Raw genomic sequence first — 56,444 nt, forward strand, 5'->3', positions numbered from 1 at the left:
ACTGCATATTTGCGCGTAATCAAGCCGAAGATCATTTTGATTTCCGCTAATACTTTATATTCATCTTTTTTTAGAACCACATCCAGCTTAATCGTTACCTTGGAACGAAGCACAACGACCAGCAATATGATGAGGAGAACGACCAAACCGACCGCCAGAAAGATCCATACCCTCACGAAGTAACCCCCAAGACGTACTTAGTAAAATGTTATCCGCTTGGCTTAGTATGGCAAAAGCACCTCCAAATGATGCGAAACTGTTCCAAGTCCTTGATTTCAAACTTTCGCAAGCGGCATAAAAAAATCCCGGACGGTGGATTCCTCCACGCCCAGGATTCTATTACAATCTTTCGTGTGTATAATGGCTAACTTTCCTCTACATCATCGAACGTAAGCTGACGACCGTCAAGCTTATCAAACAACAGCTGCGTTTCCTCTTCTAAATTATCGTTATCCTCAAATTGCGACGGCTCCGGCAAATCCTTGATGTTGGCAAGCCCGAAGTATTCCAGGAAGGACTTGGTCGTTCCATACAAAATCGGTCTGCCAATCGCCTCGGCGCGTCCGACTTCCTCGATCAATCCTTTGCTTACCAGCGTATGAATAGCCCGTTCGGACTTGACACCGCGGATATCTTCAATCTCTACGCGCGTAATCGGTTGCCGATAGGCAACGATGGAGAGTGTTTCGAGTGCGGCTTGCGACAAGGAGGAGCGGGAAGGCGAATACGCCAGGCGCTCGAAATACGGAGCGTGCTCGGCCAGCGTAGCGATTTTGTAACTCCCCGCAATCTGTACGATCTGAATCCCCCGCTCATGGCGCTCCCATTCTTCCTTCATATCTTCAAGCGCTTCGCCAACCAGGCCATCCGACTGCTCGGTGATCTCAGCAATTTGCCTAACCGACAAGCCCTCTTCTCCCGACAGGAACAGAAGCCCCTCAATAATCGATTTCAGCTTCGGATAATCCATCAATGCGTCCTTCCCCTCTCCACTCCATGACGATATCTTCAAACAACTTCTCCTGGTAGCACAAAATTTGCTTCATTTTCATCAGCTCCAAAATGGCCAGGAAGGTGACTACGATTTCATGCCGTACCATCTCTTCGTGAAGCAGCTTGGAGAACAGTATCCTGCCTCCCGGCCCAACCTCCTCCAGGGCATCCATGACCTGACGGATCCGGTCCTTTACCGATATTTCATCCCGCTGAATACGGGCATACGATGTGCGTTTGACTGCTTTGTTTAACGCTTTTTGAAAAGCAGCGATCAAATCCGAAATATGTAATCCCTGCACCGGGTTCTCTTCCACTTCCGGCATGTAAGGCGTGAGATCTTCGGCTTCCTTGGAATACATCAGACTGCGTTCCCATTCCTTCTCATGCAAATGGCGGGCGATGCCTTTGTACTTGCGGTATTCGATCAGCTTGGCAATGAGCTCTGCTCTCGGATCCATGTCATCCTCTTCATAAAAATCAAACTCGTCCATCTCGATAACCGGAGGCTTCGGAAGCAATAACTTGCTCTTTATAGACAGCAGCGTTGCAGCCATGACCAGAAATTCGCTCGTAATTTCCAGCTCCAGCTCCTGCATGTTGTGCAAATAGGCCATGTATTGTTCGGTAATCTCGCTGACGGGAATATCCTGGATGTCGATTTCCGCTTTATCAATCAAATGCAGCAGCAGATCGAGCGGTCCTTCAAACGTTTCCAGCTTGTATAATACGGTCACGGTGAATCCTCCCGCCAAAAAAATAAAATGCAGTGCTCCAAAAAAAGAGCACTACATTAAATAAGCACTATTTTAGGCTTTTCGTCAAGTTCGCCATTTCGATGGCTGCCATGGCGGAATCCCAGCCTTTATTGCCGGCCTTCGTTCCTGCACGTTCCACGGCTTGTTCGATATTCTCCGTCGTAACGACACCGAAAATCGTTGGTACACCGGTCTTCAGGTTAATTGCGGATACCCCCTTGGCCACTTCGTTGCACACATAATCATAATGCGTGGTGGAGCCGCGAATGACGGTTCCCAAGGTGATGATGGCATCGTATTTGCCGCTTTCTGCCATTTTTTGGGCAATGAGCGGGATTTCAAACGCACCCGGCACCCATGCGACATCGACTTCGTTCTCCTGTGCACCGTGACGCTTCAATGCGTCCAGTGCGCCGCTCAGCAGCTTGCTCGTGATGAATTCGTTGAACCGACCTACGACGATACCGTACTTTAGACCCTCGGATACTAATTTACCTTCAAATATTGTTGCCATTGTTGGATGACTTCCTTTCGGTTTGGAGTTTATATAAGGTCAAACATGGATTTGGGATGACATCGATATGGCTGCCCGCTGCGCTGACGGCTACTGCTTCCGATCGCTGTTAACTCCTGATTTCATGATCTATTTTCTGGAGGGAAGAAATCAGGATTTAAAGGCGACCGCTGACGCTTCTCCAGCAGCATTCCGTCCTCTTCGCTGGGTCATTCCATGAGGCAAACCTCCCCACATGATTGACCTTTTGTTATTTGGTGATTAGTTGGTGCTCTCGTTTTGCTCGATATCACTGAATTTCAGCATATGACCGAGCTTCGCTTGCTTGGTATGCAGGTAGCCCGTGTTATCCTCGTTCTCCGGCATTTGGATCGGAACGCGCTCGACAACCTCCAGGCCATAACCTTCGAGGCCTTTGATTTTGCGCGGATTGTTTGTCAGCAATCGGATCTTTCTGATCCCCAGATCCTTCAGGATCTGGGCTCCGATGCCGTAATCACGCAGATCCGCCGCAAAACCGAGCTTTAGGTTGGCGTCCACGGTGTCGAGTCCCTCTTCCTGGAGCTTGTAGGCTTTCAGTTTGTTGATTAAGCCAATGCCCCGCCCCTCCTGGCGCATGTAGAGAAGAACGCCTCTACCCGCTTCATCGATTTGGCGGAGTGCCGCCTCGAATTGGGGACCGCAATCGCAGCGATGGGAGTGAAACACGTCTCCTGTCAGGCACTCGGAATGCACGCGCACAAGCACAGGCTCATTTCCATCGATCTCCCCTTTTACCAGGGCTACATGCTCTTTATTGTCCACGTCGTTGGTGTAGGCAACGGCCTGAAACACGCCAAAGTCGGTCGGCATCCGCACAGCTACCTCTCGCTGGACAAGCTTTTCTTTTTCATTGCGGTAATGAATCAGATCCTTGATGCTAATCAGCTTCAGATCATGCTTCTTCGCAATCTCCACGAGATCCGGCAGCCTGGCCATTGTGCCGTCTTCCTTGATCACTTCACAGATGACGCCGGCCGGATAGGAGCCGCTCAATCTAGCAAGATCGACAGCCGCTTCCGTATGTCCTGCCCGGCGCAAGACGCCTCCATCTTTTGCGATCAGCGGGAACATATGACCGGGTCTTCGGAAATCGGAGCCAGATGCACTCGAATCCAGTATACCTTTGACGGTTATGGACCGCTCATAGGCAGATATGCCTGTTGTGGTGTCCTTATGATCAATGGAAACCGTAAAGGCCGTTCCATGATAATCCGTATTTTGGGCAACCATCGGTTTGAGGTCGAGCTCCTGAGCTCTGCTCTGCGTCATGGGCAAACATACCAAACCTCGGCCTTCGGTGATCATAAAATTAATGACCTCCGGGGTTGCCTTATCTGCTAATGCGATAAAATCGCCCTCATTCTCACGGTCTTCATCATCTACGACAATGACGACCTTGCCTTCCTTCAAATCTGTTAACGCCTCTTCGATTGTATGAAATGAAAAGCGCTCATCCATCGCTACTCCTCCTTCTTCTCATGGAGACCATATAAAGCACCCGGCTTAGGCAAATCCATGCTCCGCAAGATAATCCCTGCTGATTCCCGGTTTTGTCCCGCCTTGATTCCCTGCTCCTTGTGAGCCGTAATGCAGCAGGTGATCTACATATTTCCCTAAAATGTCGCATTCGATATTAATCGTATCGCCTGCTTTTTTATAAGCCAGCACCGTCTCCGCCAGCGTGTGGGGGATGATGGATACCGTAAAGGAGGAATCTGTTGTTTTGACAACGGTCAAGCTGATTCCATCCAGTGTGACGGAGCCTTTCGGAATGATATATTTGAATACGTCCCCATTCGCAGGCGCGATCTCGTATACCACGGCATTCTGATCTGCCTGTACGCTCCGTATGACGCCGACGCCATCCACATGCCCCTGAACGATATGGCCTCCAAATCTACCTCCGGCCGCCATCGCCCGTTCCAGATTCACCTTTCCGCCTGGCTGCAGCTCCTTAAGATTGGTATTTCTATAGGTTTCCGGCATCACGTCTACCGTAAATATACCTTTGTCAATGGTTGTAGCTGTCAAACAGACGCCGTTAACGGATACGCTGTCCCCCAGCTTTAAATCATCCATGATCCGGCTAGCGGAAATACTGAGCAGCATGGCTTCGCCTTTCCGTCCGATACGCCTCATCTCGCCGATCTCCTCAACCAATCCAGTAAACACAGGCTTCCCTCCTTTCTTTCTCCTTATTTCCAGACCGGAATCCCGGTGACGTAAATATTGTCGCCCAGTCTTTCCGTCTCAAGTCCTGTCAGCATAATCGCTTGATCCATCTGTTCGTATCCGCTGAACATGTAATTTCCAGGCGCATCGTACCCTCCGATAATCTTAGGGGCGATAAACTGGATGAGCCGATCCACCAGCTTCTGTTCCAGCATCGAGCCATTCAGCGTGCCGCCACCTTCCAGCAAAATGGAGGCAATCCCCATCTGTCCCAGCTTCGCCAGCGCAGCCTTCAGATCCACACGCGGTCCTGGCCCGCAGGGGATGACCTGAGCTCCCAGCTCTTCCAGCCCGGTCCGCTTCGTCTCATCCGCCTGTTCCGTCGTCAAAATCCACGTTGGCGCCAATCCGTCTGTCACGACATGGCTGTCGAGCGGGATTCGCAAGCTGGAATCCACAATGATCCTAACCGGATGCAGCCCTTCCACGCCAAGTCTCGTCGTCAGACTCGGATTATCGGCGATAACTGTAGACACGCCTACCATGATGCCTTGATGGCGATGACGCAGCGTATGCACAAGTTCTCTTGATTCATCATTGGATATCCACTTGCTATCACCGGTTTTCGAAGCGATCTTGCCGTCCAGCGTGCTGGCCGTCTTTAACGTAACGAAGGGCTGACCCGTCGTAATGAATTTAATGAAGGTTTCGTTCAAGCGAAGAGCACGCTCCTTAAGGACACCGGTCTCAACCCGGATTCCCGCTGCACGCAGCATTTGAATCCCTTTGCCCGCAACCAGAGGATTGGGGTCCTCGCAAGCAACAACCACTCGCTGAACACCCTCGGCAATCAGCCTCTCGCTGCAAGGCGGCGTTGTACCGTAGTGACTGCAGGGTTCCAGTGTCACGTACACCGTACTGCCCGCCGCTTTGCTGCCAGCCATATTCAGGGCATGAACCTCAGCGTGCGGTGTTCCACGCTCCAAATGCGTTCCTACTCCTGCAAGCGCGCCATCCTTAACTATGACACAGCCGACAACCGGATTAATCCCGGTTTGACCCTGAGCACGTTCAGCAAGGTCCAGCGCAAGTGACATATAGAATTCATCGTTGACGATATCCATGCTAAACATGCTCCTTTCCCAACGTTCACATAAAAAAGCCCTGCCAAAGATTCGGGGGAATCCTTAACAGAGCTTGATGGAAGTTAATAATCGACCACGCTAAATAACCGTCATGAATACAGGATTTGCTTATAACAAACAACTCAAATCCGTTACCGGCTACATCAAATCATCGCAAGTACAGGTTTGAACCGCATGTGAAAACCTGCACATAACGCATATCACGTTGTGCGCATAGACACAAATAGCACATGTTGCTTATGTGTCTTTCACTCCTTCTCCCATCCAGACTATACTGTCGGTCCCGGATTTTCACCAGGTCCACCGCATACGGTGTGTAACAACACACACATATCCGGGTCACGGACTAAGACGCAGCCATCTGCTTTCTAAAGCTCAATCACTGCGTTCATCACCGCCGGTAGGGAATTTCACCCTGCCCCGAAGGATTAAACATATGAAATTGTTTGATCTTATGAAGAATCTTATCACCACCTTTTGAAAATTGCAAGAAAAAACAACTAACTTTTTTAAAGTCTATAACTTAATACCAATATGTGTATTGGAAGTAGAAGGAGAATTCTCCTCCAAGGGAGAACAGTTTAAGTTGGGCAAACACGGGAACAAGATAAAGTTAAAAAGGAGCGCGCTGCGATGAAAACTTCGCTGGACATTGTCGTCCGTCCTACGGAAATCGACGTCAACGGACATGTAAATAACGCCAAATACCTGGAATATCTGGAGTGGGGCCGTGAGGAATGGTACGAAGCAGGAAACCTTCAATATGATATGTTGAAACGGCTCGGGATCCAGACCGTTACCGTCAATATCAATATCAATTACCGCAAGGAGTGCGGCCAAGGCGAAAGGCTAACCGTCGTGACCGAACCGAATTCTATCGGTCGTACGAGTTATGTGCTGATTCAGACGATTTACAACGAACAGGGAGAGCTTTGCGCGGATGCTGCTGTTACCAGTGTGGCAATGGATGTACTTACTCGTAAAAGCCGGCCTGTTCCGGAAGAGCTCCGCCAATTATTCCCTGACCCTGCGTAATCCCTCCCCGAATAATAAAACAGGCTTACCCTTAAGGGTGAGCCTGTCCTGAACAGAAGCTGATTTTTATGCTTCGTATACTTCTACTTTTTCCATTTTGTCGCGGCCTTTGAATGCATCCACGTACTCCATGCCCTCTACAACTTTACCGAACACCGTATGTTGTCCGTCCAAATGCGGCTGCGGCTCGTAGCATACATAGAACTGGCTTCCGCCCGTGTTACGGCCGGCATGCGCCATGGCCAAGCTTCCCCGCTCATGCTTGTTAGGGTTGATCTCGCAGTTAATTGTATAGCCAGGACCGCCGGTTCCCGTTCCCTGTGGGCAACCGCCTTGAGCCACGAATCCAGGGATTACGCGGTGAAATACAAGACCGTTATAAAAACCGGAATTTGCCAATTTCTCAAAATTAGCTACCGTGTTCGGTGCATCATTCTCAAACAGATCAAGCACAACCTCTTTGCCGTTCTCCAATGTGATCTTCGCTTTTTTAGCCATATGTGTTATCTCCTTCCGTTATTAGAACGCTTCAATCGATTTTTTTACAATGCATTGTATAGTTTACTATGAATTGAGCCCCGAAGCAAAGCGATCTTGTCCCCGTTCACACATTCCATATCAAGTCCCCGGCAAGCCAAAGAGCCCTGACCGCTGCCGGAGGCAGTGGCGGGCCCTCTTGGATATTAGAGGCGTAAAACATCCGTTTAGCTCGTTACAGTTTCTTTCGTTACACTTGCCGGCACGACATCATGGCTGACGATGTCCGCAAGGGACTCACGGCGTACGACCAGATTGCTCTGTCCATCCTTTACGAATACAACCGCAGGTTTACGGATCCGGTTATAGTTGCTAGCCATGGAATAGTTGTATGCGCCTGTACAGGATACGGCCAGCAAATCGCCAGTTGCTACCTTCGGAAGCTTCAGGTCCCAGATCAGCATGTCTCCGCTCTCACAGCACTTGCCGGCAATGGATACCGTTTCTTCCGGTTTCTCATTAGCCCGGTTTGCGAGCAACGCTTCATATTTCGACTCGTACAGCGCCGGGCGCGGGTTGTCCGTCATTCCGCCGTCTACGGCAACGTATTTACGTACTCCGGGAATATCCTTGCTTGTGCCTACCGTGTAAAGGGTGGTGCCTGCGTCACCAACAATGCTCCGGCCCGGTTCCACCCAAATTTCAGGAAGTTCGGAACCAAGGCCCGCAAAATGGGTCTTCACGGCATCCGTGATCGCTTTTACATACTGGGATACTTGAAGCGGCGTATCTCCATCCACGTAACGGATACCAAAACCACCGCCCAGGTTCACAACCTTGAATACAACCCCCAAGCCTTCTTTAACGGAAGCCGCGAATTCAGCTACGCGCTGAACGGCCATCTGAAAGCCTTCCACCTCAAAAATCTGGGAGCCGATATGGGAATGAATGCCCATCAGATGAATATTCGCTTGAGCTTCGGCAAGCTTCACCGCTTCATAAGCTGAGCCGTTGCCGATATCGAAGCCAAATTTCGAATCCGTTTGGCCTGTTGAGATATACTCATGCGTATGAGCCTCAACACCCGGTGTCACGCGAAGCAAAATGTTAACCTTCAGGTTCTTCTCGGCAGCAATCGCTTGCAGCATATGCAGTTCAACTACGTTATCGACAACAAAACAGCCGATTTCCGCATCCAGCGCCATCTCAATCTCTTCCGGCGTTTTATTATTTCCGTGGAAATGAATCCGTTCTGCCGGGAATCCGGCCTCAAGTGCGGTGTACAGCTCTCCGTCGGAAACGACGTCAAGTGACATACCTTCCTGGTCAGCCAATTGGCACATGGCCATCACGCAAAACGCCTTACTTGCATACGCGACTTGGAACTTCAATCCGGACGCCTTGAAGGCCTCGATGTATTCCCGGCAGCGATTACGAACCGACTGCTCGTCTACAATATATAGAGGTGTTCCATATTGAGCTTTCAAATCGGATGTGTCACACCCGCCGATTTCCAAATGCCCCTGATCGTTAATCTTGCTTGTACCGTGTAAAAACATGCTTACAATTCCTCCGATCCATTGATTCAAAAATAGGGTAATCGAATAATTGTTCACAGTATAGCAGACAACGGAAGGTAATCAAAATGGATTTTTCAACACAACATTTGTGTTATTGTTAATGCTCGCCTCTCGGATTCATTTCAGAGCCCATTTTCGTGTTGTCACGAGTTTTGTTGATAGACGGGCGTCTTCTTGACATGAGCAGCGGTTTACGGAATAGAATTTCGCCCATCGCTTTTGCACTAAATGGTATAAACGGCCACAAATAAGACGAGTTGTAGGAACGGTGGGTCGTCAGGAGCAGAATCAGAAGCGTCGTCCCGATGACAAAGCCCTTCACCGCGAACAGGGCTGTTGCAAGCAGAAGGAGCAGCCTGACCATCCGGTTGGCAAGTCCCAGCTCATAACTCGGGGTAGCGTACATCCCGATGGACGCAACCGCCATATACAGGACAACCTCGTTTACAAACAATCCGGTCTTAACCGCGATGTCGCCGATCAAAATCGCAGCGATCAATCCCATCGCCGACGCTAGCGGTGTCGGCGTATGAACGGCAGCCAAACGGAGCAAATCCACGCCGAATTCAACGATCATAAACTGCAGGATAATCGGAATTTTAGCGTTCTCCTGCGGACCGATGATATCGAGTCCCGGCGGCTTCAGTTCAGGATGGACAACCAGCAGCATCCACAGCGGGAGCAGGAACATGGATGCAAAAATGCCTAAAAAACGTATCCAGCGGAGATAGGTCCCCATAAATGGGGTCTGGCGATTCTCCTCGGCATGCATACAGAGATCCAAAAACGTGGTTGGCATGATCATCACGCTCGGTGAAGTATCTACCATGACAACAATTCGGCCTTCGAGCAGATGCGAGGATACTACATCCGGCCGTTCCGAATATCTGACCAGCGGAAAAGGGTGCCAACCTTTGTTCACAATCGCTTCTTCGAGCTGCTTATCTCCGATAGGAAGCCCCTCTATATCCACTTCCAGGATTTTTCCGCGAATCGCCTCAACCTGGGTTCGGTCCACGATGTCATCAATGAAAAGCAGACACACATCCGTTCTCGTCCGCCTTCCGACCTTCATGACCTCGACGTGCAGTCCTGGGTCACGAACCCGTCTTCGCACCAGGTTGACGTTGGTAACGAGTGTCTCCGTAAACCCGTCCCTTGCGCCGCGAACGACGCGTTCCACTGCAGGCTCTTCGAGCCCGCGCACAGGATATTTCCGGGTATCCAACAAGATGGCGGAATGCGCGTCCTCAATAAACAGCGCACATATCCCGGAGAGCACTTCGTTAATCACTTTGCTGAGTCTTGTATCCCGCTCCACTTGGACATGGGGAATATAGCGGGTCATCATCTCGGTAAGTGCCTGGTTGCTCACATCCTGCGGTGTCAGGTACGTCAGCCTTGTCAATATATCCGTCACTATGGCATCATTCGTGAAGCCGTTTAAGAAGAGAAGCCCCGCATTTCTGCCGGCAAAGTTCATCTCACGGAATACCACATCAAAAGAAACCCCAAGACCGATAACTTCCTTAAGCACTTTTTTTAGATCACTCAGCTTCGCGGGAACATGGTCCGTTTGCTGCCAGTAGATAACGGATTCCTCGGTGCTGTTGGAGGTTTCGGCCTCCCTCTTCTCCTTCAGCTCTTGTTCCTCCAACGCTTTGATCTCCGATGGGGGAATGATCGGAATATCGGTTTCCAGTTCTCCGCTATGTGTTGTTTTCTCGTCCATAACCTACCTCCTAGCCATAACTATCACTTGCTGTAAACAAACCAGTCGAACAGAGAGCCCGCTACCTTGCCTGCCACCATGGCCATTAGAAGACCAAACAAATACCCCGTCAACCGGAGCCGCTTGGCCAGAATCGGCAATACATTCAGCACTTCCGTCAATGCGGCTGCCAGCATGCCGATGAAAATCCCGCACATCAATCCAATCACGGTACTCACAACCGGTCCCAATGGAACCGACCATCTCCAGAAATCGGCCACCGTGCCGATGAAAGATCCCGCTATTAAAGCCCCTTCATACCAATGGACCCGGCTGTAAGTTGCCGTCAGTTGGGACAATCTCGGGATGATGTCCAGCACGATGATGAGCGCAATGACTCCCCCGCCGACGGCGATGCCCCCGGCAACGCCAAGAACACAGGTGAATATCCCTTGCAGAATGGACACCATCATGGTTCCTTACCTGTCGTATCGGCCCCGGCGTTCATTTTCCGATATTCTTCGGCAACCACGAACTGATCCAGATTTTCCTGATAGAGGTACATTTCCACCTCAAGCGGGGTCGGTTCTTCATTCCATTTTTTCTTGAACAAATGATTGAAGAACACCGTCATTCCGAATCCGAGCCCCAGCGAGTATGCAATCTGGAACAAATAGGGATGCTCGTCCCTTTTCCCCGTCACCATTTCGACGATTCGGATCTGTACCTCGAGCATGTTGACGTCGGCATGGAAGTTCATAATGGTCAGCGCCGAACCGAAAAACAAGAGCAGCCAAATGAGCGGGAACCACAATTTTGACCGTTTGCTCTCCGGACCGACAAGCTCCACCAGGGTATGATGGTTTCCCATCGGTTCAATATGGGCGCCAGGAATCAAGACTTGAATCTTCGGGATGATTTGAATCAGATCCATGACAAGGCGGTTGCCATCGATATCCTTCGGCTGCGTAAGCGGCAGGGCTCTAAGCCGTTTCTCCCATTCGGGTTCGCAGACGATGAAGGCAACATCACCTAGTTTGACGGTTTGGTTCTTTGGTAACCGTATGCGGCTCCTTAGCTGCAGAAACACCGTCGGAGTGGGATTAACCTTCATCCGAAACACTCCTTTACTGCTAAATTACCGTTAGTATGGGAAATCTCTCTCCTTTCTACTCGGATTTACCATACTTTCTTTATCCGCCAAACCACCAAGAGGTTTGCTGAAAAATGAAAAAAACGCCGTCCCCTAAGGGCGGCGTCAGTTTGATCAGGCATTAGAATAACGGCTGAGGTCCACTACTGCGCGATCTCGTTCCGTATGCTCTGCAATATTTTTTTCTCAAGTCGCGATACCTGTACCTGGGATATGCCCAGCCGGCTGGCAACTTCCGACTGCGTCTGATCCCGGTAATACCGCAGATAGACAATGAGCCGCTCCCGTTCGGTCAAGCCTCCTATCGCTTCATTCAAGGCCAGCTTGTCGAACCATCGTTCTTGCGACTCATCAGCTATCTGATCCATAAGCGTTATGGGATCCCCGTCATTTTCAAATACGGTCTCATGAATCGAGGTTGGCGGTTTGTTCGCTTCCTGGGCAAACACCACTTCTTCGGGGGTTACCCCAAGCTCTTCGGCAACCTCTTTCACCGTTGGAAGACGATCAAGCTGCTTGGACAGCTCGTCCCGCTTCTTCCTTACTTTGTTGGCCATTTCCTTAAGCGATCGGCTGACCTTCAGGGTCCCGTCGTCCCTTAAGAAGCGCTGAATTTCTCCAATGATCATCGGTACGGCATAGGTCGAGAACTTTACGTCATAACTGAGATCGAACTTGTCCACGGATTTGAGGAGACCGATACAGCCGATCTGAAACAGATCATCAGGCTCATACCCCCGGTTCATAAACCGCTGAACGACAGACCAGACAAGACGAATATTACAGTTGACGAGCGTGTCCCGGGCGACATTATCCCCGCTTTGGCTAAGTGCAATGAGTCGTTTGACCTCCGCGTCGTCCAAATAAGTCTGCGAAGTTTTCTTCACATCGGCATCCATTTGTCCAACCCCTAATTATATAAAGCTTTCTTAGATTCGATCCTCTTTTTCATTTTGATCGACGTACCGCTGCCTGGCTCGCTGACCACTTCAAATTCGTCCATGAAATTTTCCATGATGGTGAATCCCATGCCGGATCGCTCCAGCTCTGGCTTGGATGTATAAAGCGGCTGTTTGGCCATTTCCAAATCTTCGATCCCATGGCCGGAATCTTCAATGCACAGCGTGATCATATCCCCGTCTATTAAGGCTTCAATCTTGACAACCCCTTCCGGATCACTATCGTAACCGTGGATTATGCTGTTTGTAACCGCTTCGGAGACTACCGTTTTCAGGTCACTCAGCTCATCCATGTTGGGATCCATCTGGGAGATGAACGCAGCCACGGCGACACGGGCAAAGGATTCGTTTTCCGACCTTGCGGCAAACTGCAGAGTCATAAAATTATGCTGTGCTTTCCCTTCACTCATGACACTACCTCCAAACCCGAGAGTGCCGTGCCCTCGTTCTCATATATCGGCATGATCTTGAACAGCCCCGACATTTCAAGCAAGCGGTAAACCTGCGGCTTGACATCGCATACCGCCATCTTTCCGCCCTTTTGCTTGATGAATTTATAGCGTCCCAGGATGACCCCAAGTCCTGAGCTGTCCATAAAGTCCAAGTCCTTTAAGCTCAGCACCAAGTGCTCTGTTTGACGTCTCTGAATAGCTTCATCCAGCTGCATCCGGACATGATCGGCCGTATGATGATCCAGTTCCCCGGACAGACGGACGATCAGTACATGCCTGTGATGCTCCATATCAACATGCAGATTCATGTTTGCTCACTCTCCTCCCTGACATGAACAAAGATTTCTACATTTGAAAAAGACATTCCTGCATCCCGACAAAACTAGAAGAAAACTCCTATGAATCTACATGAAACAACTTGCCGGTTGTCCGTTTGAACAGCTTCCAGAATCCGGCCTTCTTCACCTCGACAGGAGAGGTCAGCTCGAACTCCTTGACCACGCGATCACCTTGATAGACCGTTAGCTTGCCGACAACTTGTCCTGCGGCTACCGGCGCCTTCAAATTCGGCTCCATCTGAATTTCATGACGAATATCCGGACTCTTTACACCCTTCTTAACCAGCACGCTGTAATCTTTATCCGCTTGAATCGAGATCTCGGGCACGGTTCCCTTCTGGACCTTCACGATACCTAACACTTCACCCGGTTTATAGATGGAATGCATCGAATACTGGGAAAAGGCATAGTCAAACATGCGAGATACTTCATTATTCCGCGTCTTCGTATCCGGAGCTCCCATCACAACAGCAACAGCGCGCAGTCCGTCCCGTTTGGCCGTTGCCGATAAACAGAATTTGGCCTCTGACGTGTATCCGGTTTTCAATCCGTCAGCACCAGTGTAGAATCGAACCAGCTTGTTCGTATTGACCAGCCAGAACGGTTTTTCTGAATCTTTACGCAAATAATCCTGATAGGCGCCCGTATATTTGGTGATCTGGTCATATTTCAGCAGCTCCCGGCTCATGACCGCAATGTCGTGGGCCGAAGTGTAATGATTCTCTGCGGGTAGTCCGTTGCAGTTCACAAAATGCGTATCCTTCATTCCCAGCTCGGCTGCTTTCTCATTCATCAGCTTGACAAAGGCTTCCTCTGAGCCGGCAATTTTCTCCGCCACCGCGACGGAAGCATCATTGCCTGATGCCATGGCAATGCCTTTGAGCATCTCATCCACCGTCATTTCTTCACCGGGCTCAAGAAAGATCTGTGATCCGCCCATAGAGGCCGCATATTCGCTGGTACGCACCTTATCCGTCCACTGCAATTGTCCTTCATCGATGGCCTCCATCGTAAGCAGCATCGTCATGATCTTGGTGATGCTCGCCGGAGGCAGCTTATCATGGCTGTTTTTCTCGTAAATAATGGTTCCGGTATCCGCATCCAGCAATATAGCAGAACGAGCACCTGGTGCCAGTTCCTCTTGTGATGATCCTTCCCCGGGTTTGCTATTATCTTCTGCATAACTTGGTACAGCCGCACTGGACAACGCTACACATAGAACCAGAAATCCAGCGATTAACGCTTTTTTCACTTCCATCCCCTCCTGACATTCGTAATGGCATCCCGAAAAATAACGGGTCTGTTATTCAGTGTCGTCAGGATGAAAACAAATTATTCCAGTATTTTACGGAAATATTATCGCCTTGAACGGAAGTGAACACAGCAAAAAGGCTGGGCTCGACAGATATAAATCCGCCGGAGCCCAGCCCTTTGCTAAAATAGGTTATTACATTTTTGGAATAATGGCCATGACAAGCGCAAGGAATTTCTCCCGGACCTTCTCGGCTGTCTCCATAACCTCGTCATGGGACAGCGGTTGATCCAATATTCCGGCTGCCATGTTGCTAATGCAAGAAATGCCCAGCACTTCAAGACCGGCATGTCTGGCCACAATGACCTCAGACACCGTGGACATGCCTACCGCATCCGCACCGAGTGTACGCAGCATGACGATCTCGGCGGGTGTTTCATAGGTTGGTCCGAGCAAACCTGCGTAGACCCCTTCTCTCAGCGCAACACCTTGACCCACGGCCACTTCTTTTGCCAATTGGCGAAGCTGACGGCTGTATGCCTGGGACATGTCCGGGAACCGGACGCCAAGATCCGGATCATTAGGCCCGATTAACGGGTTGGTGCCTGTCATGTTCAGATGATCGGAGATCAGCATGAGATCACCCGGCTCGAAGGACGTGTTGATACCGCCCGCCGCATTGGTAACCAGCAGACTCTTCACACCCAGCTCTTTCATGACGCGCACCGGGAAAGCCGTCACTTCCGGACCATAACCTTCATACATATGGAATCGTCCCTTCATCAGAACGACAGGTCTATTGTGAATCGTGCCCAGCAGCAGTTCTCCTTCATGGCCTTCTACAGTCGATACGGGAAAATGAGGAATGTCCGTGTACGGGATGGAAACCGGATTCTCAATCAATTCGGCCAGTACGCCGAGTCCTGAACCCAAAATCAAGCCGACCTGGGGCTCGACGCCTTTCTGCCCGCGTATGTATGCCGCTGCTTCCTTAATGCTCTGCTGATGAATTGAACTCATGTTCATACCTCTCCTAACTGAGAATAAGTTGTAGATCCTAGTAGAGTAGGCCCCACTAAGATCTCGGGTGATAATGATCATATACTTCCTTCATGCTTTTCTTGGTGGATTGATACATGCCGGTGGTCGATAATGCCGAGTGACCCAGCATCTCCTGGACCGAACGTAAGTCGGCGCCGTTCTGCAGCATATGAATGGCAAACGAATGGCGAAGGGTATGCGGCGTGATTTCCTCATCGATTTTGGCAAGCTTGCCATACTTTTTAATAATTTTCCAAAATCCCTGCCGTGTCAAGCGCGTACCGAGCGAATTCAGGAATAATGCATCCTCATCAGCATCTCGAATCAGCTTCTCCCGCATATCTTGCATATAAAAAGCCACGCTTTCGGCTGCGATCTGGGTAATCGGAAGAATTCGCTCCTTCCCTCCGGAAACGGCACAGCGCAGGAAACGCATCTCCATATTGATGTCATGAGTGCTCAAGTTCACCAGTTCCGACACCTTGATGCCTGAAGCATACAGCAGCTCCAGCATCGCTTTGTCCCGGGCCCCCTGAGGGGTGCCGGAATCCGGAGCCGACAGCAGCTTGTCCACCTGCTCAATGGTCAGCGACTTGGGCGGCTTCCGTTCCGGCTTCGGATTATCCAGCAGCTGGGTCGGATCTTGACCTATAACGGATTGACGCACCAAATATTGAAAAAAGGAACGCAAGGAAGCCGTGCAGCGAAGGAGGCTCGATGCCGCCTTGCCCTGCTGCCGCAGTCTTCCCATGTATAAGCCAAGCATGGTTCGTGTAACTTCCTGCGGATGGATAACGTCTCTTTCCGCTGCAAAAGCAATGAATCCTTGTAGGTCGGCCCGGTACGATTCCATCGTACTTCGGGACAGTCCCTTCACATCTTCCAGATAGGTTACATATTCGTCCAAATATTGTTTCATGATCTTTTTGCTCCTATTCCCATGTGCCCTTTACAAGCACGATCACTCCCCATACCAGTAGTACAATCGCAGACGTTCCGCCGGCGAATATCGGGAGTCCATGGTGCTTTCAGGCTGAAAAGCCTTAACCGCTTGACCGGAAGGCGCACGGTAAGGATCCACCGGGGTCAGCCAATCTCCCACCCATCCCAGCACGAAGTAAAAAAACATCGTCAGAACGGCAAACATCGTAATAAATCGGATTAGTGAGCCTATTTTTCGGATCGATATAATCACTGGCAGCGCCTCTCTTTCATCTTTGCATTGATCACCAAGTGAAAGTGGGTATTACGGGTATCACTTCACGTAAAGCCTATGATACAAGCTGCTGGATTATGACGGCGGCTTTCCTCTGATCCGTTCTTTAGTCATTGGACTTGGCGGTTATTGGGATAGAATAAAAAAAACGTCTTCTCGACGTACGTTGATGATGTAGAATGATAGATTGTTCTTGCGTGAACGATACGGATTCGTACATGTTCCACATATATTTTGGTTACCATCTAAAAAACCCTCCCGGCTTACGCCGTAGAGGGCTTGCCGTGATGGTCATCACTGCGGTTTGTTGAATGGTATGAAATTATGATTTGTCCTGGTCATTCTTGCCCTTCTCTTTGCAACGGTAGCATATGCCATGGAAATCAAGCCGATGGTCATGAACGGTAAAGTTGAACTCTCGCTCTAACCGCTCTTCCAATGGACCGAGCCAATCCTCGCGTATCTCATCCATGCTTCCACATTGAGTACATATCAAATGATGATGGTGATGCTTCGAAGTATCCGTCCGCAAGTCATAACGGGCGACACCATCGCCAAAATTTATCTTCTCGACAACATGAAGCTCACTGAGCAGCTCTAGGGTACGGTACACGGTTGCCAGACCGATCTCCGGAGCCTTCTCTTTCACGAGCATAAATACATCCTCTGCGCTAAGGTGGTCGTCTTCATTTTCCAACAATACGCTTACCGTGGCTTCCCGTTGGGGCGTTAATTTGTATCCTTGGGATTGTAGCTGCTGCTTAATTTTGTCGATCCGCGCTTCCATCGTTTCCCTCCCCCTTGGAAATCACTGCACGTTATTGTTCACTTCCTTCATTATAGGGGGATTTGACAAACAAAGTCAAACGGTTTTGCTTTATGGAAAAATTCGCGGATTATAGCAACATTGGCGTGACCCAGCGCATCATGGCCGGGGTTACCCAGGTTTCAAATGAAGCAACTCCGAGCGTTAACAGGACCATGAAAAAGGTCAGCATCGCATACGAAGCAAAAGGCTTTACCATGCTCCCGCCGCGATTCATAATAAATCGATCCCTGATGATGTATAGTGAGAAGGTTATCGCGGCTACGCTGCACATCATGAGCACAGGGATGATGAACAAATTTTGCGGCGCAATCGACACCAAGGCGAACAGCAGGCCTTTCCAAGAATACTGTCCGACCAAGTAACCGACCGTAAACCCAATAAGCACTCCTTTTAAGAAGTCCAATATCAATATTCCCGGAAGCCCGATGACGGACAATCCCAGAATCCATATCAAACCGATCCATTTCAGATGAAGGGCTGCGATGCTCCAGTAAGAAGACTGACTCATGGTTTCTCCACCGTCCTGCACGTTTACAAAAAAGTGGTTTAAATATCGGGCCATTTCCTGCTGCTGCTCCAATGAAAGTGCATTGACCATCAACGCTCCAAACAGCACGCCAACTAAAAACAAGACGCCCACGAACACATAGAGCATGGTCTGATCCTTGAAGGCTTGGCGGAATGATTGCATAGAATAGAGTCTCCTTTCTGTGTCTCTACTCTACTCTATGACCATCACCCTCCTGGTATGACCTGTGATTGAAAGAGTTGATCGATTTACCGAAGAACTTTTCCGTAAGAGCCCCCGCCGCCATCCGATAAGGACAATGTCCCGTTCCGGGCCATCACAATGCTGGCAGCGAGCCCCTCTCCGGCAACAGCGGCAAGCTCCGCTTCCGTAGCCTGGTGAAGGATTTTCATTTCGGTGCCGAAAGCCCCCAGCAGCTTCGACATCGACGATTTACCAAGGCCCGGGATGAACTCTAGCGGAACCTGATAGTGATAAGCCGGCCGGCTTTGCGGTACCACGGGCTCTTTGCGGTCAGCGATGTTCAGAATCCGATCAAACACGCCCTGTACCAGCTTGGTACTCCCGCAGTAAGGACATCGCACCAATTCGTGTATATCGCTGCCCTCCTCCAGTATGCTGTCGCAGCCGCCGCAGTAAGTACGATGGTATTTTCCGAGTCTGGGATTAAGCCCGTAGTTCGCGCTGATTCTTCTACCGTTACTTGTTCCAAGCGCCTGGCGAAATTCAGAAAATGAAGGCTTCGCCATGTCGATCCGGTTGTATTCCCTGCCGATTTTCCCAAGCGAATGCGCATCCGAATTGGTCAGGAAGGAATAGGCGTCCAGTTCGCTTATCCGCCCTGCCATCGAGGAGTCGGCACTGAGCCCGAGCTCTATTCCTGCAATCCCGTCCAAGTCCAGCACCTCGCTCATACGATCTGCCATGCTGCCGTACAGTCCCTTATGAGGCGTAAAGACGTGTGCAGGTATCAGCAGCCCGCCGCGGTCTAGAATCTCCTGCTGCAGCTCACGGGGGCTGACATAGATACGCTGCGAACTAAGCTGCACGTTCTTCATGTATTTTCCCATCCAGCCAGTGAATTCCTGGATGGTGTTCAGATCAGGGAAATAGGCCAGCACATGGGCTGCGCCACGGCCGCTTTCACGTATTTCAATCTCGCTTCCAAGCAAGATCACCGTATCCTGATACGCAATTCCGCCTCCATCGATCTCCTGCATGACCCCGCTGTCCAAACACTGGAGAATATCGTGCTGTACCGAAGGAGAATGGCAATCGATGATGCCAATCATTTGGATGCCTTTCCGCTCCGATGCCTCCACGGCTATATTTTCAAAGGTCAAATTGTTACTTGCGCTTATTTTCACAGCTTGTCCGCTGCTTGTGCGCCCTATGTGAATGTGCATGTCGCAGTAATAGGACTGAAGCTTCTCCCCGGTTGACATGTTCTTTTCAGGCTGCAGCATATCAGATCTTTCCTGTCAGGCTATACATATTCCAAGCATAAACGGCGAGAATGGTCTTCGCATCGCTGATTCTCTCTTCTTGGATGAGTGAGTATGCCTCTTCCAGGGAGATTTCCATCATCTCTATAAATTCATCCTCATCCGGGTTCATGTCGCCGCTGACCAGATCCTCTGCCAGATATAAGTGAATGATCTCATCGGCAAATCCCGGCGATGTATAGAAGGAATGCAGCTTGCGAATGGAACCGCACGTATAACCCGTTTCTTCCTGTAGTTCGCGCTTCGCGGCTTCCAGCGGATCTTCTCCCCGCTCCAGCTTGCCTGCAGGGATTTCAACCTCACAGCGCCCAAGCGGCTGTCGAAATTGATTAACGGCCAACATTTTATCGCCTCTTAATGCGAGCACCGCTACTGCGCCGGGGTGTCTGACAACTTCACGTTTCGCGGTCTCCCCATTTGGCAGTTTCACCGTATCGACCTGCAGTGATATGATTTTCCCCTCAAAAATCGATTGGGTAGACAGCGTGGTTTCTTCCAGCAATTTATCCGAGGCTTCTCGGTTCTTACTGCCGATATCGCTCACAAAATGACCTCCTTTGTTTAAAAACGGCATGTCTGACCATGCTATTGCATAAGGTGTATTATATCAAAATTTCCAAGAAAGAAGGAAGCTGCCCATGAAAAGCTACAAAGGGGACCATTCAGTACATATGGTAGGACAAGCCTGGCAGATACGGATCATGCTGAAACAGTGGCAACAGCAATGGGGCTCGGAAGCGAAGATTATGGATATTATTTCTAAGTCTTCTAAAAATATTTACGAAAACAGGACGTGAAATCAGGTCTTAAGACCTGTTTTTCGACTTTTTTCGAATATGAACCATGACCTTTACACCTATAATGGTGTTATATCATTGGGAGGCTTCGACATGCGACATATACCTATTATTGAAACCGAACCAATTACTAATCCACCTTCAACTGAATATGAGCGCGGAAAATGGTACAAAAGACGCGGGTATCTTGAGAAGGCGTTAAGGAGCTTCAAGGAAGCTGCGCAATCCGCTCCAACCGACAAGACGAGCTCGGGATGGAAGGAAGTTGATCTAAGCTGGCTCGAATACGGGTTGTTGAGCATGCGGATGCGTTCCTTCGGCAAATCGGAGGAAGCTTTCCGAACCGTCGTACAGCATTCCGGTACCTACGTTCAAGAGGCTCTGAATCAGTGGGCTGCACTCCTCCACATGCAGGGGATTTCGGACCAAACGATTTGTGAACGACTCCTGAACGAAACGAGGAGCTTTCCATCTTCCAACATTATGGTTGGCAGGTCACTTTTCTACATCGGAGCTTATCCGTATGCTGCCCATTGTTTTGCTGAACAGGGGAGCTTATACCCAGATACCTGTATCCAGTATGTGACTTGCCTGATCATGACGGGTCAAGTATCTGAAGCCATGCAGTTCATCGACAGCTACCTTCGCGATTTGGCTCACCACCCGCGCGAACTGCCTCGTCCAAGAACATCTGGAGTGGCTCAGCTGGCCAGAATCAGGCAGGTGTGCGAGTGGAACATAAACCATTCGATCCCTGACCGATTTATCGCCATGTCGGAAACTTTAGAATTAGCACGCGCTGCCATATCGTTTAATATGATCTCCATAGCCGAACATCTGCTTACCAATAGCGGCGACCATGCTTATTATGCTCTGATCTGTTTTCTTTATGATGAAGGCTACAGAGGGCTCGCGATTTTAAAATTGAACCAATTGGAAGCGCTGCCGCTCCAAGAACAAGACAGCAACAGTATAAAAGTATGCGTTATTGCCGCTGAGCATTTATATGATCAAGGAAGATATGATGAGGCTGCATCCCTGCTCGAGCAGCTTAGACTGGCTCACCCCGGGCGTTCAGAGATACGATTCGGTGAAGCTGCTTGTTATTTGCAGTCAGCCCTGATCTCCCTCTCTGCCCGCCTTGAGGAGCAATACTCATCTGCAACGGCGAGGAAAGAGATTGAACAGTACCTGGACAACATCAATGCCGCATTGCATGTGGTCGAGAACACGAACTGGCATACCACCTGGTCGCCTGCCCAAAAAAGACGTGAGAACTACTCGCCCATGTCATCCTTGAATTAATAGTCAAATCTAAAAGCCCGCAGCGGACTTAAAGCGTCCGCCGCGGGCTTTATACATTCATAATAGTCTAATGGTTGACTAAGCTTTAGCCGTTTCCTGGATGATCCCAACGACGATCTGCGCAGCCTTGATCAAATCAGAAGCCTGAATGCGCTCTTGCGTGGTGTGAATGTCTTGATATCCAATCGCCAAATTGACGGTTGGAATTCCAAGGCCGTTAAAAATGTTGGCGTCACTGCCGCCTCCGGACCGGAACGTGCGGGATGGCAAGCCCAAACCGCCGATAGCACGCTGCGCAAGCTGAACAACCTCATCATGTTCATTAAAACTGAAGGCCGGGTATACGATCTCGCTAATGAACTCACAATTGGCATTGTACTCACGAACGGTGGTTTCGAGCGCCTCGCGCATATCGTTCACTTGCTTATCCACTTTCTCTTGAACGATACTGCGTGCTTCAGCATCAATCTGAACATGGTCACAGACGATGTTTGTTGCGCCCCCGCCCTGGAACTTGCCGATATTCGCGGTGGTTTCTTTGTCGATCCGTCCCAGCTTCATTTTGGCTATCGCTTTTGAAGCGACTTGAATGGCACTGATGCCATCCTCCGGATTCACTCCGGCGTGAGCAGACTTGCCCTTGATGATCATTTGGATTTTCGCTTGGGTCGGTGCGGCAACTGCGATTGAGCCTAACTCACCGTTGGAATCCAGGGCAAAACCGAGATCCGCATCCAAATAATCAGGGTCAAGCGCCCGAGCTCCGACCAGACCCGATTCCTCACCTACCGTAATGACAAATTGAACTTGTCCGTGAGGAATGTTATTTTCCTGGATGACCCGAATACCTTCAAGCAATGCCGCGATTCCCGCTTTGTCGTCCGCCCCGAGAATGGTCGTTCCGTCACTTCGAATCCAGCCGTCATCACCCAGTGTCGGTTTGATGCCTTTACCGGGCGTTACGGTATCCATATGGCAGGTAAATAGCAGCTTAGGCGCTTGCTGGGCCGCCTCGTCCGCTTTCCAGGTAATAATCAGATTCCCTGCCCCGTGTCCTGTCTTTTCCTTGGCATCATCTTCGATGACGTCAAAGCCAAGACTGGAAAATTTATGTTTGAGAACGTTGGAGATCTCTTCTTCATGCTTGGTTTCGCTATCGACCTGAACCAATTCCATAAATTCTTGGATGATACGCTCTTCTGAGATCACTGGACTTCCCTCTCTTTCGCAGATACGATACAATGTCTTTATATCTATTTCTCATTGAAATGATGCTGCTGCATGTATGCTCATCATTAAACCTATTTCAAAGGAGTTACACAATGCAACGTAAAAAGTGGTTTCGAATTGTTATCTATCTCATGCTGATTGCCATGGTCGGATCAACGCTGCTGGTTATCCTTGAGCCATTGTTCCTTCGCTGACACCCTGCATTTACGAGCGCATAAAGTTACAACCAACGAGCCTCATATGGAAATACCCGGGTGAAGAAAGGCACGATCTCCCGGGCTACTTCCTCTACTTCAAAAACCCGCCCCGTACAGTCCTCCAATGAAGTTACACCGTATTCCTGTATGCCACAAGGAATGATTCCCGAGAATCCCGCGTCTGCAATTCCGGATTTGATATTAAACGCAAAACCATGGCTCGTCACAAATCCGCGATGCCGGCGGCCTTTATTGAATTTAACGCCGATGGCGCAAATTTTCATATCTCCTACCCATACCCCGGTGTACTCGGGTTTCCGGCCAGCTTCGATGTTGTATGATGCCAAGTAATCGATGATGACCTGCTCCACGTCGCGCAGAAAACCGTGCAGATTCAAATTCTTGCCGCCATCCAGCAGTAACAACGGATACCCGACAAGCTGTCCAGGACCATGATATGTAATGTCTCCGCCACGATCTATTTCAAACAGGCCGATACCCGATTTTTCCAATTCCTCTTTGCTTAGGAGCAAGTGCTCCGGATGACGCTGTGACCCCATGGTATAGGTCGGAGGATGTTGAAGTAGCATCAGGCGCTCGTGCTGCTCTCCCTGATCGATGGCGGAAACATGTTGTTTCTGAAGCTCCCAAGCCATGCCATAATCTACAATCGGCGTGTACGATACATCTAACGGTTTGTTCATGTGCTAACGCCTTCTTTCATAGGGTTCCCACTAACCAATGAATGCTCCTGCGATTGACTTCGGTATGAATAACGTCTGCGAACCTTCTTCCGAAGAATCAGTCCGCAGATCATATACGAAAATTAATAAAGCTTCGTATCCAGGGTATAACCTTCCAGGTTATCTTTAACCCGCTGCAGGAATCTTCCGCAGATTACCCCGTCCAAAATCCGATGATCCAGGGATAAACACAGATTCGCCATCGAACGGACCGCGATCATGTCATTGATGACCACAGGCTTTTTAACAATCGATTCAAACGTCAGAATCGCAGCCTGCGGATAGTTGATGATCGGATAGGACAGAATCGAACCGAAGGATCCCGTATTGTTAACCGTAAAGGTACCGCCCTGCATGTCGTCTAACTTCAGCTTGCCTTCACGGGTCTTGCGTGCAAGCTCCTCGATCTCTCTAGCCAAGCCGGCAATATTCTTCTGGTCGGCACGGTGGATGACCGGCGTCAGCACGGAATCCTCTGTTCCGACGGCCAGGGAAAGATTGATATCGCGCTTCACCACGATTTTATCCACGGCCCAGAACGAATTCATGATCGGATAATCTTTAATCGCGTTCACAACGGCTTTCAGCAAAAAGGCCAGGTAGGTCAGATTAACCCCTTCCTTACGCTTGAACTCATCCTTCAGCTGATTACGCAGCAGCACAATGTTAGTCACGTCGACTTCAATCATCGTCCATGCATGCGGAATTTCCGTAACGCTTTGACGCATGTTTCTGGCGATGGCATTACGCATCGGCGTAACATCAATAAAGTATTCCGATCTTCCGCCTTCCATTCCTTCCACTTCGATGGTCGGAATTTTTGGCGATTCCGTCAAATGCAGGCCGGAATGTCGCACATTCGGAATCGCTGTGCCCAGAGGAGGCGACGGTTCCGCAGGCGTCTGATGCTGCAGCCCCTGAAACGGCGATGCTCCGCTCGGCTGTGCCGTTTCTTTCGGCGCTTGAGCGCTTTGGACAGGCGCTGCTCCGGCAGGAGCGCCTTGGCCTTGGGCTGCTCCTCCCTTTTCAATATAAGCCAGTACGTCCTTACGGGTGATTCTGCCACCCATGCCTGACCCCTGTACTCGCGAAAGATCAATCTGATGCTCGGCTGCCAGCGTCTGCACAGCAGGCGAATACCGGAAACGCATCGAACCCTCTTCACTGCCGCTTCCCTGATGCTGACTCACGGGAGCACTTGCAGCCGGCTGTGGCGAAAGATCTGTACCTTGTCCTGAAGCCACAGAGATCCGGCAAATGATCTCGCCAACATTGACGGTCTGGCCCTCCTGGGCAAGAATCTCTCCCATGACGCCGTCCAAGGTGGATGGAATCTCGGCATTGACTTTGTCGGTAATGACTTCACAGATCGGTTCGTACTGCTCGATGACATCCCCCGGCTTCTTCAGCCACTTGGCAATGGTCGCCGAAACAAGGGATTCCGCCAGCTGAGGCATCGTAACATCGGTCAATTTCTGATTTTCGGACATGCTCCCACTCCCTGTTCTTAATAAAGCGCCAATTGACGCATGGATTCTTTGACTTTGTCCTTGTTAAGCATGAAGAATTTCTCCATCGGCGGACTGATTGGCATAGCCGGTACATCCGGACCGCACAAGCGCATGATCGGGGCATCCAGATCATAGAGGCAGTGCTCCGCAATAATCGCGGATACTTCCCCGCCGACGCCGCCGGTTTTATTATCTTCATGAACGATCAGCACTTTACCCGTTGCACGGGCTGCTTCAATAATCGCTTCCCGATCAAGCGGCTGTATGGTACGCAGATCCAGAACATGCGCGCTGATGCCCTCTTCCTGCTCAAGCTCTTCGGCAGCCTGCATGGCAAAGTGCAGCGGCAGGCTGTAGCTGATGACCGTAATATCGGATCCTTCGCGCAGCAGATTCGCTTTGCCGATCGGCACAACGTAATCATCGTCCGGCACTTCGCCAGTAATCAGCTTGTAGCATTTTTTGTTCTCAAAAAACAGGACCGGATCCGGATCGCGTATCGCAGCTTTCAGCAGCCCCTTCGCATCATAGGCCGAGTACGGCGCAACGATTTTCAATCCCGGCGTTCCGAAGAACACCGATTCCGGGCACTGGGAATGATACAAGCCCCCGAATATGCCGCCGCCGATCGGCGCACGAATGACGACGGGACAGCTCCAATCGTTATTGGAACGATAGCGGATTTTCGCTGCTTCGCTAATGATCTGATTGGTTGCCGGAAACATAAAGTCCGAATATTGCATCTCGGCAATCGGCTTCATGCCATACATGGCTGCACCGATTGCCACACCGGCAATCGCGGACTCCGCGAGCGGGGTATCGAGCACCCTCATTTCGCCGAACTGATCCATCAACCCCTTGGTTGTTGTAAACACGCCGCCTTTGACGCCTACGTCCTCGCCTAACACAAATACGGACTCGTCACGCTCCATCTCTTCCTTCATGGCCAGACGAATTGCATCGATATATTCCATTACCGCCATTCTTTACACGCCCCCTTCATCATCGGCATATACGTGAAGAAGCGTATCTTCAGGCTTCGGAAATGGAGCCAAGTCTGCAGATTCCGTCGCTTCTTTGATCTCCAGGTTTAATTGAGCGATCAAATCCTGATCGCGTGCTTCGTCCCAGAGCCCGCAGTCGACCAAATAGTTCTTAAAGCGGGCGACGCCGTCTTTCTTCCAGTTCTCTTCGACCTCTTCTTTTGTCCGGTACGCCAAATCGTTATCCGATGTGGAGTGCGGAGACAAACGGTACATCATGGATTCGATCAGTGTTGGGCCTTCTCCGCGAATCGCACGTTCACGTGCTTCCTTCACGGCTGCATATACCTCAAGCGCATCGTTGCCGTCCACTCGAATGCCCGGGAATCCATACCCGAGAGCGCGGTCGCTTACCTTCCCGCTAATCTGTTTATGAAGCGGCACCGAAATGGCATACTGATTATTCTCGCACATGATAATAACAGGGAGCTTGTGAACACCCGCAAAGTTGCAGCCCTCATGAAAATCCCCCTGATTGCTAGAGCCTTCGCCAAACGTAACAAACGATACAAAATCCTTCTTCTGCATCTTGGCCGCCAGCGCGATACCAACGGCATGCGGAAGCTGTGTAGTTACAGGGCTGGAGCCCGTCACAATTCGCAGACGTTTACTACCGAAGTGTCCCGGCATCTGCCGTCCGCCGCTGTTCGGATCCTCCGCCTTGGCAAAAGCCGACAGCATCAGTTCGCGAGGCGTCATGCCCACTGCCAATACAAATCCGTAGTCGCGGTAATAGGGTAAAAAATAATCCTTCTCCCGGTCAAGGGCAAACGCAGCAGCAACCTGACATGTCTCCTGCCCGATACCGGATACGTGAAAGTTAATTTTGCCCGCCCGCTGCAGCAGCAGGTTGCGCTCGTCGAATTTTCGTGCCAGCACCATATATTTGTACATGTCTAGCACTTGTCCGTCGGTCAGTCCAAGCTGCTCATGCCTATTGTTGTTTGCCGTAACCGTTTCATGTTCTTTCATGGAGATCCCTCCTTTATGTGAGCCATGACTTCAGGCTTGATCACAGGCCTCGTAACATGAGTTTAAAGGCATATTTGATCAAGTATTAAAACCTGGTACTAAGACTTGGCTTAATGTTATTATAATCCCTTTCTCGGCAAAAAGAAATGAGGGATTCCACAAAAGGATGTTCTCATCCCTACAAACCGATGGCTCGTCCATCCACCGCAAGCATCGCTTCGCCGATGATTTCGGATAATGATGGATGGGCATGCACCGCCGCTCCCACTTCCCATGGAGTCGCATCCAGTACTTGTGCCAGGGCCGCTTCGCCGATCAGCTCGGTTACATGCGGGCCAATCATATGCACGCCCAGAATATCTTGCGTCTTCTGATCGGCAATGACCTTCACAAACCCTTCTTTCGTTCCGTGGATCAACGATTTGCCAATCGCCGAGAACGGGAATTTTCCGATCCGGATCTCATGTCCGCGATCTTTGGCCTGCTTCTCCGTCAGTCCGACGCTGGCTACCTCATGACGGGTATAGATACAGCGAGGGATCCATTCACTGCGGTAGGCTTCCGCCTTCTCGCCTGCCAGATGGTTTACGGCTGCAATCCCTTCGTGGCTTGCCGCATGGGCAAGCTGAAGACCCCCGATGCAATCGCCGATCGCGTAAATATGGGGCTCCGTTGTTTGCATATTGGCATTCACCACAATGACGCCGTTCGCAACCCGAACGTCCGTATTTTCAAGTCCGATATTTTCAGTATTGCCTATTCTGCCGACAGAGAGGAGCAGCTTGTCCGCTGACAATGTTCTTGTATCGTCCTTTTGCTCGATCGTGATGGACACGCTTTGATTCCGAATCTCACAGCTGTCGGTTTGAAGTGAAACGCTGGTGATCACCTCTACGCCTCTGGCGGTGAGCATCTTTGTCAGCTCACGTCCAATCTCCTCGTCTTCGGCTGGCAGCAGATGTGGCGAAGCTTCCACAATCGTGACCTGAACGCCAAAATCATTCAGCATCGATGCCCATTCCACGCCGATTACGCCGCCTCCTACGATGATGATGGATGCAGGAAGCTCATCCAGCTGAAGCGCATGGTCGCTTGTCAGTATATGTATGCCGTCAGGCTCAAGCCCCGGTAAGTGACGCGGACGCGAGCCGGTCGCGATGATCAGATGAGTGGGAACCACGGTTTCCATCTCGCCATCCGGAAGCTCAACCGCCACTGCGCCGCTGCGCGGAGAGAAGATGGACGGGCCGATGACTCTCCCTTTGCCTTGCACGACGGTAATTTTATTTTTGCGCATCAAATATTGAACGCCCTGGTGCAGCTTATCGACGATACCGTCTTTGCGCTTTTGCACTTTGTCAAACGATAGCCGGACCCCATCCGTCTCGATTCCATAGCTCTCGCTATCCTTCATTTCCGCATACACTTCGGCACTCCGAAGCAAAGATTTGCTCGGAATACAGCCGCGGTGCAAGCAGGTTCCCCCCAGTTTGTCCTGCTCGATGATGACCACATTTTTACCAAGCTGGGCTGCACGTATGGCCGCAACATATCCACCGGTTCCCCCGCCAAGAATTGCTACATCACATGTTATAGCCACAAACGGCACCTCCATAATAAGTCCAGTTATACATTTTCATTGTACTCTCTTTTTTTCGGATTACAAAATCATCATCCATAATCGAAATAGACATAGCCCTATGAAAAAGGTATGATAAACGGTAGTTCATTACATCAGTCGCAGGAAGGAATCTTCTATGAAAATGTTAATTTCCCGCTTTATTGCCATCTTGATTTTGGTTATCCCGGGTTTTATGGCAATGAAGGGTTTCTTAATGATGAAAGATGCGGTTTTTCTATATATTTCCGTTCATGGGGATGACAGCGTGGCAAACCCCGCTTTCGGGTGGCTACCTTTTCTAGGCGGGCTGGCCCTGTTTGTCATCGGTATCGGATTCTTGGGCGGCTGGATTCTGTTCCGGGACCGCAAGCGAAATTACGTTGGACCCAGATTCAAAAAAAAGCGCCAGGCGCCGAAGTCAGGAACGCCATCTAAAAGCTAATCATGCGATATCAGGAAGCCCATGCATCGTATGTTACCACTTTATGATATCTTCCAAAAAAACACCGGGGAGCCCTCCCCGGTGTTTGTCATATGTCCTGGACTCCGCCGTTCATTCCATCAGTGCGTCCTTCAGTTTACTTGACATCCTCGTTTCTCTGGACGTCGCTTTCAGCGCGGTTTTCCGCAGATTGAAATTTTGTTTCGTCAAAACTTCCAGCTCTTCATACATCAAATGGATTAGCGTTAGGGCTTCCGGAGATAAGCCTCCTTTGGATTCTACCTCTCGAATACGCTCTTTCCATGCTTCCATCTTGTCGCTCATGCTGATCTTCCTTTCAGGGCACTTCCCTCTTGTCTTTCTTCAAATGATGTATCCAATCACTCTGCTAGCGAACTTGCAAATCGGCGGACAATTCAGCAATCAATTTCGGCATCCAATCGTGCAGATCCCAGAATTTAAAGCCGGCAGCTGCCGCTCTGGCATGATCCATCGTCCAATCTCCCGGAATTCCGAACGGGGACATGTGATCAGGTGGTGCCGAAGACTGCAGCGGTGCCGACCTACCAATTTCCTGCTGGATCAGGCTCATCATTTCCCGGACCGAAATCGTTCCGCTGGAGCAAGCATTTACCGGGCCTTCCCATTGGACCTGACCTGCCCATTCCAGAAACGCTGCCGCTTCCTCGGCATGCACAAACGAGATTTGTGCGTCAGGATCAGGCAAACCAATAGCTTCGCCGCTCGCTGCATGCTCAATATGAAAATGCAGTCTGCGCGTGTAATCATCTGGTCCCAGCACAATCGGCAACCGGACTGCGGTAACGTTCAGGTTATGGCGACCGAATAATACCGCCTCCGCCTGGCGCTTGCCTTCCTTATAGCTGTAGTCCCCGCTTTCGTTCATCATGACAGGATATCTGTAGGGATCAAAGTCCTCTTCCCTCACCGGATGATCCGCAAAATCATAGACCGATAACGTGGAAGTCAGCACGTATTGTCCGATCCGTCCGGCAAAGATGTCTGCAGCTTGTCCCGCTTCTTCCGGAGTATAACATATATTATCATACACGATATCGAAGTCCTGGCTTCCCACCGCCTGTTTTAAGCTTTCCGGATCCTTCCGATCCACGGTCAGCCGCTGAACGGCATCCCCGAATGAATCCTGGTGAGTCCCGCGCGTCAAAATCGTAACGGCATCGCCTTTAGCCAGCAGCCGGTTAACCAGCCTTTTACCGAAAAAGCGGGTCCCGCCCAATACTAATATCTTTGCCATTTATAATTCCTCCTTACCAGGAAATAAGAATATATCGTTAATCGAATTGTGCTTTATACATCCTTAACCATTTCATAAAACCATCTGTCCCTTTTTCTCCATCCATATCGAAGACTCCTTCTTTTTTCCTATTTTATATTATGCTGCTTACCTCATAGAATGTAAAAAACCGACCAAGCTGTTAAGCTCAGTCGGTCTGATGTTTGTTAATCCACCCGGTCTAAAACCCAAATTACAAAGTCGGCATCATGGCTTGGAGACTGGTTCATGATCCGCTCTTGGCACCCCGAAATTCGGCGTTCCGTCTTCGTTCCATCGGATGACCTGTACACGCGTATGACGGTTCGGATCATATAGTGGATCCCCGACGATCTCCTTGTAACTTCTTGCATGGTACACCAAAATGTCCTGCAAGCCGTCCTCGGAAATCGTGAAGCTGTTGTGCCCCGGACCATATTGGCCATTGGCTTCAGATGTCGTAAATACAGGTACAGGCGACTTGACCCAGGAGCTCGGATTCAGCAAATCACTGTCTTCATCGGCTGTCAGCAGCCCCATCGCATAGTTGTGGTCCGTGGCGCTCGCGGAATAGGTCATGAATATTCGCCCGTTTCGCTTAAGAACGGCGGCCCCTTCATTCACAAGATACCCGATCTTCTCCCAATCGTACTCGGGAACCGATATGCATACCTGTTCCCCTGTCAGGGTCCAGGGGTTTTCCATCAATGAGATATACAGATTGGAATTGCCTGGAATGCCCGGATCTTTCTGAGCCCATACATAGTACCGTTTGCCTTTATGCTCAAACGTCGTTGCGTCCAAGGCGAAAGATTCCCACTTCGTGATCACTTGCCCCTTCTCCACCCATTCCCCTTCGAGCGGGTTCGCCGAAGCGTTCTCCAATACGAACATGCGGTGATCGAACAATCCGTCCCTCGTTTCTGAAGTATGGGCAGCGGCGTAATACACATACCATTTGCCATCCATATAATGAATCTCCGGTGCCCATATGTTGGCACTCATCAGGCCTGACTCATGCTTCCGCCAGATCGTAATTCCTTCGGCATCCGCAAGCCCTTGAATCGTTTGCGAGCGTCTAAGCTCAATTCGGTCGTACTCCGGCACGGAACCGGTAAAGTAATAATAACCATCGGTATGTTTAAAGATCCAGGGATCTGCCCGCTGTTCGATCAGGGGATTTTTTATATATAATTCAGTCATGGTGACGACTCCTATACCTTATAGTTTGACTTCCGCTAGCTTTCTATTTTTACTAACTTCTATGAATCCAATCTTCTTGCTATCCTTTGATGCCTGCGTTTAAGTTGATCGACTGCACAAAATATTTCTGGGCAAACAGGAATAACAGCAGCGTCGGAATGATGGCCAGGATCGCAGAACCCATTAATTGTCCGATCATGCGGTAATTGCCGTAAATGTCCTGCAACAACAGCAGTCCTGCTGTGACCGGCATCTTCTCCACATCCGTATACACGATGACGGGCCAAAGGAAATCATTCCAGGAACCCGTGAATGAAAACAGGCCGCATACAATCAATACAGGTTTCATGAGCGGTAAAATAATAGAGTAATAGATTCTAAAATCTCCCGCGCCATCCACGCGCGCCGATTCATCCAAATCCTTGGGAACGCCCATCATGAATTGTCGGACCAAAAAAATGTTCCCCATCCCGGCCAAGCCAGGAATGATCATCGCCCAAGAGGTATTCACCCATCCCAGCGCATCAATGATTTTATAAGACGGGATCAGATTCACTACCCCAGGAAAGAAGGATATCCCAAGCAAGGTAAAGAACAAGGTGTCCCTTCCTTTAAAGTTCATGCGCGAGTATCCATAACCGGTAATGGAAATAACTACGATCACGAGCAGCGTATGCATCGTGGCAATAAAAACGGAGTTCATCAACCAGCGCAGAATGGGCGCTGTCGACGTATTTTGCAGGATCGAGACATAATTATCGAAAATCCAGCTATCAGGCAGCAGACTGAACCCGCTGGATACCACCTCGGCCTGGGACCGAAAAGATGTGGTAATGCCAAATATGACCGGAATCGCCCATATCACACACAGCAGGATGAGAAATGTATACGCAATATATTTTGACACGCTAATGTTGGTTGAAGCCTTCTTCGGACCAGAGCGACCAAGCTTGGAATCCGCGTTCACTTCATGTACTACCGGGTTCGACATTGCACAGTACACCTACCTTTTATCGTTTCCGTCGTTTGCAAGCTGAACATGCCGCTAGGACGCGTTTCGGTTCATCACATAATACTGAAGAGCTGAAATGACGAGAATGACCAGTCCGAGCAAAACGGCCATCGCGGAAGCCATGCCCGCAATCGATTCTCCGTGACCAAAGGCCAGCTGCCGGATATACATCATCAATACGGTTGTGCTCTGTCTAGGTCCTCCGTCCGTCATCATCAATGGCTGACCGAATACGTTAAAGGCTCCGGCTGTCGTCATAACAAAGGTATAGATCAGCGGGAAACGAATGGAAGGCAGCGTAATGCTTGAAAATCTGCGGACAGGCCCCGCTCCATCCATCTCGGCCGATTCATACAAATCCTTGGACACCCCGCTTATGGAAGCCCGGTAGATAATCATGTTCCCGCCGACTCCGCCCCACACCGTAATGACGATAATGATCAGCCAGGCATAGGGCTGGTTGGCTGCCCAGACCGTTTCGGAGCCGAAAATATTATTTGTGATCCCAAGCTGCTTATTGAATATTAAAGACCAAATCAGTGCCGCTGCGGAGATCGAAATGAGTCCGGGAATATAGAGAATGGACTGAATGACATTTTTCATTTTCACTTTTTTGTGTTCCAGCGATACGGCAATCATTAACGGAATGATGATTAATATTGGTACACTTAGAACAACAAAGATCAGCGTGTTTTTTAATCCGTTCATAAATTGGGTATAGAAGGTGGACTCCGTGTCAAACAGAATCGTTTTATAGTTGGCCAGGCCAACCCACACAGGGTCATTAATCAGATTCCATTGCGTAAAGGAAGCATAGATCCCGTATAGGGTCGGCAATAGAATAAATACGATAAAAAGTATCAGATGGGGACCTACAAAGAAATAAGGCGTCAACGACTTCTTATTCATACCCTTTCATTTCTCCTTTGGAAAAGAAAAGTGTCTTGAAAGCAAGGCCACTTTTCTTTTTTTCAATCTGCTCTGCTGTCATTTACTTTGCAGCACTGTTGCCTTCCGCGATTTTATCCTCTACAAATTTCTGCATCGTCGCCAGGGTTTCGTCGATATCGACATTGCCTCGTACGATATCCGCTGCATATGTATCCACAGCTTCCGCTACATATGGATAGTAATCGAAGGTGTAAATGTACAAGGATTCAATTTCTTTTTCGTTGGAGGTAAAGAATGACTGAATATAGTTACTGTATTCCGGGCTCTCAATGACTTGTTTACTCGCTACGATCTGCCCCGCTTTTGCCCACTCAATCGAGTTTTGGCGGATGAATTCCAGGAACTGGCCGATGGCTTGCTCTTTTTCATCCGTTCTCTTGTCGTTCTTCAGCATGGAGAATAAGTGCGAGGAGGCTCGGTTTGTATACTTGTCCGCACTCGTCGAATAAATGTTCGTTACGCCAAAGTCCAATCCATCCACTGTTGCGTGTGCCGTCGAGCTCCATGTGCCGTCTGTTGAGAATAAAACGTTTCCAGCTTGGAACATCAGGTATCCGTCCTCACCAAAAGTGGTCATCAAGCCCGCATCCGATATTTTCTTAATCTCCGTAAACGCTTGTTTCATGGCTTCTGTGTTCACGGCTGGCTTGCCATCTTGTTGAATATCGCCGCCCAGGTTCTGGATTTGCGCTAATACAACCCAGCCCAATAGAGCGTCATTGATAACGTAATCGCCTTCATCCAGTTTGCCTTGCAGCGACAAAATTTCGTCGATGGTAACGACATCATCATCCAGGAAGCTTTCAACATTGTATTTTTTGAGCAAACTTTTATTGTAATACATCGCATTGCTGTGAATATCAAGCGGTACTGTATATTGGGTGCCCTCTACGTTTCCCGTTGCCCAGGCCTGCGGCAAATAATTATCCGCTTTCAATTCTGGTTGCGCTTGCATGACTGCCGTCATCGGCTCTAACACGCCTTGCTTAACGAAGCTAGGAACGCGGTCTGCGTGAATAATGGACAGATCAGGAACGCCTTTGCCTGAATTAAGAACTGTAGATATTTTTGTATACATATCCGAGGTAATCACATGCTTCACTTTATACTCGGGATTGGTGGCGTTGTAATCCTTCACAAGCTGATCCATATACGCCCCGTCATCACCCGTCAAAGGCGTCCAGAAGGTGATGGTGTTCTTGTCCCCGTTGCCGCATCCCCCTAGTACCGCTACCGCTAACAATACAAGTATCAGTGAAACCCCCATTTTTTTCTTCAACAAACTCTCCTCCTATTACTAATCATTTGGTTAATCATTTACCGGCCTGGATGTGAAAACGATTAACTTTGGTTCAGTATACACTCGTTTTGAAAACGGTGTCAATAACATATATATAAATCTTTATTGTAAATTTATTGTTTGATTAACATTTACATTAATCATTAGTCTGAAAAATTGTTGTATCAAATGATGAGATTTATATACAGGTTAATAAAGCATATGTTATGATGCATATTAGTTAATGAACTCTGTTTATGAAAAACTTGTTGAAAGAAGTGGTCATATGCAATTGGAAATAGACAAGTCATCGCTTGTGGTTTACGAGGCTTTGGCCAGCGAAGTTCGAATCAAGATTATTCAGCTGCTCTCGAAAAACAAAATGAATATCAAAGATTTGGCCCAAGAACTTCAAATCAGCAGTCCGATTGTGACAAAACATATTAAAAAGCTCGAAGATGCAGGCATTATCCGGACTGAGAAAGTGCCGGGAAAATCGGGACAGCAGAAAATCTCGATCCTGAAGGTGGATCATATCGAAATCAACTTCCCGAAAAAAATCTTTCATTCCTTTGCTTCGTATGAGGCTTCGGTGCCGATCGGACATTACACCGATTATGACCTGAAGCCTACCTGCGGCCTTGCGACCGAGAAGGAATTTATCGGGCGGGTTGACGAGCCCAAATACTTCATGGATCCCAAGCGTGTGGATGCAGAAATTTTGTGGTTTACCGAGGGCTTTATCCAATACAACATCGCTAACTTCCTTCAAAAGGATGAAAAGCTGCAGCAGTTCGAAATCAGTTTGGAGATTTCCTCGGAATTTCCTTTTTCCAATGATGTCTGGCCCTCCGACATCACCTTCTCCTTAAACGGCATTGAACTCGGCACGTGGACAAGCCCGGGGGATTTCGCGGATACCAGGGGGAAATATACGCCTGCATGGTGGCCACACAATATCAACCAATACGGACTGTTAAAAACGATACGAATTACGAGCCACGGTACTTATATCGATGGCGACCCGCTCTCCGCTGTCTCCGTAGATGATTTGGATGCAACCTGTGATCGCTGGACCTTTCGAATTGAAGTGAAGGAAGATGCAAGGCACGTTGGAGGCGCCACATTATTCGGCAAGAAGTTCGGGAACCACGAGCAGGATATCCAGTTCAAAATGTATTATCTATGAGGGGATTCGAAGGGAACGTAACACCGAAGGAATGTTTACCGTTTTTTAAACTTAATGAAAACAAACCAGCCGCATTAACGGCTGGTTTGTTTTGTTGAAAGTCCATGACAAACATAAAATCACTCCTTCACTGGTTACGACGACGCAACCAATAAAGGAGTGATTTCAATGTTCCGCGTAAGTAGACATTTAGGGCAACCACTTTCATTACCCTAAATCCCTTCCTCAGTCCTTACCCTTTCAAGAAACCTTATGCTCAATTCTCAGCTTATCCGCGACCATCGCGATAAACTCGCTGTTGGTTGGCTTGGATTTGCTGATGTTGATGGTGTAGCCGAACAGATGGCTGATCGAATCGATATTCCCGCGAGTCCAGGCTACTTCGATAGCATGACGGATCGCACGTTCCACTCGGGAAGGCGTTGTCTTGAATTTCTCAGCGATGGCAGGATACAACGTTTTCGTGATCGCACCAAGAATTTCGATATTGTTGTATACCATGGTAATGGCTTCACGCAAATACTGGTAGCCCTTGATATGAGCGGGAACTCCAATCTCATGGATAATCGAAGTGATATTCGCGTCCAGATTTTTGCCTTTGCCCATGGGAACCACATTGGATTTCATACTTGTAAATGGCGCGCCTGACGAAATGCTGCCGGACGAGCCAACGAGTTGACGAATGCGGCTGGCGAGCACCTCCATATCAAACGGCTTCAAAATATAATAGGAAGCGCCCAATTGTACAGCTCGCTGCGTAATATTTTCCTGACCAAATGCCGTAAGCATGATCACTTTCGGCTGCGGAGACAAATTCATATCGCGTAATCGTTCAAGTACGCCAAGGCCGTCCAAGTGAGGCATAATAATGTCAAGGATCAGCACATCCGGTACTTTTCCCGATTCCTCAATCATACTCAGTACTTCTTCGCCATTATAAGCGATTCCGGATACCACCATATCTTGTTGATCCGAAATGTATTCACCAAGCAGGTTTGTAAACTCACGGTTGTCGTCTGCCAATAATACCTCGATCTTTTGCAATTCGTGCTCCTCCTTTATCAGATCAGATGTTATTTTAGAACATTTTCTTGTGTATAAAGTTTTCGACATACTCATTTAAATTCCTTCTGTCGAAAATTATTTTTCTTTATTTTTTTTTGAAGTTGATTTATAATTAAATATTTTGTTTCAAATTAATCTCTAATTCGTTATTTTACGACAAAAAATCTCAAGGCATTAACCTGCCTTAAGATTTTGAGGAGTTGATTCTGTAGATTGTAATACGCCGGAGTCCTGAAGCATCCATTCGATAAAGCATCCATACCCCGATTTCGGATCATTTACAAAAACGTGGGTTACCGCTCCTATCAGCTTGCCATCCTGAACGATTGGACTGCCGCTCATGCCTTGTACGATCCCGCCTGTCTTCTTAAGCAGTCTCGGATCGGTAATACGAAGTACAAGTCCTTTCGTTGCGGGAGTATCCTGTTTGGAGACATGTACGATCTCCACTGTAAAACGTTCAACCTCTTGGCCTTCTACGACAGTTAAAATTTCTGCGGGACCTTCCTTAACCTCATGGGATAAAGCTACGGGTATTGGCTCCTGATACAGACCGTGTTCAGGAAGATTATTCATTTTACCGAAGATTCCGAAATGAGTATTACGCTCGACATTGCCCAATATCTTGCCGTCTTTTGTGAAGGTTGCCCGTTTTTCTCCCGGCTCGCCTTCTTCACTTCGGCTAATGGATGTAACGTTAGACTGAACAATCTGGCCGCTTCCTACATCAATGGGGGTTTGAGTATTCATATCGGTAATGACATGGCCCAGAGCTCCGTAGACTTTTTGGTGAGGCGCATAGAATGTTAAAGTTCCTACACCTGCTGCAGAATCACGGATATACAGACCAAGGCGCCAGCTTTGATCTTCTTGATCATATGCCGGACTGAGCTTTGTTGTCATTTCTTTGCCGCCCCGCTTAAAGGAGATATCCAAGGGCCGATTGGCTTCACCGGCCTTCTTGACGATATCAGCGACCTTTGTTACATCATTAAGCGGCTTTCCATCCATCTTGGTAAGCAGATCGCCAACCCTCAGGCCAGCTGCTTCTCCAGGAGACACTTTAGCACCGTTTTGAACGCGTACCAGATGATGCCCAACGACCAGTATACCGGAGGATTTCACTTTGACGCCGATGGTTTGACCTCCAGGAATGACCTTGAGTTCGGGGATCACCTTCACATGAACTGTCTTCAGAGGAATTTTACCAAATAATTTCAGGGTAACTTCGGCATTTCCGCTTTGCTGGGGATTCAGCTGCAGTGGATGCTTTAGCGATACTTGAAGTTTTGACTCGCGGGAACCGTTGAGCTGCAGGACATCCGGGCGATCAACTGAAGCGAGGGCTTGAACAGGCATGGCTACATCAAGACGGGACTGCTGACCGGAAATCAATCTCAGCTCATTAGGCAATGAAGCAAAAGACTGGACAGGATCAGCAGTTCCAATGAAACAAAGAAGGAAAGCAAGAACGAAACCGAGCAGTTTTCTCCTGAGGTTGGGCTTCAATGGCTGTCACGCTCCCTTTTTCTTCTTTCGCTTGACGAAAAGGTGGTCGCCAATTGCGTACCTTTAAGTTACCCTGCCCTTAAGGATTTATAACTGTCAATCATTGACCCAGAGCCTTTCTGGAAGCCTTTTGCGCTGCCGCCAGATTGAGCATTTCTTGGGCATGATGAAGTGTCTTTTCGGTGATCTCGACTCCGCCAAGCATCCGTGCAAGCTCTTTTACACGCCCCTCTTCATTCAGGTTTTCTACTTGCGTCATCGTTCTGGAGGCTTCCAGCTTCTTCTCGATTAAATACTGATGATCCGCCATGCAAGCGACCTGCGGCAAATGCGTAATGGAGAACACCTGACAGGTTTTGGCCAGCAAAAACAGCTTCTCCGCAATCGATTGGGCAGCCCTTCCACTGACACCTGTGTCAACTTCATCAAAGATTAGGACCGGTATTTGATCATGACGTGCAAATATACTCTTCATCGCCAGCATAATTCTGGACATTTCTCCGCCCGAGGCAATTTTGGCAAGCGGACGCAGAGGCTCACCCGGATTGGCGGATATAAGGAATTCGGCCGTATCCATACCTTGTCTGGTCAACCTTACTTTATGTCCTTCATATTCGTAACCGTTAGGATCCAGCTGCAGTTCCATCCGAACCTCAAGCGAGGTTCGTTCCATTTGAAGATCCTTCAGTTCCCCCTCCACTTGCCGTGCTAAATCTTGCGCACACTGCTTGCGGGCAATACTAAGCTCTTTAGCGCTAACCAACAGCACACTTAACAGCTCGTCACGACGCTGTTCCAATGCTTGAATAAATTCGTCCTTATTCTCCAGCATATCGGTTTCCTGCTGAATTCTCACGTAGTATTCCAGAATTTGCTCTACATTATCCCCATATTTTCGGCGCAATCCGGAGATCATATCTAAACGAAGCTCAATTTCATTCAGCCGTTCCGGATTGAATTCAATGCTGTCTCGATAATCCCTAAGCTGGAATACCGCATCCTCTAACTGATAATAAGCGGATTGCAGCTGCTCAACAAGCGGCTTTAGCCCCTTCTCATCGTACCCGGACACATCCTCCAATCGGGATAGGGCACGGCTGACGGATTCCAGTCCCGAGGACCCGTACAATAGGTCGTATGCTCCGGCAACGGAATCCATCATCTTCTCGCTGTGGGACAGCTTGGTTCTTTCTTCGGACAATTCCTCGTCCTCACCGGTTTTCAACTCCGCAGCCGCGATCTCTTCCAGCTGAAACCGATACATATCCAGCATTTGATACGCCTTCTGGCTGGTCTCCTGCAGGTCCTTGAGCTCTCTCTCCACTTTACTGAATTCTCCGTACAACGCTTGATATTTCTGCTTGGCAGGCCCTATGACCTTGTCCCCGTACGTGTCCAGAAGACTCATATGCTGCTCTGAACGCAGCAAGCTTTGATGTTCATGCTGACCATGGATATTGATGAGCTTTTCTCCAACTTCACGCAGCATGCTTAAGTTTAGCAGCTGTCCGTTAATACGCGACGTGCTTTTTCCTTGAGATGTCAATTCTCTCCGAATCAATAAATGCTCTTCCGGATCCGCTTCAACCCCCAGCTTCTTCAGTGTTTCCCATACGGGATGCTCCACAGGCAGCTCAAACAGAGCTTCAATCTCCGCTTTGTCGCATCCGTAGCGAATCAGATCAGCCGACCCGCGGCCGCCAGCAATTAATCCGAGCGCATCAATAATGATGGACTTACCTGCTCCGGTTTCCCCCGTCAGAACGTGAAATCCCGGATAAAAATGCACATCCACGCTTTCTACAACAGCCAGATTCCGAATGGATAGCGTGTTTAACATGTTTCCCACCTCCGCTACTGCTTAAAACTGCCAATGAATCACAATATTTATTACGAAATGAAATTTTTAATTTGGGCAACGACATGTTCCCCGTCATCTTCCGTTCGGCAAATCAGCAATATCGTGTCATCGCCGCAAATGGTGCCCATGATCTGGGACCATTCCATATTATCGAGCAGCACGGCAACCGAATTGGCTGTCCCGGGCAAGCATTTCATGACAACAAGATTACCGGTACGGTCAATATAAACAAAATTATCAACAAGCGCTCTTTTGAGCTTCTGCACAGGGTTATAACGCTGATCCGTCGGCATGGAGTATTTATATCGCCCATCATCTGTAGGCACCTTAATGAGCAGCAGTTCTTTTATATCACGTGAAATCGTAGCTTGAGTGACCTGAAAACCTTCCGCACGCAATGCGTCTACAAGCTCATCCTGTGTCTCAATATCCTGGTGGGTAATAATATCCCTGATTTTAATATGGCGTTGTCCCTTCATAAAGAGCCTCCTGAGTATTAACTGTTGTAATCATCTTGACCAATCCATTCTTCGTCCGACCAATCCATGCTTAAACGGTGAATCGACTTCTCATTCACATCGATATAGAGCAGACCGGCACATTCGGGATACAGCAGCAAAAACGGCATCAACCGATCGCGAATGCCAGAGCCCGTCCAGTCGACCGGCATCCGTTCCCGTGCCAGCTTCACCATGTACAGCTCGCCACTGTCATCGGATGCAACGTAATCTATAAACAACCGACTCAAGATGGGTCTCTGTCCCGTTTCAAATGACAAGTTTATTTTTACTTTGCCCCCAACCACGTCATATCCTTCTTGTTCAAGCATCCCAATGGCTGGGTGATCTGGAATGTGTTCATTTATCGGGATGCCCGGCAGTCGATCCGGTGATGGCGACATCAGCCAACGATTCAGCCTATAACCGATAAGCAAGGCAATGACGACACCAAGCAATATCATTAATAACCAATCATAACGCTCATTCATCCTCTCACCTCGAATTTTGTATTCGCGGATGAGAACATAAATTCCTCTTTTTCAGCAAAAGAAACCCATCATTTCGATGAGTTTCCTGTGAATGTATGAGCCGCTTGTGTTACGACGGTATCAATCCATTGACTCAGATGGACAGATTCTTGTCCATCTCCCTGAGTCGGTTCTTCCGAGCTTTCAGTAACCTCCGGCTCTAATCGCCAGTGGGCCAGGAATTCGATATTGCCTTCCCCTCCCGTAATCGGAGAGAACGTAAGATTTTTTAATTTGAACCCAATTTCATCCGCAAACGTCAGCACTTGCGTTAACACTTCCCTGTGAACCTTCGGATCTCGAACCACGCCGGACTTACCAACCTTCTCCCGCCCTGCCTCAAATTGAGGTTTGATCAGAGCAGCTACATCGCCCGGTTTACCCAGGAGCATCTTCAAAGGCGGTAAAATAATGCGAAGGGATATAAACGAAACGTCAATGCTGGCAAAATCAGGCCGAGGGCCACTCAAGTCGTCCGGCGTCATATAGCGGAAATTCGTTCGCTCCATGACACACACGCGTTCATCGTTACGAAGCGACCAATCCAGCTGGTTATAACCGACGTCAATCGCATACACATAACTGGCCCCGTGCTGGAGCGCGCAATCCGTAAAGCCGCCAGTTGAAGAGCCGATATCCAGCATCGTGCGCCCCTTCATATCGATGTCGAATGAACGAATCGCTTTTTCAAGCTTTAATCCACCACGGCTGACATAGGGATGAACCGAGCCTTTGACTTTCAGTTCGGACGTCCTTGGAATTTTCATACCGGCTTTCTCGATCCGCTCGGTTCCTGCATAGACCAGGCCCGCCATAATCGCGGCTTTGGCTTTTTCGCGACTCTCATAATATCCCTGCTCTACGAGCAGGATGTCAATTCGTTCTTTCTGAGATGAATCCATATTATACTCCCGATGGTTTACTAAGACATAAAACTTCTCTTGCCGAGTACGGCTGTCCGGGCATTCTTCAAGCTCCGGATCTCCTGACAAACCGATTCCAATGTCAGCCCTACTTCTTCACGCTGCTGCGGTATGCTTCCGTGCTCGATAAACCGGTCTTCGATCCCCATTAAAGATACGACCGCATCATGGATTCCCTGCTCCGCAAAGAACTCCAGAACCGCGCTGCCCAGACTACCCGCTTGCGAAGCTTCCTCCAGAACCAGCATCGACGTCCCTGTCTCCGCCAGATTCCGCAGCATGCCTCCATCAAGCGGTTTAAGGAAACGGGCATTTACGACTTCTATCGTAATGCCTTCTCGCTTGAGCTGCTCCGCCGCTTCCTCGGCTAATTGAACCATAGGACCCAATGCCAGAATGGCGTATCCTTCGCCAGGACGAACGACTTCCCAAGTCCCGATAGGAATCGGTACCAGCTCGGTGTCCATGGGAACGCCGCGCACATTGTTCCGAGGGTAACGGTAAGCGATAGGTCCCTCATTATAATCGAGCGCTGTTTTCATCATATGACGAAGCTCGTTCTCGTCTTTTGGCATCATAATGACGATATTCGGGATATGACGCATGAAGGCTACGTCGTATACCCCTTGATGGGTTTCGCCATCTGCACCGACAAAGCCGGCACGGTCAATCGCAAACATCACGTTGGCGTTATGGCGGCAAATATCATGCACGATTTGATCGTACGCACGCTGCATAAACGTGGAATACACCGCAAACACAGGCTTCATGCCTTCCATTGCCAATGCTGCGCATAAGGTCGCGGCGTGCTGCTCGGCAATCCCCACATCGATCATACGGTCAGGGAATTTCTTGCTGAACGGGATCAAACCGGAGCCGCCCGGCATCGCCGGCGTTACGGCAACAATCCGTTTGTCCTGTTCCCCCAGCTCAACCAGAGTCTGTCCGAACACTTCCGTGTACATCGGATTTCCTACTGCTTTAAGCACTTGGCCGGATTCAATCTTATACGGCGTGATCCCATGCCATTTATGAGAATCGGATTCGGCTGGCCGGTATCCTTTGCCTTTGGTTGTGACGGCATGAATCAGAACGGGTCCGTCCACATTGTCGGCCTGCTTTAACGTATCGATCAGTTTGTTCAGATCATGTCCGTCTACGGGGCCCAGATAGGTAAATCCGAGCTCCTCGAATAAAACGCCGGGAACCATCATATATTTAAGGCTGTCCTTCATCTTCTCTGCCGTTTTGGCGAGTTTGCCGCCGATGGCAGGAATTTTCTTCAGGAGCATTTCCACTTCGTCCTTGGCACGAAGATAATAACGATCAGAACGGATCTTGCTTAAGTAATTGTGCATGGCACCCACATTCGGTGCAATTGACATTTCGTTGTCATTCAGGATGACCATCAGCTTTTTCTGCTCGTGGCCAATATGGTTGAGCGCTTCAAAGGCCATGCCGCCGGTAAGGGCACCGTCACCGATCATGGCGATAACCCGGTTGTTGTCACCTTTCAGATCACGCGCCATCGCCATACCCATTGCAGCAGACAGCGAGGTGCTGCTGTGTCCTGCTTCCCAGACATCATGCTCGCTTTCGGAACGCTTTACGAAGCCGCACAAGCCTTTGTATTTACGGAGCGTATCAAATTTATCCATCCGTCCGGTCAAGATCTTGTGTACATAGGCTTGATGGCCCACGTCAAAAATCATCTTGTCACGAGGGCTGTCAAAGCAATAGTGCAAGGCCAGCGTGAGTTCAACCACTCCCAGATTCGGTGCAAGATGGCCACCGGTAACGGACAGCTTTTCGATTAGAAAATGACGGATTTGTCCTGCTAAATCCTCGAGTTCGTCTACCGATAGATGTTTAAGTTGTTCGGGATGTTTGATATTTGGAAGAAGCACGAAGAATCTCCCCGCTTTCCTTGATTAAGTTTACGTTTCTTTAGCTGATATGAATTCAGCCATTAACAGACATTATATCACAAAAAAACCGTTTGCATGTAAAGCGTGCTTAGTGATCCCGCGCCATCAAGAAATCTGCGATCTCCAGCAATCTTGAGGGATCATTGAAATTCCCTTCTGAAATGACCCGCTTGGCTTCTGCTGTCAGGCGCTCAACTTCACGCCTTGATGCGTCCAAACCGATGAAGAACGGATATGTTACTTTTTCCTGTTTCACATCGCTTTGTACCGGCTTCCCAAGCTTGGACTCATCCCCGACCAGATCCAGAATATCATCTTGAATCTGAAAAGCAAGGCCGATATGATGCCCGAAGGTTCGCAAGGATTCGATTTGGGATTCCGAACATCCGGCAATATGCCCGCCTGCCATCAGCGAGAACATGATCAGATCACTCGTCTTGTGCAGGTGGATATACTCAAGCTGCTCTAGCGTCGTTATCCCTTGTTCGCCCTCCATATCGGCAACCTGCCCGCCTACCATCCCCCGCGGACCTGCATACTCCGCAAGATCCTCGACAATCGACAGCACACGTTCAGCCGGAACCCCATGCTTTCTGGAAGCCTGGATTACGCTGTAAAAGGCATGCGTCAGCAAGGCATCACCGGCCAAAATAGCGCTCGCTTCGCCAAAAACCTTATGATTCGTTGGCTTGCCGCGGCGATAATCATCATCATCCATCGCTGGCAGATCATCGTGTATGAGGGAATATGTATGGACCATCTCAACGGCGCAAGCGACCGGAAGAGCTGCATCACGTTTTCCGCCTCCGGCCTCGCATGCCGCAATGACAAGCAGCGGACGCATTCGCTTGCCGCCTGCCATTAAAGAATACGACATGGACTGGCGAAGGGTTTCAGGAACTTTCCAACTTGGCGGAAAAAGATTGGTTAACTCGCTATCCAGTCTGTCCCAAATCTCATTCATATATTGTTTAATCGGAAGTCTGTTATTCACCCAGTTCACCTGTCTCATCAAGCGTTCCACCAAAAGGCTTACGCTTCAGTTCTCCGCCTTCTTCCACGATCATTTCGATTTTTTGCTCAACCTGCTCCAGCTTTTTGCTGCACATCTGCGACAGCTTCATGCCCTGTTGAAATAAGTCGATCGCTTTTTCCAGCGGCACGTCTCCATCTTCCAACTGCTCCACAATCGTCTCAAGCTGAGCCATCGCTTCTTCAAAACTGATCTCTAAAGTTTCATTCGCCATTTTCTTCATCCTCCTTCATTCCCCACACTTGACACTGCAGCTGTCCATCACTGACCCTCACGTTAACCAAATCGCCTAACTGGACATCTTCGATGGATTTAACAAGCTTTTGCTCTTTCTCGTCATACACGAGACTATATCCTCTGGACATAATTTTCAGCGGGCTGAGCGCATCGAGATGCCTCATTTCGGTTTGCAGCTGCGACATCTTGGATTTCATAATCGACTGCATCGCATTCATTAACTGCCGGTTGGCCTGATCTTTTCTTCTCGCGGCGAACTCCGCTTGGGTTCGCGGATTATACCGGATTAATCCCTGATGCAGTGATTTTTGCCGCTGGCGGACCAGGGATAACCGGGATTTCAGGTTGCCCTGCAGCCGCTGGGACAGCATGTCCAATCGTTCGGCATGTTGAAGCATATACCGGCGAGGATGAACCAGAACCGGGGAACGCTGGAGCGAAAGTAAACGTTCACGACTCCGCTTAAGACGCTGTTGAAGTCCCTGGTTCAGCTGGCGCTGTCTTTGAACAAGCTGCCCCCTCAGTTCCGCACTGCTCGGTACCGCAAGTTCCGCGGCGGCCGTCGGCGTAGCGGCACGTAAATCCGCAACAAAATCGGCGATCGTAAAATCCGTTTCGTGTCCAACGGCGGAAATGACGGGAATATCGGATTGATAAATAGCTCTTGCAACGATCTCCTCATTAAACGCCCACAGCTCTTCCAGTGATCCGCCGCCGCGCCCAACGATGAGCACGTCAGCCTCAGCCATGTCATTCATCGTTCGAATAGCCTTCACGATCGAAGGAGCAGCCCCTTTGCCTTGAACCAGCACCGGATATAATATCGATCTTGCCTGAGGGTACCGTCTTCGGATCGTGATCATAATATCCCGAACAGCGGCACCCGTCGGCGAGGTAATAACACCAATCGTCCTGGGATAACGAGGCAAAGGCCGCTTGCGCTCGGCTGCAAACAAGCCCTCTTCCTCCAGCTTCGACTTCAGCTGTTCATAAGCAAGGTACAAACTGCCGATCCCATCAGGCTGCATTTGGACCGCATAAAACTGGTACTGACCATCCCGTTCATACACTGACACATTGCCCCGGGCAATGACGCGAGAGCCTTCCTTCGGTATAAAAGGGAGCCTCTGGTTATGAGTCGCAAACATGATCGCACGAATCCGGCTGCCTTCATCCTTTAAGGTAAAGTACATATGTCCGCTGGAATGATGGGTAAAATTCGAAATTTCACCGCGGATCCATACGTCGGAGAGCCTGGAGTCGCCTTCCATTTTCATGCGGATATAACGGTTTAAATCCTTAACGGATAATACTCGTCCTGGATCTGCCGACTTCATATCAGCTCAACCCATTCAGCCTTTTGGCGGCTATCAAGGTATTCTGCATGAGCATGGTAATGGTCATGGGTCCCACCCCACCGGGAACCGGAGTAATCGGACCGGACACTTCCTTCACGCTCTCAAAGTCAACGTCGCCGGCAAGCTTTCCGTTCTCCAAACGGTTCATGCCGACATCAATCACGACGGCGCCGGGCTTCACGTAACTGGCATCAATCATATTCGCTCTGCCGATCGCAACGACCAGGATGTCTGCTTGACGAGCGATTTCATCCATATTCCCCGTTCTGGAGTGGCACATCGTAACGGTGGCGTTCTCGCGTTGGAGCAGAAGTGATACCGGTTTGCCGACGATATTGGATCTTCCGATGACAACAGCATGCTTGCCTGCAATCTCAATGCCCGTGCGCTTGATCATTTCAATCACGCCGGCAGGGGTGCACGGCAGCAGACTGTCATCGCCTATTACGAGGTTACCCACATTAACCGGATGGAAACCGTCGACGTCCTTTTCCACTGCGATCGCATCAATGACGGCCTTCTCATGGATGTGCTTTGGCAAAGGCAGCTGGACCAGAATTCCGTGAATAGATTCCTGAGCGTTGAGCTTGTCCACGAGCGCCAGCACTTCTTCCTGGCTGGATTCCGCGGAAAGACGGTGCACCTCGGAATAAAAGCCCAGATCCTGACATGCTTTCTCCTTGTTGCGAACGTAAACATGCGAAGCCGGATCATCACCTACAAGTACAACAGCCAAACCAGGACGGACATTCTGCTTGGACAATTGTTCTACTTCTAACGCAATCCCCTTGCGAATTTCTTCAGAAATCTGTTTTCCGCTAATTATCGTTGCTGCTGTCATCCTAATCTCTCCTCCATTATGATTGAATGATATCGTTTCAAGCTATGCATGCATACAGATTAAGACTGACGCAGCTTCACCTTGACTTGATCCAGCTCCTGAATCATCCGGCCCAGTACGCCGTTGACAAATTTCCCTGACTCCTCGGTTCCGAAATGCTTGGACAACTCAATCGCTTCATTAACAGCGACCTTGCCAGGCACATCTTCACTGGATGTCAGTTCATATACAGCCAGACGCAGGATTTGACGATCCACACGGGAAAGACGACTTACCTGCCAGCCTTTTAAATAATGAGCGAGCAGTTCATCAATCGAATCCTTGGATTCCCATGTTCCATTGACCAATTGCAGCACATAATCCTTCATTTGAACTTCGTCGCCGATGACCCGCTCGGTCTCATTTTCTTCGGCCGCTTCCGAGAGCAGCATCGACACGGCTTCCACACTGTCGACTTCGTTCATCTCCATCTGATAAAGGCTTTGAACGACAATCTCTCTTGCTACACGTCTTTTCATTTTGTTCCTCCTGTGGACCCTGCTGAATCCATTTTTCTAATTAGTATGATCCATTTGCCGTCAAGACTTGACAACAATTAAAACGCCAAAAAAAAACCTGTGAATATCTCTCTCCGCAAAAAAGGCGCACTACACCTGTCCTCAGCATTTTTTCCGGAGAAAGCATATCACAGGGTTCATTTAAACGGCCGCCAGCGCTCGGAAAGCCATCGTCCCCATTCCTGAAAGTGGAACATGGAGCCCTGCTTCAGATCCTTGCGCTTGCCAAATATATAGCCGATAAATACCACTAATGCAAAGAACAGCATATCCCAAAAACCGGATAATAAGTAAATCAGTCCGCACACAAGCCCGCCGGTCACCCCGGCAATTCTTCCTCTGTGACTCTCCCATACTTCTTTCCAAGGCATTGGGGAAGCTCACCTCTATTCCACGCGGCTCTTGAAGCTTGGTGCCTGAACCACGTTAGCAATATATACGGATACGGATGACACGGGTATTCCTGTTGTATCTTCAACAAAGTCGTGCACCTGCTTCTGCACTTCCGTTGTCAGCGTAGGAATGGATTCCTCACCATCTACCACGGCGCGAATCGCAATATCAAGACCCGATTGGGATACCTTGATCCGGGATTTCAAATCCTTGACTCCACGCACGCGCGAAGCCGCCTTCAGGCATAGATTCTCGATCGTCTCCACCGAGATTTGGATGTCACCAAATTCCGTGCGCTGATCGATGGAATTCAGGTTTGAGCGATCGCGCCTTACGGAGATGTAGAAGAAACGGATGCTCAGCAAAAACAAAACCGCAGCTACGATAATTCCAGCCCAGAAAAGGCGTTGTTCCTGAACACTCGTTAATTCATACGGAACAGCGCCACTCAACAGGAGGATGGCAACTACGGATATAACACCGATACTTAAGCTGTAGATAAACAGCAAAAGTCTGTCCATTATTTTGGCCACGATTCAGCACAGCCTCCTTAAAATTAGATTAAACCCTCGACATCGCTGCCCAGGGCTAGCCTGAAACTATTCTATTTCACGCGTTGAGCCAGATCCAATTCTTCCGTCTTCTCTACGGATTTCATGAAATGGACATCATGAATATGTACATTGACTTCAATTACCGTAAGCCCTGTCATATTCTCAATCGAACGTTTCACGTTGCGCTGGATTTCTCCGGCTACTTCAGGAAGACGATGGCCATACTCCACGATGACGGATACGTCAACAGCAGCTTCCCGTTGTCCAACTTCCACTTTGACACCCTTGGATAAATTCTTGCGTCCGAGCAATTCGGCAATGCCGCCTGCAAAGCCTCCGCTCATCCCTGCAACCCCACGTACTTCTACCGTAGCAAGTCCAGCGATGACTTCAATAACCTCCGGTGCAATCTGAATCTCACCGATATCTGTACGTTCAAATTCTGTAGGCAAAGTTTCCGCCATTGTCTCAACACACCTTTCGGAATAAGTTAGCGGATGCACCCGAACTGCATAAGGCATGCGCTCTTATTACTCATACTATACCATTTGGCCAAGTTTATGACAAACTTGGCCAAAGGTTTCAAATCTCATTTTCTTCCAAAAATTTAATATCGAAGTCACCCTTCAAGAAGGTAGGATGGTTCATCAGTTTCTGATGGAACGGGATGGTTGAATAGATCCCCTCAATCTCGAATTCACCCAAAGCGCGCTTCATCTTCGCGATGGCTTCATCGCGGGTCGGCGCCCATACAATCAGCTTGGCAATCATCGAATCATAATAAGGCGAAATGGTATAACCGGGATACGCCGCACTGTCTACCCGCACGCCAGGACCTCCTGGAGGCAAATAGAACTGAATGGTTCCAGGGGCAGGCATAAAGCCCTTGTCCGGATTCTCGGCATTAATCCGACACTCAATGGACCAGCCATTAATAACGACTTCTTCTTGAGTGAAAGAGAGCGTGTTGCCCTCCGCAACGGAGATCATTTCCTGAATCAGATCAACCCCGGTCACCATCTCGGTCACCGGATGCTCTACCTGAATCCGCGTGTTCATCTCCATGAAGTAGAACTGACCGTCCTGGCCGAGCAAAAATTCAAGCGTACCTGCACCGGAATAATTAACGGCCTTCGCGGCGCGAACGGCGGCTTCGCCCATCCGGCTGCGTACCTCTTCACTTAGCACCGGACAAGGAGCTTCCTCAACAAGCTTTTGTCTCCGGCGCTGCACAGAACAGTCACGCTCCCCGAGATGCACGGCGTTGCCATGTTTGTCGGCGATAATTTGAATCTCTACATGCTTCATGCCGGTCAGATATTTTTCCAGATATACGCCTGCATTGCCGAAGGCCTTCTGGGCTTCCTGCTGTGCGTTTGTAATCTGTTTAACCAGCGTTTCTTCATCCTCGGCGATCCGAATACCCTTACCTCCGCCACCTGCAGTAGCTTTGATAATGACGGGATATCCGATATCACGGGCAAGCATAACGGCTTCGTTCAGATCCTCGACCAATCCGTCGGATCCCGGAATAACCGGAACACCTGCATCCTTCATCGTCTGCTTCGCAACAGCCTTATCTCCCATACGGTTGATCGCGTCAGCGGAAGGACCGATAAAGGTAATGTTGCAGGATTCGCAAATCTCCGCGAAATCCGCGTTCTCGGCCAAAAAGCCGTAACCGGGATGTATGGCGTCACACTCGGTCAGTGTGGCCACGCTCATGATATTGGTGAAATTCAAATAGCTGTCTTTGGATAACGTTGGGCCGATGCAGTAGGCCTCATCCGCCAAGCGGACATGCAGGGATTCCCGGTCCGGCTCCGAATATACGGCAACCGTTGTGATGCCAAGTTCCCGGCAAGCCCGGATGATACGAACGGCAATCTCTCCCCGGTTCGCGATAAGCACTTTTTGAAATGTCATGCAGTAACCTCCTTCGGACTCTTGCGACTCTCGTTCTTGGCGAGTCCCTCCATATTACTCCGGTTTCACCAGAAACAGAGGCTGCCCGAATTCTACAAGTTGACCGTTCTGCGCGAGAACCTCTACGATTTCGCCTTTGATCTCTGCTTCCAGTTCATTCATCAGTTTCATGGCCTCAATGATGCAGACCGTCGATTTCTCAGTCACCTTGTCCCCGGGACTGACAAACGGCCCGGCCTCAGGGGATGGGGAACGATAGAAGGTTCCTACCATCGGTGATACGATTTTATGTAATGAGCTGTTGCTATCCTCCACTGAATCCTGCTGTGGTGCCGTTGCAGGTGCTTGGTTCGCCGTATTCGGCTGTGCGATCTGTGGTGCCATCACTTGCTGTGCCGGTATGAACGCTTGCGGCGCTGCCTGATAGTTGTTAACAACCTCGGCTGCATTGGGTTTCTTAATGGATAAGCGTGTACCTTCGCTCTCAATTTCCAATTCATGCACGGAAGTTTGATCCACCAGCTTAATAAGTTCCTTGATCTCGTTTAATTTAAACATTATCGACGTTCACTCCTTCACTTTCTTGGAAGCCCTTGCTTAGGACAGTCAGTCAATAGCTTAGAGTATTATATCACAATCGAGCGAAATAGAAAGAGCCCAAGGCAATCCTTAGACTCTTTCGGTTTTATAGTATAACCGTGATTTATGTTGAAATCTGCTGACAAGCTTATGGCGCAACATATTGAACAGTTACTTTATCCGGCGAAACCTTCAATTCCTTCATCACAAGACTCACGATGCCGGCTGCACCTTTGGCATCGAGTTTCTCACTCAGAACGACCACATTATACTTCTCGCTCTCTTCCTTCACAACGGCGTTGCCGTATTGCTGCTGCAGCGCTTCCTCGATGCTGAGAATCACTTCCTCCTTCGCTTCGGCCGCTTTCAGCTGCTCGGTAGCTTGAGCTGTTTGCTCCGGCTTATTCTCATGATTGTCGATTTTTGTCATTAATTCATCGTATAATTTCATGTTTTTTTGTGAGCGGTCCAATTTATAGGACTCCAACTGGGCTTCTGCAGATGATGCATTGGCAGCCACTTGCTCCAGCACTTCTTCATCCGATTTCTTACCGTTCGTGGCGCTGCTTGTGTCTTTGGACTCCTCGGTTCCCTCTTTGCCTGTGCTGCTAGCGTCTTTGGAATTCTCGGCTCCCTCTGGGGATTCCTTCACTTCCGGCTCTTCCGTTTTGCCGGCTTCGCCGCTGGCTTTTCCTTGGTCCCCTTGCTCACCCTGTGTTGCTTCTGCAGGATCTTCTGTGCCGGCCGCACCTGTATCGCTCGTTCCAGTCCCTTGCTCATTGGCCCCGGAATCGCCGTCAGTACCTTCTTCAAGCACTTCGTTCACAACCAGCTCGTCGCCTGTACCTGCGGTTCCGTTTGCTTCTTGTCCGGCGCCTGGCTTCTGACCGTCCACTTGCGTGCTCTCGGCAACCGGCGGCGCTTTCGTTCCCGAATCGTCGGTGAATAAGTAGTAAGCTGACAGGATGACCATTAAACTAAGCATGGATACTAACCATATGGTTTGTCTTTTGTTATTCATTTGAACGTTTCCTCCTTTAAATGAAAACCTTGGCACGAATGATCGGATCATTCGATTGGCTGCGGTTATTCCTGTTTACGCGGGACAACGGATATACGATAGGACGGGACATTGAGGCCTCGCTGGATCGCATCGACGATCAAGCTCTTTACAACTTCATTCTCGGCTCCCTTGGCTACGACGAGCACCCCCCGGACTTGAGGTTTGATCTTCTTGGTGACGATCGGCGTTTCTTCCCCGGAGGATTCATAGGTGACAATCTGGCCATCACGCTGATAACTTGTTACATGGCGCTTACCTCCGTTAGCATCGGTTTCCTCCGTCAGTTCCTGGGTATCTTTCATGTCACGCTGGACGACCAGTTCTTCTGTAGATTCCACAGTCACCATGACATCGACGGACCCCACCCCAACAATCTGTTCCAGCATCGTTTTGGTGCGCATTTCAAAATCCTGCTCGATACTTTCAAACTCACCGCCGCCGCTGGTTGAAGTCCCGCCTTGGGTCGTTGAGACCGCAGCCGTCTCCGGCGGCGGCTCGCGACCGATATTCTCATGATCCAGCTTCTTCACATTGACGAAGGAGTTGAACAGCATGATCGCAACGCCGATCAGACCAAGAATGATCAACCACCTGAAGGTTTGCATTTTTCTTACTCCGCCAGCTCCTCCACCAAGCCATTGCTCCAACCGCTTCAACCAATTTCCCATCATCCTCACCTCCGCTACAGCTTTTTATCCTGCTCCTGTCCTGGCATATATATCGTGATCAGATCCGGCTCCAAATCCCATCGGCGGCTAATGTAATCCCGAACCGGCTCTGCTCTTGCTTCTTCGGCCTTGCTGACTGCTTCTGCATTCTCTTTCGCCGCAGCCTTTCCATCTTGTTCCGACTGCATGGATTCAACATTCACCTGAACGGAATCCACAGGCTCTATGCCGATGGGCTGCTTATCAACGCTATTCTCTTCCTCTGCATTTTCCGATTCACCTCCAACCAGCTTTACGTCAACGGAGCGTATCGTAGCGCCTGCATATCCCTTGTCCGGTCCGGCAGCTGCAGCCAGCACCACCTTGACCTCCTGAACCGCTTCCCCCGTTTCTGCCGTAATCTCTTCTTTCATCACCCGGGCTAATTCGTTGCCTGCCCACTGAAGGCTTTGACTCTGCTGCGTTTCCTTCAGCTTCTCGGCCTGTGCCAGAATATGCTCCAGCTGAACCTCTTCCGGCAGACCCTTCTCCTGTCGCTCCAGCTCCATCGCCAGCTGATTCTCGGGGGGATCCGTAATCAATGTGATAATCGGGCTAAGCAGCGTAAGCAGAATCAACAGGCTCAGGACTAATCTGGCGTAACGTTCAAGCGCCTTGCCGGGCAGTATCAAATCAACGAAGGCTGCAAAGAGAACTACCATGATGACGCTTTTCAACCAACCTCCAAGCCAGTCCATTCGTCATTCCTCCTAAGCATTAGCCGCCTTCTATGTTCTGTCTCACCTCATCATGACGGTAATGTTGCCTGCCGTGAGCAGAATCGTTATGGCCAGGAAGAACATCATACTGACTGCGGCCAAGGCTGCAAAAACATACAGCATCGTCTTTCCAATCGTCTGCAGGCAGGTGCCGATCGGAGTGTCTCCGAGCGGCTGCAGCACGGCTGCCGCGACGTTATATATCAAGGCAAGCGTCAAGATCTTGATCGCAGGGAATGCGCATAGGAACAAAATAATGATGACCCCCGCCAGCCCGATTGAATTCTTAACGAGCAATGAGGCCGAGATCACGGTATCCGTTGCATCTGCGAACATCTTGCCGACTACCGGAACGAAATTGCCGGTTACGTATTTGGCTGCCCGGATCGTTACGCCGTCCGTAACCGAGCTGGTAAGTCCTTGGACGGAGATAACACCCAGGAACACGGTAAGGAGCACGCCCAGAACACCCATCGAGACTCCTCGCAGCAGGTTGCCAAGCTGAGTCAGCTTGTACTTTTCGGATAGCGAACTAACCAGATGCAGCAGAGCCGAGAAGAACAGAAGCGGGAACACAATCGTGCTGATCAGCGTGCCTACCGTATGTACCATGAAGATGACCAGCGGATGAGCCACCGAGACGGTCACGACATTTCCCATCGAAGCCATCAGTGCAAAGAGTAAGGGAAGCATCGCCATCATGAAATCAATCATTTGGGTAATGGCGTCACGGGCATATCCAATTGCGATGCTGAAGCTATTAACGGCAATGACCAGGACAACCATGTAACAGATGGTATAGGCAACCCGACTCACGGTGCTTTTTTCAAAAGCCGTCTGCAGATTCTCAAGGATCAGACTCATAATGCTCAGCATCACAATGGTCGCCAGCAGCTTGCCGTTATAGAGAACCTCGTGCCACAAATATTTTCCGATACCGGACATAACCCCTTTGAAGCTAAGACCGTCACCGCCCGGCAGCAGCATATCCATCAGGGACGGCGTCTTTCCATCCGGGAAGAATCCGCCGTAATCCTTCATGAGCCGGTCCCAGTATTTCTCGACCTGGTCTGTCGGCAGCTGCTGCGTCTGCTGCTCCACCCACTCATCGGCCGGATTTGCCGCCGCAGCCGCGCTTATCGTTCCGCAGAACAATCCGGACATAAACAACATCAGGATCAGTAGACGAAACACGGTCAAGCCCTTTCGAAGTATTGCTCCTGTAACCATGTCCCCCCACCTTTTTCAAGCCGGGAGGAGCTTCAGGACCGTCTCAATGATGATCCCGATAATCGGTACAGCGAGCACCAATATGAGCACTTTTCCCGCCAGTTCTATTTTGGATGCAATCGATTCCTGTCCGGCATCTCGTACGATCTGGGCTCCCATCTCCGCAATATAGGCAATTCCGATAATTTTCAGAACGGTCTTCAGATAAATGATCTGGACACCGGAGCTCTCCGCCAAATCTTCCAGCATGGATAAGACATTTCCAATCTTCCCGATCAGGAACAGGAAGATGAGAAGCGAGGTCGCCACAGCGAGAAGAAAGGCAAAGAGCGGCTTCTGTTCCTTGACAACCAAGATCAGCACGGTAGCGATAATGCCCAGTCCTACCACCTGGATAATTTCCATAAAAGTCCACCTACTGGAATAGAAAAATACTTTTGATTT

Annotated in this window: 65 protein-coding genes and 1 riboswitch (2 of these 66 only partly in view); of the genes, 7 read left to right on the forward strand and 58 right to left on the reverse strand. The window is 49.5% G+C overall.

Going from position 1 to position 56,444, the window contains the following annotated elements; genetic code table 11:
• The 4 genes from PLA01S_RS22905 to ribH form a co-directional block, all read right to left on the reverse strand.
• Positions 1-176: the 5' end (the start) of a DUF2953 domain-containing protein gene (locus tag PLA01S_RS22905; protein ID WP_127594172.1), read on the reverse strand. The gene continues 508 nt to the left of window position 1, outside the view; only the first 176 of its 684 coding nucleotides appear in the window; the start codon lies at positions 174-176; its stop codon lies beyond the left edge, outside the window.
• Positions 177-364: 188 nt separating this feature from the next.
• Entirely contained in the window at positions 365-970 is a 606-nt protein-coding gene (scpB, locus tag PLA01S_RS22910) for an SMC-Scp complex subunit ScpB (RefSeq protein WP_100536282.1), read from the reverse strand.
• Positions 939-1,730 carry a segregation and condensation protein A gene (locus tag PLA01S_RS22915; RefSeq protein WP_127594173.1) on the reverse strand — a complete coding sequence of 264 codons (792 nt, stop codon included), beginning with the start codon at positions 1,728-1,730 and terminating at the stop codon, positions 939-941. Before PLA01S_RS22915 ends, scpB begins: the two co-directional genes overlap by 32 nt.
• A 67-nt stretch (positions 1,731-1,797) precedes the next feature.
• Complete coding sequence (gene ribH / locus PLA01S_RS22920) at positions 1,798-2,265, reverse strand: 6,7-dimethyl-8-ribityllumazine synthase (protein WP_006209422.1); 468 nt, start codon at positions 2,263-2,265, stop codon at positions 1,798-1,800.
• A 67-nt stretch (positions 2,266-2,332) separates the two neighbouring features.
• On the opposite strand from ribH, the gene PLA01S_RS32100 reads away from it, so the two are divergent.
• Positions 2,333-2,485, forward strand: coding sequence for a hypothetical protein (locus PLA01S_RS32100; RefSeq protein ID WP_164817499.1), 153 nt, complete (start codon positions 2,333-2,335; stop codon positions 2,483-2,485).
• Positions 2,486-2,526: 41 nt separating this feature from the next.
• Here PLA01S_RS32100 and PLA01S_RS22925 read toward each other — a convergent pair whose 3' ends face one another.
• Genes PLA01S_RS22925 through ribD form a run of 3 tightly spaced genes read right to left on the reverse strand, consistent with a single transcriptional unit; the run spans position 2,527 to position 5,603 of the window.
• The gene (locus PLA01S_RS22925; RefSeq protein ID WP_127594174.1) at positions 2,527-3,765 is read right to left on the reverse strand and encodes a bifunctional 3,4-dihydroxy-2-butanone-4-phosphate synthase/GTP cyclohydrolase II; all 1,239 of its coding nucleotides are present in this window, start codon (positions 3,763-3,765) and stop codon (positions 2,527-2,529) included.
• Between the two features lie 45 nt (positions 3,766-3,810).
• Positions 3,811-4,479, reverse strand: a complete 669-nt coding sequence (ribE, locus tag PLA01S_RS22930; protein WP_127594175.1) for a riboflavin synthase — start codon at positions 4,477-4,479, stop codon at positions 3,811-3,813.
• Between the two features lie 23 nt (positions 4,480-4,502).
• Positions 4,503-5,603, reverse strand: coding sequence for a bifunctional diaminohydroxyphosphoribosylaminopyrimidine deaminase/5-amino-6-(5-phosphoribosylamino)uracil reductase RibD (gene ribD / locus PLA01S_RS22935; RefSeq protein ID WP_127594176.1), 1,101 nt, complete (start codon positions 5,601-5,603; stop codon positions 4,503-4,505).
• Positions 5,604-5,872: 269 nt separating this feature from the next.
• A riboswitch (FMN riboswitch) is annotated at positions 5,873-6,056 on the reverse strand.
• Between the two features lie 201 nt (positions 6,057-6,257).
• Here ribD and PLA01S_RS22940 point away from each other — a divergent pair.
• On the forward strand, positions 6,258-6,659 hold the full coding sequence (locus tag PLA01S_RS22940; protein ID WP_127594177.1) for an acyl-CoA thioesterase: 402 nt from the start codon (positions 6,258-6,260) through the stop codon (positions 6,657-6,659).
• 66 nt (positions 6,660-6,725) lie between these two features.
• Here PLA01S_RS22940 and PLA01S_RS22945 read toward each other — a convergent pair whose 3' ends face one another.
• The 16 genes from PLA01S_RS22945 to PLA01S_RS23020 all read right to left on the reverse strand — a co-directional run bounded on the left by PLA01S_RS22945 (position 6,726) and on the right by PLA01S_RS23020 (position 20,245).
• Positions 6,726-7,157 carry a peptidylprolyl isomerase gene (locus PLA01S_RS22945; protein WP_009595227.1) on the reverse strand — a complete coding sequence of 144 codons (432 nt, stop codon included), beginning with the start codon at positions 7,155-7,157 and terminating at the stop codon, positions 6,726-6,728.
• 206 nt (positions 7,158-7,363) lie between these two features.
• Positions 7,364-8,695, reverse strand: a complete 1,332-nt coding sequence (gene lysA / locus PLA01S_RS22950) for a diaminopimelate decarboxylase (RefSeq protein ID WP_127594178.1) — start codon at positions 8,693-8,695, stop codon at positions 7,364-7,366.
• A 118-nt stretch (positions 8,696-8,813) separates the two neighbouring features.
• Positions 8,814-10,448 (reverse strand): spore germination protein, encoded by a 1,635-nt coding sequence (locus PLA01S_RS22955; protein WP_127594179.1) that lies wholly within the window; start codon positions 10,446-10,448, stop codon positions 8,814-8,816.
• 23 nt (positions 10,449-10,471) lie between these two features.
• Positions 10,472-10,900 carry a stage V sporulation protein AB gene (locus tag PLA01S_RS22960; RefSeq protein ID WP_127594180.1) on the reverse strand — a complete coding sequence of 143 codons (429 nt, stop codon included), beginning with the start codon at positions 10,898-10,900 and terminating at the stop codon, positions 10,472-10,474.
• On the reverse strand, positions 10,897-11,541 hold the full coding sequence (locus PLA01S_RS22965) for a stage V sporulation protein AA (protein ID WP_127594181.1): 645 nt from the start codon (positions 11,539-11,541) through the stop codon (positions 10,897-10,899). The genes PLA01S_RS22960 and PLA01S_RS22965 overlap by 4 nt, the downstream gene beginning before the upstream one ends.
• A gap of 182 nt (positions 11,542-11,723) precedes the next feature.
• Positions 11,724-12,479 (reverse strand): RNA polymerase sporulation sigma factor SigF, encoded by a 756-nt coding sequence (gene sigF, locus PLA01S_RS22970; protein WP_006209412.1) that lies wholly within the window; start codon positions 12,477-12,479, stop codon positions 11,724-11,726.
• A gap of 11 nt (positions 12,480-12,490) precedes the next feature.
• Positions 12,491-12,949: an anti-sigma F factor gene (spoIIAB, locus tag PLA01S_RS22975; RefSeq protein WP_100536272.1), complete on the reverse strand. Its 459-nt coding sequence runs from the start codon at positions 12,947-12,949 to the stop codon at positions 12,491-12,493.
• A complete protein-coding gene (gene spoIIAA, locus PLA01S_RS22980) occupies positions 12,946-13,299 on the reverse strand; it encodes an anti-sigma F factor antagonist (protein ID WP_076320918.1) in 354 nt (117 codons plus the stop codon). The genes spoIIAB and spoIIAA overlap by 4 nt, the downstream gene beginning before the upstream one ends.
• An 88-nt stretch (positions 13,300-13,387) precedes the next feature.
• Entirely contained in the window at positions 13,388-14,581 is a 1,194-nt protein-coding gene (locus PLA01S_RS22985; protein ID WP_127594182.1) for a D-alanyl-D-alanine carboxypeptidase family protein, read from the reverse strand.
• Between the two features lie 195 nt (positions 14,582-14,776).
• Complete coding sequence (locus tag PLA01S_RS22990; protein WP_127594183.1) at positions 14,777-15,601, reverse strand: purine-nucleoside phosphorylase; 825 nt, start codon at positions 15,599-15,601, stop codon at positions 14,777-14,779.
• Between the two features lie 55 nt (positions 15,602-15,656).
• A complete protein-coding gene (locus PLA01S_RS22995) occupies positions 15,657-16,541 on the reverse strand; it encodes a site-specific tyrosine recombinase (RefSeq protein WP_127594184.1) in 885 nt (294 codons plus the stop codon).
• Positions 16,542-16,583: 42 nt separating this feature from the next.
• Positions 16,584-16,817 (reverse strand): YqzK family protein, encoded by a 234-nt coding sequence (locus tag PLA01S_RS23000; RefSeq protein WP_100536268.1) that lies wholly within the window; start codon positions 16,815-16,817, stop codon positions 16,584-16,586.
• A gap of 343 nt (positions 16,818-17,160) precedes the next feature.
• The gene (gene fur, locus PLA01S_RS23005; protein ID WP_006209405.1) at positions 17,161-17,625 is read right to left on the reverse strand and encodes a ferric iron uptake transcriptional regulator; all 465 of its coding nucleotides are present in this window, start codon (positions 17,623-17,625) and stop codon (positions 17,161-17,163) included.
• A gap of 109 nt (positions 17,626-17,734) precedes the next feature.
• A complete protein-coding gene (spoIIM, locus tag PLA01S_RS23010; protein WP_100536267.1) occupies positions 17,735-18,358 on the reverse strand; it encodes a stage II sporulation protein M in 624 nt (207 codons plus the stop codon).
• A gap of 86 nt (positions 18,359-18,444) precedes the next feature.
• Positions 18,445-19,662: an endonuclease Q family protein gene (locus PLA01S_RS23015; protein WP_127594185.1), complete on the reverse strand. Its 1,218-nt coding sequence runs from the start codon at positions 19,660-19,662 to the stop codon at positions 18,445-18,447.
• 1 nt (position 19,663) lies between these two features.
• Positions 19,664-20,245, reverse strand: a complete 582-nt coding sequence (locus PLA01S_RS23020) for an NUDIX domain-containing protein (RefSeq protein WP_127594186.1) — start codon at positions 20,243-20,245, stop codon at positions 19,664-19,666.
• 94 nt (positions 20,246-20,339) lie between these two features.
• Here PLA01S_RS23020 and mciZ point away from each other — a divergent pair, with 94 nt between their 5' ends.
• On the forward strand, positions 20,340-20,498 hold the full coding sequence (mciZ, locus tag PLA01S_RS23025; protein ID WP_127594187.1) for a Z-ring formation inhibitor MciZ: 159 nt from the start codon (positions 20,340-20,342) through the stop codon (positions 20,496-20,498).
• A 93-nt stretch (positions 20,499-20,591) separates the two neighbouring features.
• Positions 20,592-21,803: a tetratricopeptide repeat protein gene (locus PLA01S_RS23030; RefSeq protein WP_127594188.1), complete on the forward strand. Its 1,212-nt coding sequence runs from the start codon at positions 20,592-20,594 to the stop codon at positions 21,801-21,803.
• A gap of 78 nt (positions 21,804-21,881) precedes the next feature.
• Here PLA01S_RS23030 and PLA01S_RS23035 read toward each other — a convergent pair whose 3' ends face one another.
• Complete coding sequence (locus tag PLA01S_RS23035) at positions 21,882-23,012, reverse strand: tripeptidase T (protein ID WP_127594189.1); 1,131 nt, start codon at positions 23,010-23,012, stop codon at positions 21,882-21,884.
• A gap of 113 nt (positions 23,013-23,125) precedes the next feature.
• On the opposite strand from PLA01S_RS23035, the gene prli42 reads away from it, so the two are divergent.
• Entirely contained in the window at positions 23,126-23,227 is a 102-nt protein-coding gene (prli42, locus tag PLA01S_RS23040) for a stressosome-associated protein Prli42 (protein ID WP_015734477.1), read from the forward strand.
• 26 nt (positions 23,228-23,253) lie between these two features.
• Here prli42 and lipB read toward each other — a convergent pair whose 3' ends face one another.
• The 5 genes from lipB to lpdA all read right to left on the reverse strand — a co-directional run bounded on the left by lipB (position 23,254) and on the right by lpdA (position 29,099).
• Positions 23,254-23,934: a lipoyl(octanoyl) transferase LipB gene (gene lipB / locus PLA01S_RS23045; protein ID WP_127594190.1), complete on the reverse strand. Its 681-nt coding sequence runs from the start codon at positions 23,932-23,934 to the stop codon at positions 23,254-23,256.
• A 122-nt stretch (positions 23,935-24,056) separates the two neighbouring features.
• Positions 24,057-25,463: a dihydrolipoamide acetyltransferase family protein gene (locus PLA01S_RS23050; RefSeq protein ID WP_127594191.1), complete on the reverse strand. Its 1,407-nt coding sequence runs from the start codon at positions 25,461-25,463 to the stop codon at positions 24,057-24,059.
• 17 nt (positions 25,464-25,480) lie between these two features.
• Complete coding sequence (locus tag PLA01S_RS23055; RefSeq protein WP_127594192.1) at positions 25,481-26,467, reverse strand: alpha-ketoacid dehydrogenase subunit beta; 987 nt, start codon at positions 26,465-26,467, stop codon at positions 25,481-25,483.
• 3 nt (positions 26,468-26,470) lie between these two features.
• A complete protein-coding gene (locus PLA01S_RS23060; protein ID WP_127594193.1) occupies positions 26,471-27,499 on the reverse strand; it encodes a thiamine pyrophosphate-dependent dehydrogenase E1 component subunit alpha in 1,029 nt (342 codons plus the stop codon).
• Between the two features lie 178 nt (positions 27,500-27,677).
• Positions 27,678-29,099: a dihydrolipoyl dehydrogenase gene (lpdA, locus tag PLA01S_RS23065; RefSeq protein ID WP_127594194.1), complete on the reverse strand. Its 1,422-nt coding sequence runs from the start codon at positions 29,097-29,099 to the stop codon at positions 27,678-27,680.
• Between the two features lie 157 nt (positions 29,100-29,256).
• Between lpdA and PLA01S_RS23070 the strand changes: the two genes are divergently transcribed.
• Positions 29,257-29,562: a DUF2627 domain-containing protein gene (locus tag PLA01S_RS23070; protein ID WP_100536256.1), complete on the forward strand. Its 306-nt coding sequence runs from the start codon at positions 29,257-29,259 to the stop codon at positions 29,560-29,562.
• Positions 29,563-29,673: 111 nt separating this feature from the next.
• On the opposite strand, the gene PLA01S_RS23075 is transcribed toward PLA01S_RS23070, so the two are convergent.
• The 6 genes from PLA01S_RS23075 to PLA01S_RS23100 all read right to left on the reverse strand — a co-directional run bounded on the left by PLA01S_RS23075 (position 29,674) and on the right by PLA01S_RS23100 (position 35,304).
• Positions 29,674-29,886: a hypothetical protein gene (locus tag PLA01S_RS23075; protein ID WP_127594195.1), complete on the reverse strand. Its 213-nt coding sequence runs from the start codon at positions 29,884-29,886 to the stop codon at positions 29,674-29,676.
• Between the two features lie 64 nt (positions 29,887-29,950).
• A complete protein-coding gene (locus tag PLA01S_RS23080) occupies positions 29,951-30,838 on the reverse strand; it encodes an NAD-dependent epimerase/dehydratase family protein (protein ID WP_127594196.1) in 888 nt (295 codons plus the stop codon).
• Positions 30,839-31,084: 246 nt separating this feature from the next.
• Positions 31,085-32,059, reverse strand: coding sequence for a glycoside hydrolase family 43 protein (locus PLA01S_RS23085; protein ID WP_127594197.1), 975 nt, complete (start codon positions 32,057-32,059; stop codon positions 31,085-31,087).
• A 79-nt stretch (positions 32,060-32,138) separates the two neighbouring features.
• Entirely contained in the window at positions 32,139-33,050 is a 912-nt protein-coding gene (locus tag PLA01S_RS23090; RefSeq protein WP_127594198.1) for a carbohydrate ABC transporter permease, read from the reverse strand.
• 54 nt (positions 33,051-33,104) lie between these two features.
• Positions 33,105-33,980 (reverse strand): carbohydrate ABC transporter permease, encoded by an 876-nt coding sequence (locus PLA01S_RS23095; protein WP_071223867.1) that lies wholly within the window; start codon positions 33,978-33,980, stop codon positions 33,105-33,107.
• Positions 33,981-34,062: 82 nt separating this feature from the next.
• The gene (locus tag PLA01S_RS23100) at positions 34,063-35,304 is read right to left on the reverse strand and encodes an extracellular solute-binding protein (RefSeq protein ID WP_127594199.1); all 1,242 of its coding nucleotides are present in this window, start codon (positions 35,302-35,304) and stop codon (positions 34,063-34,065) included.
• Between the two features lie 283 nt (positions 35,305-35,587).
• Between PLA01S_RS23100 and PLA01S_RS23105 the strand changes: the two genes are divergently transcribed.
• Complete coding sequence (locus PLA01S_RS23105) at positions 35,588-36,490, forward strand: ArsR/SmtB family transcription factor (protein ID WP_100536250.1); 903 nt, start codon at positions 35,588-35,590, stop codon at positions 36,488-36,490.
• A 240-nt stretch (positions 36,491-36,730) separates the two neighbouring features.
• Here PLA01S_RS23105 and spo0A read toward each other — a convergent pair whose 3' ends face one another.
• The 23 genes from spo0A to spoIIIAC all read right to left on the reverse strand — a co-directional run.
• Positions 36,731-37,534 carry a sporulation transcription factor Spo0A gene (gene spo0A / locus PLA01S_RS23110; protein WP_100536249.1) on the reverse strand — a complete coding sequence of 268 codons (804 nt, stop codon included), beginning with the start codon at positions 37,532-37,534 and terminating at the stop codon, positions 36,731-36,733.
• A 195-nt stretch (positions 37,535-37,729) separates the two neighbouring features.
• Positions 37,730-39,064 carry a SpoIVB peptidase gene (gene spoIVB, locus PLA01S_RS23115; RefSeq protein ID WP_100536248.1) on the reverse strand — a complete coding sequence of 445 codons (1,335 nt, stop codon included), beginning with the start codon at positions 39,062-39,064 and terminating at the stop codon, positions 37,730-37,732.
• Positions 39,065-39,164: 100 nt separating this feature from the next.
• Complete coding sequence (recN, locus tag PLA01S_RS23120; protein WP_127594200.1) at positions 39,165-40,904, reverse strand: DNA repair protein RecN; 1,740 nt, start codon at positions 40,902-40,904, stop codon at positions 39,165-39,167.
• 50 nt (positions 40,905-40,954) lie between these two features.
• Positions 40,955-41,404 (reverse strand): transcriptional regulator AhrC/ArgR, encoded by a 450-nt coding sequence (gene ahrC / locus PLA01S_RS23125; RefSeq protein WP_100536246.1) that lies wholly within the window; start codon positions 41,402-41,404, stop codon positions 40,955-40,957.
• A gap of 17 nt (positions 41,405-41,421) precedes the next feature.
• The gene (locus tag PLA01S_RS23130; protein ID WP_127594201.1) at positions 41,422-41,913 is read right to left on the reverse strand and encodes a hypothetical protein; all 492 of its coding nucleotides are present in this window, start codon (positions 41,911-41,913) and stop codon (positions 41,422-41,424) included.
• A 68-nt stretch (positions 41,914-41,981) separates the two neighbouring features.
• Positions 41,982-42,854, reverse strand: coding sequence for a TlyA family RNA methyltransferase (locus PLA01S_RS23135; protein WP_127594202.1), 873 nt, complete (start codon positions 42,852-42,854; stop codon positions 41,982-41,984).
• Between the two features lie 20 nt (positions 42,855-42,874).
• Positions 42,875-44,782, reverse strand: coding sequence for a 1-deoxy-D-xylulose-5-phosphate synthase (dxs, locus tag PLA01S_RS23140; RefSeq protein ID WP_127594203.1), 1,908 nt, complete (start codon positions 44,780-44,782; stop codon positions 42,875-42,877).
• 109 nt (positions 44,783-44,891) lie between these two features.
• Positions 44,892-45,815: a polyprenyl synthetase family protein gene (locus PLA01S_RS23145; RefSeq protein ID WP_174819239.1), complete on the reverse strand. Its 924-nt coding sequence runs from the start codon at positions 45,813-45,815 to the stop codon at positions 44,892-44,894.
• A complete protein-coding gene (xseB, locus tag PLA01S_RS23150; protein ID WP_009591232.1) occupies positions 45,790-46,050 on the reverse strand; it encodes an exodeoxyribonuclease VII small subunit in 261 nt (86 codons plus the stop codon). The genes PLA01S_RS23145 and xseB overlap by 26 nt, the downstream gene beginning before the upstream one ends.
• Positions 46,040-47,410 carry an exodeoxyribonuclease VII large subunit gene (gene xseA, locus PLA01S_RS23155; RefSeq protein WP_127594205.1) on the reverse strand — a complete coding sequence of 457 codons (1,371 nt, stop codon included), beginning with the start codon at positions 47,408-47,410 and terminating at the stop codon, positions 46,040-46,042. Before xseA ends, xseB begins: the two co-directional genes overlap by 11 nt.
• 1 nt (position 47,411) lies before the next feature.
• The gene (gene folD, locus PLA01S_RS23160; protein ID WP_127594206.1) at positions 47,412-48,272 is read right to left on the reverse strand and encodes a bifunctional methylenetetrahydrofolate dehydrogenase/methenyltetrahydrofolate cyclohydrolase FolD; all 861 of its coding nucleotides are present in this window, start codon (positions 48,270-48,272) and stop codon (positions 47,412-47,414) included.
• A gap of 59 nt (positions 48,273-48,331) precedes the next feature.
• Positions 48,332-48,790, reverse strand: a complete 459-nt coding sequence (gene nusB, locus PLA01S_RS23165) for a transcription antitermination factor NusB (RefSeq protein WP_127594207.1) — start codon at positions 48,788-48,790, stop codon at positions 48,332-48,334.
• 176 nt (positions 48,791-48,966) lie between these two features.
• Positions 48,967-49,200, reverse strand: a complete 234-nt coding sequence (locus PLA01S_RS23170) for a DUF2273 domain-containing protein (RefSeq protein ID WP_127594208.1) — start codon at positions 49,198-49,200, stop codon at positions 48,967-48,969.
• Between the two features lie 15 nt (positions 49,201-49,215).
• Complete coding sequence (gene amaP, locus PLA01S_RS23175; RefSeq protein WP_100536239.1) at positions 49,216-49,755, reverse strand: alkaline shock response membrane anchor protein AmaP; 540 nt, start codon at positions 49,753-49,755, stop codon at positions 49,216-49,218.
• 71 nt (positions 49,756-49,826) lie between these two features.
• Positions 49,827-50,240 (reverse strand): Asp23/Gls24 family envelope stress response protein, encoded by a 414-nt coding sequence (locus PLA01S_RS23180; RefSeq protein ID WP_009591235.1) that lies wholly within the window; start codon positions 50,238-50,240, stop codon positions 49,827-49,829.
• A 118-nt stretch (positions 50,241-50,358) separates the two neighbouring features.
• Complete coding sequence (gene accC / locus PLA01S_RS23185) at positions 50,359-51,702, reverse strand: acetyl-CoA carboxylase biotin carboxylase subunit (protein WP_127594209.1); 1,344 nt, start codon at positions 51,700-51,702, stop codon at positions 50,359-50,361.
• 54 nt (positions 51,703-51,756) lie between these two features.
• A complete protein-coding gene (gene accB, locus PLA01S_RS23190; protein ID WP_127594210.1) occupies positions 51,757-52,260 on the reverse strand; it encodes an acetyl-CoA carboxylase biotin carboxyl carrier protein in 504 nt (167 codons plus the stop codon).
• 169 nt (positions 52,261-52,429) lie between these two features.
• Positions 52,430-53,302, reverse strand: a complete 873-nt coding sequence (locus tag PLA01S_RS23195; protein ID WP_100536236.1) for a SpoIIIAH-like family protein — start codon at positions 53,300-53,302, stop codon at positions 52,430-52,432.
• Between the two features lie 65 nt (positions 53,303-53,367).
• On the reverse strand, positions 53,368-54,012 hold the full coding sequence (spoIIIAG, locus tag PLA01S_RS23200; protein WP_174819240.1) for a stage III sporulation protein AG: 645 nt from the start codon (positions 54,010-54,012) through the stop codon (positions 53,368-53,370).
• 14 nt (positions 54,013-54,026) lie between these two features.
• On the reverse strand, positions 54,027-54,749 hold the full coding sequence (gene spoIIIAF / locus PLA01S_RS23205; protein WP_127594212.1) for a stage III sporulation protein AF: 723 nt from the start codon (positions 54,747-54,749) through the stop codon (positions 54,027-54,029).
• A 42-nt stretch (positions 54,750-54,791) separates the two neighbouring features.
• Positions 54,792-56,000, reverse strand: coding sequence for a stage III sporulation protein AE (spoIIIAE, locus tag PLA01S_RS23210; protein ID WP_127594213.1), 1,209 nt, complete (start codon positions 55,998-56,000; stop codon positions 54,792-54,794).
• Positions 56,001-56,015: 15 nt separating this feature from the next.
• Complete coding sequence (gene spoIIIAD / locus PLA01S_RS23215; protein ID WP_127594214.1) at positions 56,016-56,405, reverse strand: stage III sporulation protein AD; 390 nt, start codon at positions 56,403-56,405, stop codon at positions 56,016-56,018.
• 10 nt (positions 56,406-56,415) lie between these two features.
• A protein-coding gene (gene spoIIIAC / locus PLA01S_RS23220; RefSeq protein WP_007129715.1) for a stage III sporulation protein AC crosses the window boundary here: on the reverse strand, positions 56,416-56,444 show its end. Its footprint extends 175 nt past the window's final position; 29 of the gene's 204 nt are visible here — the last part of the coding sequence; the start codon falls outside the window, past its right edge; its stop codon occupies positions 56,416-56,418.

The sequence above is a fragment of the Paenibacillus lautus NBRC 15380 genome, from assembly GCF_004000945.1.
Taxonomy (GTDB): Bacteria; Bacillota; Bacilli; order Paenibacillales; family Paenibacillaceae; genus Paenibacillus_AQ; species Paenibacillus_AQ lautus.

Bases quoted from the DNA above. Each gene is read 5' to 3' on its own strand.
- scpB (WP_100536282.1), bottom strand. From the start codon at position 970: ATGGATTATCCGAAGCTGAAATCGATTATTGAGGGGCTTCTGTTCCTG.
- ribH (WP_006209422.1), bottom strand. From the start codon at position 2,265: ATGGCAACAATATTTGAAGGTAAATTAGTATCCGAGGGTCTAAAGTAC.
- PLA01S_RS32100 (WP_164817499.1), top strand. From the start codon at position 2,333: ATGGCTGCCCGCTGCGCTGACGGCTACTGCTTCCGATCGCTGTTAACT.
- PLA01S_RS22925 (WP_127594174.1), bottom strand. From the start codon at position 3,765: ATGGATGAGCGCTTTTCATTTCATACAATCGAAGAGGCGTTAACAGAT.
- ribD (WP_127594176.1), bottom strand. From the start codon at position 5,603: ATGGATATCGTCAACGATGAATTCTATATGTCACTTGCGCTGGACCTT.
- PLA01S_RS22940 (WP_127594177.1), top strand. From the start codon at position 6,258: ATGAAAACTTCGCTGGACATTGTCGTCCGTCCTACGGAAATCGACGTC.
- PLA01S_RS22945 (WP_009595227.1), bottom strand. From the start codon at position 7,157: ATGGCTAAAAAAGCGAAGATCACATTGGAGAACGGCAAAGAGGTTGTG.
- lysA (WP_127594178.1), bottom strand. From the start codon at position 8,695: ATGTTTTTACACGGTACAAGCAAGATTAACGATCAGGGGCATTTGGAA.
- PLA01S_RS22955 (WP_127594179.1), bottom strand. From the start codon at position 10,448: ATGGACGAGAAAACAACACATAGCGGAGAACTGGAAACCGATATTCCG.
- PLA01S_RS22960 (WP_127594180.1), bottom strand. From the start codon at position 10,900: ATGATGGTGTCCATTCTGCAAGGGATATTCACCTGTGTTCTTGGCGTT.
- PLA01S_RS22965 (WP_127594181.1), bottom strand. From the start codon at position 11,541: ATGAAGGTTAATCCCACTCCGACGGTGTTTCTGCAGCTAAGGAGCCGC.
- sigF (WP_006209412.1), bottom strand. From the start codon at position 12,479: ATGGATGCCGATGTGAAGAAAACTTCGCAGACTTATTTGGACGACGCG.
- spoIIAB (WP_100536272.1), bottom strand. From the start codon at position 12,949: ATGAGTGAAGGGAAAGCACAGCATAATTTTATGACTCTGCAGTTTGCC.
- spoIIAA (WP_076320918.1), bottom strand. From the start codon at position 13,299: ATGAATCTGCATGTTGATATGGAGCATCACAGGCATGTACTGATCGTC.
- PLA01S_RS22990 (WP_127594183.1), bottom strand. From the start codon at position 15,601: ATGAGTTCAATTCATCAGCAGAGCATTAAGGAAGCAGCGGCATACATA.
- PLA01S_RS22995 (WP_127594184.1), bottom strand. From the start codon at position 16,541: ATGAAACAATATTTGGACGAATATGTAACCTATCTGGAAGATGTGAAG.
- fur (WP_006209405.1), bottom strand. From the start codon at position 17,625: ATGGAAGCGCGGATCGACAAAATTAAGCAGCAGCTACAATCCCAAGGA.
- spoIIM (WP_100536267.1), bottom strand. From the start codon at position 18,358: ATGCAATCATTCCGCCAAGCCTTCAAGGATCAGACCATGCTCTATGTG.
- PLA01S_RS23015 (WP_127594185.1), bottom strand. From the start codon at position 19,662: ATGCTGCAGCCTGAAAAGAACATGTCAACCGGGGAGAAGCTTCAGTCC.
- mciZ (WP_127594187.1), top strand. From the start codon at position 20,340: ATGAAAAGCTACAAAGGGGACCATTCAGTACATATGGTAGGACAAGCC.
- PLA01S_RS23030 (WP_127594188.1), top strand. From the start codon at position 20,592: ATGCGACATATACCTATTATTGAAACCGAACCAATTACTAATCCACCT.
- prli42 (WP_015734477.1), top strand. From the start codon at position 23,126: ATGCAACGTAAAAAGTGGTTTCGAATTGTTATCTATCTCATGCTGATT.
- lipB (WP_127594190.1), bottom strand. From the start codon at position 23,934: ATGAACAAACCGTTAGATGTATCGTACACGCCGATTGTAGATTATGGC.
- PLA01S_RS23050 (WP_127594191.1), bottom strand. From the start codon at position 25,463: ATGTCCGAAAATCAGAAATTGACCGATGTTACGATGCCTCAGCTGGCG.
- PLA01S_RS23055 (WP_127594192.1), bottom strand. From the start codon at position 26,467: ATGGCGGTAATGGAATATATCGATGCAATTCGTCTGGCCATGAAGGAA.
- PLA01S_RS23060 (WP_127594193.1), bottom strand. From the start codon at position 27,499: ATGAAAGAACATGAAACGGTTACGGCAAACAACAATAGGCATGAGCAG.
- PLA01S_RS23070 (WP_100536256.1), top strand. From the start codon at position 29,257: ATGAAAATGTTAATTTCCCGCTTTATTGCCATCTTGATTTTGGTTATC.
- PLA01S_RS23075 (WP_127594195.1), bottom strand. From the start codon at position 29,886: ATGAGCGACAAGATGGAAGCATGGAAAGAGCGTATTCGAGAGGTAGAA.
- PLA01S_RS23080 (WP_127594196.1), bottom strand. From the start codon at position 30,838: ATGGCAAAGATATTAGTATTGGGCGGGACCCGCTTTTTCGGTAAAAGG.
- PLA01S_RS23085 (WP_127594197.1), bottom strand. From the start codon at position 32,059: ATGACTGAATTATATATAAAAAATCCCCTGATCGAACAGCGGGCAGAT.
- PLA01S_RS23090 (WP_127594198.1), bottom strand. From the start codon at position 33,050: ATGTCGAACCCGGTAGTACATGAAGTGAACGCGGATTCCAAGCTTGGT.
- PLA01S_RS23095 (WP_071223867.1), bottom strand. From the start codon at position 33,980: ATGAATAAGAAGTCGTTGACGCCTTATTTCTTTGTAGGTCCCCATCTG.
- PLA01S_RS23105 (WP_100536250.1), top strand. From the start codon at position 35,588: ATGCAATTGGAAATAGACAAGTCATCGCTTGTGGTTTACGAGGCTTTG.
- recN (WP_127594200.1), bottom strand. From the start codon at position 40,904: ATGTTAAACACGCTATCCATTCGGAATCTGGCTGTTGTAGAAAGCGTG.
- ahrC (WP_100536246.1), bottom strand. From the start codon at position 41,404: ATGAAGGGACAACGCCATATTAAAATCAGGGATATTATTACCCACCAG.
- PLA01S_RS23130 (WP_127594201.1), bottom strand. From the start codon at position 41,913: ATGAATGAGCGTTATGATTGGTTATTAATGATATTGCTTGGTGTCGTC.
- PLA01S_RS23135 (WP_127594202.1), bottom strand. From the start codon at position 42,854: ATGGATTCATCTCAGAAAGAACGAATTGACATCCTGCTCGTAGAGCAG.
- PLA01S_RS23145 (WP_174819239.1), bottom strand. From the start codon at position 45,815: ATGAGACAGGTGAACTGGGTGAATAACAGACTTCCGATTAAACAATAT.
- xseB (WP_009591232.1), bottom strand. From the start codon at position 46,050: ATGGCGAATGAAACTTTAGAGATCAGTTTTGAAGAAGCGATGGCTCAG.
- xseA (WP_127594205.1), bottom strand. From the start codon at position 47,410: ATGAAGTCGGCAGATCCAGGACGAGTATTATCCGTTAAGGATTTAAAC.
- folD (WP_127594206.1), bottom strand. From the start codon at position 48,272: ATGACAGCAGCAACGATAATTAGCGGAAAACAGATTTCTGAAGAAATT.
- nusB (WP_127594207.1), bottom strand. From the start codon at position 48,790: ATGAAAAGACGTGTAGCAAGAGAGATTGTCGTTCAAAGCCTTTATCAG.
- PLA01S_RS23170 (WP_127594208.1), bottom strand. From the start codon at position 49,200: ATGCCTTGGAAAGAAGTATGGGAGAGTCACAGAGGAAGAATTGCCGGG.
- PLA01S_RS23180 (WP_009591235.1), bottom strand. From the start codon at position 50,240: ATGGCGGAAACTTTGCCTACAGAATTTGAACGTACAGATATCGGTGAG.
- accC (WP_127594209.1), bottom strand. From the start codon at position 51,702: ATGACATTTCAAAAAGTGCTTATCGCGAACCGGGGAGAGATTGCCGTT.
- accB (WP_127594210.1), bottom strand. From the start codon at position 52,260: ATGTTTAAATTAAACGAGATCAAGGAACTTATTAAGCTGGTGGATCAA.
- PLA01S_RS23195 (WP_100536236.1), bottom strand. From the start codon at position 53,302: ATGAATAACAAAAGACAAACCATATGGTTAGTATCCATGCTTAGTTTA.
- spoIIIAG (WP_174819240.1), bottom strand. From the start codon at position 54,012: ATGGGAAATTGGTTGAAGCGGTTGGAGCAATGGCTTGGTGGAGGAGCT.
- spoIIIAF (WP_127594212.1), bottom strand. From the start codon at position 54,749: ATGGACTGGCTTGGAGGTTGGTTGAAAAGCGTCATCATGGTAGTTCTC.
- spoIIIAE (WP_127594213.1), bottom strand. From the start codon at position 56,000: ATGGTTACAGGAGCAATACTTCGAAAGGGCTTGACCGTGTTTCGTCTA.
- spoIIIAD (WP_127594214.1), bottom strand. From the start codon at position 56,405: ATGGAAATTATCCAGGTGGTAGGACTGGGCATTATCGCTACCGTGCTG.